Source organism: Arthrobacter sp. Br18, from assembly GCF_000520555.1.
Classification (GTDB): domain Bacteria; phylum Actinomycetota; class Actinomycetes; order Actinomycetales; family Micrococcaceae; genus Arthrobacter_D.
On record NZ_KI914890.1, the window covers coordinates 93,317 to 144,290 of the forward strand.

The window sequence follows — 50,974 nt, forward strand, 5'->3', positions numbered from 1 at the left end:
ATCGGATGGGAGACCGGTCGGAGCGGTCGGGAGACCGGTCGGAGCGGTCGGGAGACCGGTCGGGCTGATCGGCGCGGATAGGAGACCGGATGGAAGATTGCCGGAAACGCCGAGCGCCGAACCGCCGGCCAGGAGCAGGCCGACGACGGCGCCGCCGCCGACCACCCTCCGTGCCCGCAGGAGCTTCCTCTCTGCCTCCGGTCCAGGGGTGTCCCCGCGCCGGTGCCCGCCGGGAACTCGCGCATCACTCCTGCCCGGCCGGCGTCGACGGCGGCTGTCGCCATCCTCCGCGCTCCGCCGCGTCCGCAGCAGCGGAAGGACGCTCTCATGGACCGAGCCGACAAGGTCAACGGGCAGCGCCGTGCCCGAGCCCAGGACAACATCAGCGAACTCGGCGGCGGATGGGCGCTGCCCGTCCCCTTCAGAAAGCCCTGCTTCGATGACTTCCGACAGCTGGACCGGAACGCCGGGCACCAGAAGCGACAGCGGAGCGCGGTCGGCGGCGTGCCCGGGCACGCTTCCGGTCAGCGCGAACCAGGCCACGGCGGCGAGGGCGAAGACATCCGCGCCGGTGTTCAGCCCTGGACCACCGGTTGCGCCGCGCGAATGTCTCCCCCGGCTGACGGCGGACTCAGTGAAGCCGGGCGTGCCGAAGGCCGGGCAAGTCTCCTCTCCGAGCAGGCGCCCCACTCCGAGGTCGCTCAGGAGCGGTTTGCCGTCAACCGTGAAGAGAACGTTCCCGGGCGACACATCTCCGTGCGCCGCGCCCTCGGAGTGCAGGTACGCCAGCGCCTGCGCAATGGGAACGAGGACCGTGACGGCCTCACCGACCGGCAGCGGGCCCCTGCTCGTGACGAGCTGCAGCAGCGACCCACCCGGTGCGTAGTCCAGACGGACGGCGGGTCCCTGATCGGTGAGCACAAAGTCATGGACCTTCAGCAGATGCTCGTGCCTGAACCGCTGCAGCAGCCACAGCTCACGGCCCGCGTTACTGCCCGCCCAGAGAGGACTGCCCGCCGTGCCGGCCCTGACGGCATCCGCCGACCCGGCCGCGCCTGCTGACCCGTCAGCACCTGCTGATCCGTCATCGACGGCGTCGGTGCCCGCCGCCGCTACCTTCAGGGCGAACGACTCCCCCGCGGCACTTTCAATGAGCCACACCAGGGCACTGCCACCCCGGCCCAGCAGACGGCCCGTCCGAAACCCGGCGATCCTCGGCGGTAGGAAACCCGCGCCCGGTCCGCTGTCGTCGTCACGCCCGCTTCCCGGCGAATAGCCCATGACCTCAGTTCTAGACCACCGGGAGCCGTGTCGGACAGTTATCCACAGGCATCTGACCGCTGAGCCGGGGTCTACCCTTGAGATATGACTCTTGAGCTGTCGCGGATCGGGTTCTCCCCGAACTTCATCGGGTACGAAGCTGGTTGGGCCCGCCAGCAGCAGCTGCACTCGGCCGTCGTCGAGGGACGTGCGCCCAGCACCGTCCTGCTCCTTGAACACCAGGCGGTCTACACCGCCGGCAAACGGACCGAGGACCACGAGCGGCCCTTCGACGGCACCCCCGTGGTGCCAGTGGACCGCGGCGGCAAGCTCACCTGGCACGGCCCCGGTCAGCTCGTGGGCTACCCGATTCTTGCCCTGCCGGAGCCCACGCGGGTGGCCGGTTACGTCGATATCCTCGAAGAGATTATTATCACGGTGCTGAACGATCACGGGCTTCAGGGAATCCGCATCGAGGGCAGGTCAGGAGTCTGGATCGCAGCAGACGGGGAACGTCCGGCACGGAAGATCGCCGCCGTCGGCATCCGCATCAGGCGCCGGGTGACGATGCACGGCTTCGCCGTCAACTGCAGCAATGACCTGGCCCCGTTCCGGCAGATCGTCCCCTGCGGGATCGCCGACGCCGGTGTCACCACCATCTCCGCTGAAACCGGGCGGACCGTGACGCCGCTCGATATCGTTTCGCGTATTGAGGACGAACTGCGTAAGAATGAATCATCATTGGTTCTCGGCCAGGCAGCCCGTGCTCGCCTCGCCGGGGCAGCTAACCGTGCTGGAGTGAACCAGCCGGAAGGAGCTTTACTGTGAGTCTCGCCCCCGAAGGCCGCCGCCTCCTGCGCATCGAAGCGCGCAACGCAGAGACGCCCGTCGAGCGCAAACCGGACTGGATCAAGGCCAAGGTCAACATCGGTCCGGAATTCGTTGCGATGAAGAATCTGGTGAAAAAGGAGGGCCTCCACACCGTGTGCGAGGAGGCCGGCTGTCCCAACATCTTCGAGTGCTGGGAGGACCGTGAAGCGACGTTCCTCATCGGTGGTTCCGAGTGCACCCGACGCTGCGATTTCTGCCAGATCGACACGGGCAAACCCCAGCCGCTGGACCGCAGTGAGCCGTTCAAGGTGGCGCAGTCCGTGAAGTCGATGAATCTCCGCTACGCCACCGTCACCGGAGTGGCGAGGGACGATCTCCCCGACGAGGGTGTCTGGCTCTACGCCGAGACCATCCGCCAAATCCACAGCATGAACCCCGGCACCGGGGTCGAGATCCTGATTCCGGATTTCTCCGGCCGCCCCGAGCATATCGCCGCCATCTGTGACGCTGCTCCCGAGGTCTTCGCCCACAACGTAGAGACGGTCCCCCGCATCTTCAAGAAGATCCGGCCCGCCTTTCGTTACCAGCGCTCGCTCGACGTCCTCACCCAGGGTAGGGATCTCGGCATGGTCACGAAATCCAACCTGATTCTCGGGATGGGCGAGACTCGGGCGGAGATCTCGGAGGCCCTCCAAGACCTGCACGACGCCGGCTGCGACCTCGTCACGATCAACCAGTACCTCCGCCCCAGTGAGCGGCACCTTCCCGTCGACCGGTGGGTGAAGCCCGGCGAGTTCGTCGAACTGCGGAACGAGGCCGAGGAGATCGGGTTCCTCGGCGTCATGAGTGGCCCGCTGGTCCGCTCGTCCTACCGTGCAGGCAGGCTGTGGGCCGGGGCCATGCGCAAGAAGGGCCTGGAGTTGCCTCCTGAGCTCGCACACATCGAGGATTCGGGCACAACCCTTCAGGAAGCATCCACCCTGCTGGCAGGCTAGCGTGCCGCGCTATCCCCCGGGGTGCCTGACCGCCGCACCGCGGCTATCACGTAGAATTGAAGAACTATGTCGCACAGCACTGAGTCCTCCTCCCCCGCGCCGAAACGGCGTCTGTTCTCCCGCAAGCCCAAGACCGCGAAGGGGCCGAAGAAGACCGGGCGGATGAAGCAGATCGTCGAAGTCTTCAAGATGACGCGCAGGAATGATCCGAACGTTGTCTGGCTGATGGTGCTGGCGTTCCTCGGCATCGTCGCCGTCGGGCTGCTGGTCGGGTTCCTCATCCAGAACGTGGTCACGCTCCTCCTCATCTCATTGCCGCTCGCGTTCCTCGCCGCGGTCTTCATCCTGTCGCGCAGGGCCGAGCGCGCCGCGTTCTCCCAGATCGAAGGGAAACCGGGAGCAGCCGGCGCCGCGCTCAGCGTTCTGCGCAGGGGCTGGATCCTGCAGGAACAGCCGGTCGCGGTGAATCCGCGCTCGCGGGATGCAGTGTTCCGCGTCATCGGCCGACCGGGGATCATCCTCGTCTCCGAAGGCCCGTCAGCACGGGTCAGGCAACTCATTGATGGCGAACGCCGCAAGATGACCCGCATCGTCCCCAACGTGCCCATCCATGTGGTGGAGACGGGCCGGGACAAGGGTCAGGTTTCGCTGGCCAAGGTGCCGAAGACCATCCAGAAGCTCAAGAAGTCGCTGACGAAGCAGGAAGTGCACGCAGTCGACAAGCGGCTCTCCGCACTCGGCACGAAGCTCCCGATCCCCAAGGGTGTCGACCCGTTCAAGGCCCGCCCGGACCGCAAGGCAATGCGGGGCAGGTAAGCCGGTAGGGCAGTGGGTCTCCGACCCAGTGCTAGATGCGAACGAGGACTGTTCCGCGGGCCCTGTCGTGGAGACCACGCTGGTCGATATCGAAGATGAGGGCCGGAACCACCAGGCACACGAGTACCGCCCGGATGGTGGCGGTCGGGTAGCCTGCCGGCCGGCCGGTGAGGGTCTGCACCTGCATCCGGAGCAGCCGGTGGCCGATGCTGTAGCCGAAGAATCCTACGAACAGGATCTGCTCTCCGAGGAAGATCAGCAGTGTCGCCACGCTGTCCCAGTTGAAGAAGGCGGCGGACACCAGCGAGCACAAGGCCCAATCGATGGCGACCGCCCCGATTCGGGGGCCCAGCCGCGCAATCGAGCCCGGCCCGTTCTGCGGCCGCCCGTGGCGCTGGCCCGGCCAGGCGGAACCTCCTGGAGATGGCGGGCCGTTCAACCAGGATCCGATGTCATCTCTATTCACCACCCTTCAAGGCTACTGCCGGTGACGGTTCACTCTGCGCGGAGGAGATGCGGAGGAGGTGCGCCCGAAATCCGCGCACATGCACCACCGGACGCTTTAGGGCTAGGCTCGAACAACAACACAGCACCAGCCCCCACCAAGTAACGAGCCGGAAACAAACCCGACACCAGCGGGTAACCACGCGTACCTACAGTTGGAATGTGTCGCAGGCAGCAGGAGGCCACACTGCGCGCGAGGTCCGCTGGAGATGTGCAACGTGGGCGACACCGGGCCGTTCACCCCAAAGCTATGCATAAGGAGCAAGAAAACGATGTTCAAAAATGCGGACGAAGTCCTCAAATACATCGCTGACGAAGAGGTAAAGTTCGTCGACGTCCGATTCACCGACCTACCGGGTGTGCAGCAGCACTTCAACGTACCGGCGAAGTCGGTCGACGCTGATTTCTTTGTGCACGGCCAGCTGTTCGACGGCTCATCCATCCGCGGCTTCCAGGGCATCGCCGAATCCGACATGCAGCTGATCCCGGACGTGACCACCGCGTTCGTCGATCCCTTCCGCACCGAGAAGACCCTCGCGCTGAACTTCTCGATCGTCAATCCGCGCACGGGCGATCCTTACCACCGGGACCCACGCGGCGTAGCAGAGCGTGCTGAGGCCTACCTGTCCTCCACTGGCATCGCCGATACCGCGTTCTTCGCCCCCGAGGCCGAGTTCTTCATCTTCGACAACGTCCAGTACGAGTCCTCCCCGCAGGGCAGCTTCTACAAGGTCGACTCGATCGAAGCGCCCTGGAACAGCGGCCGTGAGGAAATCGGCGGAAACCTCGGCAACAAGACCCCCTTCAAGGGCGGCTATTTCCCGGTGTCGCCTGTCGACAAGCAGGCGGACCTGCGCGATGCCATCTGTGTGGAGCTGGACAAGGCGGGCCTCGAGGTCGAACGCTCGCACCACGAGGTGGGTGGCGCCGGCCAGGCCGAGATCAATTACAAGTTCACGACGATGACCCACGCTGCGGATGATCTGCAGAAGTTCAAGTACATCGTGAAGAACGTCTCCGATGCGTGGGGCAAGTCGGCGACCTTCATGCCCAAGCCGGTCTTCGGTGACAACGGGTCGGGCATGCACTGCCACCAGTCGCTGTGGAGCGCCGGTGTCCCCCTCTTCTATGACGAGAAGGGCTATGCGGGGCTCTCCGATATGGCCCGCTGGTACATCGGCGGGCTGCTGAAGCACGCCTCCGCCGTCCTGGCCTTCACCAACCCGACGGTCAACTCGTACCGCCGACTGGTCAAGGGCTTCGAGGCCCCCGTGAACATGGTCTACTCGCAGGGCAACCGTTCCGCGGGAATCCGCATCCCGATCACCGGTTCCAACCCCAAGGCCAAGCGCATCGAGTTCCGTGCGCCGGACCCCTCGTCCAACCCCTACCTGGCCTTCGCCGCTCAGCTCATGGCCGGGCTCGACGGCATCAAGAACCGGATCGAGCCTGCCGATCCGATTGACAAGGACCTGTACGAGCTGCCCGCCGAGGAAGCGAAGGACATCCAGAAGGCTCCCGGCTCCCTCGAGGAAGCCCTGCTGGCCCTCGAAGCCGACAACGAGTTCCTGCAGGCCGGTGGCGTCTTCACCCAGGACCTGATCGACACCTGGGTCGATTACAAGCGGGAGATGGAGATCCGTCCCCTGTCCCTGCGCCCGAACCCCTACGAGTTCGAGCTGTACTACGGCGTCTAGGCAGCCGCTTTCCTGCACGACGGCGGATCCGCCGGAATCGGCCGTTGCAGTCCCAGAATCTCCGGGGACTGCAACGGCCGTTCTGTTCGGCGTGCGGCGCTCGACCGCCCACCGCCGGCGAAGGCCCGAAGGTGCTCAGTACCCGTAGAAGTGGCGCTCGAAGACCGTGCGGCTCCGGCGCGTCAGCTTCAGGTAGTCCTCCTCGAGCTGCGCTCCCCTCTCCGGCCCGTACCCGCACCACCGCGCCACTGCCTCGAGGTCACGCCGTGAGGACGGCAGGAGGTCGGAGCTGCGCCCGGTCCAGATGACGTTCGCCGCCCGGATTCGGGTGGCGAGGCACCAGCTCCGCCTCAGCGTGGCGACGTCGGCCGGAGGCAGCAGCCCTGCGGCACTCACCGCGTCCAGGGCCTCGAGCGTCGACGGTGTCCTCAGGGACGGGAGGGCGTGCGCGTGCCTCAGCTGCAGGAGCTGGATCAGCCATTCGACATCACTCAATGCACCGCGGCCGAGCTTCAGGTGCCGCGACGGGTCAGCACCACGCGGCAGGCGCTCCGATTCGACGCGGGCCTTGATCCGGCGGATTTCCCGGAGATCGATATCGGACAGCTCGGCGGGGTAGCGGATGGGGTCGATCAGCGCGAGGAAGCCCCGCGCGAGCGCATCGTCTCCCGCGAGGGGACGCGCGCGGAGCAGCGCCTGGGCCTCCCAGATCAGCGACCACCGCTTGTAGTACTCCCTGAACGAGTCGAGTGAGCGCACCATCGGTCCCTGTTTGCCCTCCGGCCGCAGGGCCGCGTCGATCTCGAGCACGCGCTCGGCGAAGATGGGCGGCTTGCACGGCTGGGTCAGCAGCGCCGCGAGCTGGGCCACCACCTTCTCGGCCTGCTTCTGTGCGGCGGCGCCGTCAGCACCCGGATGCGGACGGTGCACATAGACGACGTCGGCGTCGGATCCGTACGTGATGTCCCGGCCGCCCTGGCGTCCCATGGCCATCACCACGACGTCGGTCACGCGCACCTCGGCACCATAGACAGCCTTCTCCGCGACATGCAGCGCCCCGAGCACGGCGGCGCGGTCGGCATCCGCGAGAGCCCGGCCGACCTCCGGCTGGGTCAGCAGCCCGGCGCTGTCGGCGATGGCGATCCGGAGGAGTTCGCGGCGCCGGATCAGCCGAATGAGGCGCATCGCCTCCAGTGGCTCGGGGTGCCGGGACATCTTGGACTGAATCTCCTGCCACTGCGCATCGAAGCTGTCGGGGACGAGTTCGGCGTCGGCCCCGAGCCACTTGGTCGACTCCGGGGAGACCTCGAGCAGGTCAGTGATGAACCGGCTGCTGGAGAGCACCACGCAGAGCCGCTCGGCGGCAGCCGTCGAATCGCGGAGCATCCCGAGGTACCAGTGGCTTTCTCCGAGCGACTCACTGAGCCGACGGAAGCCGAGCAGCCCGGCATCGGGGTCGACCCCCTCGGCGAACCAGGCCAACAGGATCGGCAGGAGCTGGCGCTGCAGCGCGGCCCGTCGCCGGATGCCTCCGGTGAGTGCCTCGATGTGCCGCATCGCACCCTTTGGATCCGAGTACCCGAGCGCCGCGAGCCGGGCCTGTGCGGCCTCCGGCGTGAGTTTGACGTCTTCGGCACTGAGATTCGCCGCTGTGTTGAGGAGCGGCCGGTAGAAGATCGAATCGTGCAGGCGCCGTACCAGTCGCTTCGTCCGCTGCCATCTGTCGAGCAGCCCCTGCGCACTGGGACGGGCGCTGACCAGGGCGCCCTCCGATGCACGGGCCAGCGCCCGGAGGGCGGCTTCGTCGTCGTCCAGCGGCATGAGGTGGGTGCGGCGCATCCGGGTGAGCTGGAGGCGGTGCTCCAGCACCCGGAGGTAGCGGTAGGCATCGTCGAAATCTCTGGCGTCGGAGCGGCCGATGTAGCCGCCGACGCTCAGCGCCCTGATGGCGCCCACCGTGTCCCGGACCCGCAGGGTGGTATCGACCCGCCCGTGCACCAGCTGGAGCAGCTGGACGGTGAACTCGACGTCGCGCAGGCCGCCGGGTCCGAGCTTGAGCTGCCGGGCCTCCTCACTGCGGGGGATGTTCTCCGTGACCCGCCGCCGCATGGCCCTCACCGCCTCGACGAAGCCCTCGCGCTGCGAGGACGCCCAGACCAGGGGCGCAACCCCCTCTTCGTAGCGGTGTCCCAGCCCGGGGTCGCCCGCCACGGCACGAGCTTTCAGGAGCGCCTGGAACTCCCACATCTGGGCCCACCGGGCGTAGTAGCTCAGGTGCGATTCCAGGGTGCGGACCAGGGGACCGTCCCGGCCCTCGGGGCGGAGATTGGCGTCGACCTCCCACAGGGCGGGTTCGATGCCCGGCGAGTACACCCCGCGGGAAATGCCCGACGCGAGGAAGGTGCCGATCCGGGTAGCCTGCGCTTCATCAAGCCCGGGTGCGTCGAGAACGTAGATGACATCGACGTCCGAGATGTAGTTCAGCTCACCGGCTCCACACTTGCCCATGGCGATCACGGCGAGGCGCACTGCCGCGACGTCGTCGGGATGAAAGGTGGCCTCGGCTTCCCGGCGGGCGACGGCGAGGGACGCCTCGAGCGCCGCAGCCGCGAGATCGGCAAGCTCCCTCCCGACCGTCGGCAGGTAGTCGAGGGGCGAGGCGGCGGATAGGTCGCGCACCGCCAGATCGGTGAGGTGCCGCCGGTAGGCGGTCCGGAGGCGTCGATGCGCCTCGGTGCCGGTGAGGCCCGCCACCGGGTTGTCGTCGTCGGGATCCGCCTCCACTGATTTCAGGAGGAAAGCACGGAGCGCCTTCTCATCGACGGGCGGGCTGTTCGCCGCCGCCGGCCGGACGACGTCAAGGTGCTCGGGGTGGCGCATGAGGAACTCGCCGAGTGCCTCGGATGCGCCGAGAAGCCGGAACAGCGATGTGCAGCGGTCGGCGTCCCCTGTGATGAGGGACGCCGCTTCCGGGTGGACGGCGAGCAGACGCACGCAGGACTGCAGTGCCAGATCGGGATTGGCGGAGGAACCCAGGGCACGAAACAGCACACCCTCGTCGATCCCCTCAAGTTCCGGGGCGGCGAGGAAGCGCCTGCTCTGGTCCAGGTCGGTGAACCCGGAACTGATCAGCCTTCCGTTGGAGCTGGTTCCGCCTGCCCCCTGGGTGCGGTCCGTTAGAGGATCCCCAGGTTGCGGCGGAGCTCGTAGGGAGTCACCTGGATGCGGTAGTCATGCCACTCGGCTCGTTTGTTCCGCAGGAAATTCTCGAAGACCTGCTCGCCCAGGATCTCGGCAACCAGCTCCGACTCCTCCATGGCGCGCGTCGCGTCATGAAGGCTCGCGGGAAGGGGATCGTGGCCCATGGCTCGCCGTTCGGCTGCGGTGAGGCTCCAGACATCGTCCTCGGCGCCCTGCGGAAGTTCGTACTCCTCCTGGATGCCCTTGAGCCCGGCGCCGAGCAGCACCGAGTAGGCGAGGTAGGGATTGCTCGCGGAGTCGATGCCGCGGTACTCGATGCGGGCGGACTGGCCCTTGTTCGGCTTGTACAGGGGGACCCGCACCAGGGCTGAACGGTTGTTGTGGCCCCAGGAGAGGTAGCTGGGAGCTTCTCCCCCGCCCCAGAGGCGCTTGTAGGAGTTCACGAACTGGTTGGTCACGGCGGTGAATTCCGGCGCGTGCCGGAGAATGCCCGCAATGAACTGCCGGGCAGTGCGCGAAAGCTGGAACTCGGCTCCCGCCTCGAAGAAGGCATTGGTGTCGCCCTCGAACAGCGAGAAGTGGGTGTGCATGCCCGAGCCGGGATGCTCCGAGAACGGTTTCGGCATGAAGGTCGCATAGCTGCCCTGGGTCAGGGCCACCTCCTTGATGATGGTCCGGAACGTCATGATGTTGTCGGCCGTCTGCAGGGCATCGGCGTACCGCAGGTCGATCTCGTTCTGACCGGGACCGGCCTCGTGGTGGCTGAACTCCACGGAGATGCCCACCGATTCGAGCATCGCGACGGCGGTGCGCCGGAAGTCCTGCGCGACCCCTCCCGGGACGTGGTCGAAGTAGCCGGCCTGGTCCACGGGGACGGGCTGCCCATCGGGCCCGAGCTCATCGGATTCCAGGAGGTAGAACTCTATCTCGGGGTGGGTATAGCACGTGAAGCCCATGTCGGCCGCCGTCGCCAGCGTTTTCTTCAGCACGCCGCGCGGATCGGCGGTGCTGGGCTGCCCGTCCGGCGTGAGGATGTCGCAGAACATCCGCGAGGTCTGCTCCTTGTCACCGCGCCAGGGCAGGATCTGGAACGTCGAGGGGTCCGGCTGCGCCAGCATGTCCGACTCGAAGACGCGAGCGAGGCCTTCGATCGAGGAACCGTCGAACCCGAGGCCCTCCTCGAAGGCACCTTCGACCTCAGCCGGGGCCAGCGCCACGGACTTCAGCGAACCGACGACGTCGGTGAACCACAGCCGGACAAAGCGCACGTCCCGCTCCTCGATGGTGCGCAGTACGAACTCCTGCTGCCGATCCATGAACAACCCACTTTCCTGCCGCTTCCACGGCGCTCTGACTCTTCACTCTAGCGACAGCGGACACCGAATCGGCCCACGCCGAACCGGAACATCCCGGCGAGCGTCCGTTACGGCCGGGCACCCCGCCGATACGGCAGACGTGACCGCCACGCTCCTCCGCTAGGCTCTCGACTATGACCTCCGCCGAGAATGCCGCCGAAATTCCAGCACCGTACAGCGTGGGCGCGTCCGCACCGGCCGCGCAGGCGCAGCAGGCCACGTCGCGTCCCCGGAGGATCCGCACCCACCACCTTCAGCAGGCGAAGGCCGAGGGCCGCCGGTTCGCGATGCTCACCGCGTATGACCAGTACTCGGCTCGGATCTTCGACGAGGCGGGCATCGAGGTGCTGCTGATCGGGGATTCGGCGGCGAACAACGTCCTGGGCCACGCCACTACTCTGCCGATCACCCTGAACGAGATGATCCTCTTCTCCCGGGCCGTCAGCACGGCCGTGCAGCATGCCCTGGTGGTGGCCGACCTCCCCTTCGGCAGCTACGAGGTTTCCCCGGAACAGGCGGTGCAGTCCTCGGTCCGGCTGCTCAAGGAGGGTCTGGTCCATGCCGTCAAGATGGAGGGCGGCGCCGAGTACGCGGAGACGGTGCGCGCGCTGGTCAAGGCCGGCATCCCCGTCATGGCCCACATCGGCTTCACGCCCCAGAGTGAGCATGCGCTCGGCGGCTATCGGGTGCAGGGCCGCGGCGACGCCTCGCAGCGGATCATCGCCGACGCCGTCGCGCTCGCAGACGCCGGCGCCTTCTGCATCCTCATGGAGATGGTGCCGGCACAGGCAGCGGCCGACGTCGACGCCGCAGTACCGGTGCCCACCATCGGTATCGGCGCGGGCCCATCGACCACCGGCCAGGTGCTGGTATGGCAGGACATGGCGGGCCTCCGCGGCGGAAATCCGGCGCGGTTCGTCAAGCAGTACGCCGACCTCCGCTGCGTCCTGTCGGACGCCGCACGCACCTATGCCGATGAGGTCCGCGCCGGTTCCTTCCCCGGGCCCGAGCACTCCTTCTAGGAGACGTCCAGCGACGCGGTCCGCCTCGCCGGAGGCTCCGACGAAAAGCTCACTCGTCGTCGTCGTCCCACGCCTTGTTGCGCTGCTCGACCTTCTCGAGGCCCTTCTCCGCCTCTGCCCTCGTTTCGTAGGGCCCGATCAGCTGTGACCAGTCGGACTGGGCGTCGACCTCCACCTCGTGGGTGCGGATGTTGAACCAGTATTCGCTCATGATGCTCCCTACACGTTTTCGCGTCGCTGTGGCTGCCCCGCCTATAGGATCAAGGGTATGCCCTCCTCTGCGACCGCACCCGTCGGAACACTTGAACGTGGCACGGTGAGCCCCCAGCGGCCCGTGCCGAAGGACATCGCGCGCCCCGAATACGTGGGCCGCGCCGCGCCCGCGACCTTCACCGGCTCCGAGGTCAAAAGCACGGAGACCATCGAGCGGATCCGGCACGCCAGCAGGATCGCCGCGCAGGCGATCGTCGAAGTGGGGGCCGCGGCGGTGCCCGGAGTCACCACCGACGAACTGGACCGGATCGGCCATGAGTTCCTCCTGGACCATGGTGCGTATCCGTCGACCCTCGGCTACCGAGGATTCCCGAAGTCGCTGTGTTCGTCATTGAACGAGGTGATCTGCCACGGCATCCCAGACTCCACCGTGCTGCAGGACGGCGATATCCTCAACATCGACATCACCGCCTATCGGAACGGCGTCCACGGGGACACCAACCACACCTTCCTCGTCGGCGACGTCGACGAGGAATCGAAGCTGCTCGTCGAACGCACGCAGGAGGCCCTGAACCGCGCCATCCGCGCCGTGGCTCCGGGACGCGAAATCAACGTCATCGGCCGCGCCATCGAGTCCTACGCACGCCGGTTCGGTTATGGTGTTGTGCGTGACTTCACCGGCCACGGGGTCGGCGAGGCGTTCCACACGGGGCTGATCATTCCCCACTACGACGCCGCACCCGCCTACAACCGAGTCATCGAAGCGGGGATGGTGTTCACGATCGAACCCATGCTCACCCTCGGCACCATCGAGTGGGACATGTGGCCTGACGACTGGACAGTCGTCACGAAGGACCGTAAACGCACGGCACAGTTCGAGCACACGCTGCTCGTGACCGATCGCGGCGCGGAAGTCCTGACCGTCCCCTCGGACGACCAGCCGCGTCCCCCCGCCTGACCCACCAACCGCACCACTCCCCCGGCTCACGACGGCCGACCACCCACCTCTGGAGAGATATGCCCAAGGACACCGAGAAAAAGAAATCCGGCAAGAAGGCGATGCCGGGCATCGTCATCGGCGTCGACATCGGCGGAACGGGCATCAAGGGCGGGATCGTCAACCTTGAAAAAGGGGAGATCGTAGGTGAGCGGTTCCGCATCCCCACACCGAAGCCCTCCACCCCCGAGGCGGTCGCCGCAGTTGTCGCGGACATCGTCCAGGAACTCGGTTCACGGCCGGAAGGGCCGCCCGAGGACGTCCCCGTGGGAGTCACCTTCCCCGCCATCATCCAGCACGGGGTGGCCCGCTCAGCCGCGAACGTCGACAAGAACTGGCTCAACACCGATGTGGACGCCCTGTTCACCAAGGTGCTCGGACGCGGCGTCCACGTCATCAACGACGCCGACGCCGCCGGCCTCGCCGAAGTCCGCTACGGTGCTGGCAAGGGCAAGCTCGGCACGGTCCTCGTCATCACGCTGGGCACCGGGATCGGCTCCGCATTCATCTTCGACGGCAAGCTGGTCCCCAACGTGGAACTGGGCCACCTCGAGATCGACGGCCACGACGCCGAAACCAGGGCGTCGGCCGTGGCCCGTGAGCGTGACGGCATCGGGTGGGACGAATATGCGGTCCGGCTGCAGCGGTACTTCTCGCACGTCGAGTTCCTGTTCTCCCCGGAACTCATCATCGTCGGCGGCGGAATCTCGAAGCGCAGTGCGGACTACCTGCCGGAGCTTCGCCTGCGCACACCGATCATTCCGGCACAGCTCCGGAACCAGGCAGGAATCGTCGGCGGTGCACTCCAGGCTGCGCTTCTGCTGGAGCCGAGAAAGGCCTAGCGCTGCCCGGCTGTTCCACGGGAAGGGCGCCATACCGGCGGCTTGGGTCGGGATTCCACGGGAATGGCGCCGTGGGGCTCGCCTACCGAGCTGTGAGGGGCCGTTGCGCGCCGGTCGGGACCCGCTGGCCTTCCTCCGCCTGGTGGCGCAGGGTCGAGATGGCCTCGTCGAAGTCGTCGAGGGTTTCGAATCCCTGGTAGACGCTGGCGAACCGGAGGTAGGCGATCTGGTCGAGCTTGCGGAGCGGACCGAGGATTGCGAGCCCCACCTCGTGGGCATCGATTTCCGCGACCCCGCTGGCGCGCACCGATTCCTCGACCTCCTGCGCCAGCAGTGCAAGGTCGTCCTCGGTGACGGGCCTGCCCTGGCATGCCTTGCGGACTCCGTTGATGATCTTGCCGCGGCTGAAGGGCTCTCCGGCTCCTGAACGCTTGATCACGCTCAGGCTCGTGGTTTCAACAGTGGTGAAGCGGCGCGCACATTGGGGACATTGCCGGCGTCGCCGGATTGCCGAACCGTCATCGGCCAGGCGGCTGTCGACGACCCGCGAGTCAGGATTGCGGCAGTAGGGACAGTACATGTGCCACGCCCGCTTTCCTTGCTGATTCGCCGTACACAGCCAAGTGTAGGACTACATGTGGTGAAACTACAAGAATGCAATTACTACATCTGGTGTCTCTCCGCGGAATCGGGCTTCCACCGCCTCGCCGTGTGCGGGAAGGTTCTCGGCCGACGAGAGTGCGCCGATATGCCCCCGGACCGCCCGGAGTGCGTCCCGACTGTAGGTGACGACCTGCACGGCACGCAGGAACGTCGTCACATTCAGGCCCGACGCGAACGCCGCGGTTCCCCCCGTCGGCAGGACATGGTTCGATCCCGCGCAGTAGTCCCCGAGACTGACGGGCGTGTTCTCTCCGACGAAGACCGCGCCGGCGCTGCGGATGCGGCCCGCGACCTCCTCGGCGTCGGCCGTCTGGATTTCCAGGTGCTCGGCCGCATAGGCGTTGCAGACGTCGATCCCGTGGGCCAGATCGTCCACGAGGATCGTGCCCGACTGCGGGCCGGCCAGCGCGGTGCGGACCCGCGCGGAATGCCGGGTGGCGGCAGTGCGGGCAGAAAGCTCACGGCGAACCTCCTCGGCAAGGGAGGGGGAAGCCGTGATCAGCACCGACGCCGCCTCGGGGTCGTGCTCGGCCTGACTGACGAGGTCCGCGGCCACCAGGGCGGGGTCCGCAGTGTCATCGGCGAGCACGGCGATCTCCGTGGTGCCGGCTTCGGAATCGATACCCACCACTGAGCTCACCAGCCGCTTGGCGGTCGCGACGAAGATGTTCCCCGGGCCGGTGATGACGTTGACGGGCTCGATGCCGGGGCCCGCATTCGACGCTGCAATTCCGTAGGCGAAGGATGCCACCGCCTGGGCACCGCCCACCGCATACACTTCCTCGATGCCGAGCATGGCCGCCGCGGCAAGGATCACCGGGTGGGGCCAGCCGCCGAATTCCTTCTGCGGGGGCGACGCGAGGGCGAGCGACCCCACACCCGCCTCCTGCGCCGGAACGACGTTCATCACGACCGATGACGGGTAGACCGCCAGCCCGCCCGGGACATACAGCCCCACGCGGTCGACGGGCACCCACTTATGGGTCAGTCGGGCGCCCTCGCTGATGACGACGTCGACGTCGGCGGGCTTCTGCGCCGCGGCGAACACCCTTGCCCGGGCGATGGACTCCTCGAGCGCCGCCCGCACTTCCGGATCGAGCGCGCGCAGCGCGTCCTCGATCACCGTACGGGGAACCCTCGGATGGGATTGTTCGACGCCGTCGAACCGGGCGGCGAGATCCGTCAGGGCCGCAAACCCACGGGACCGGACGTCGTCGATGATTCCGGAGACCACGGCTTCCGAGGAGTGCTCGCTCGGCGCGGCACGGGGCATGGCCTGTCGGAGCGCGCCCGGAGAAAGTCCGGTACCGCGCAGGTCGAGGGTACGGAAGCTGTCCCCGGCCGGGGGATTCTCGGTTGATATCACGCCGAAAGTCTACCGGCGGGCCGGACCTTTCCCATCTGCCCCCTACCGCCGCCGCGACCTGGCCAGCGAGGACACCGTCGCCAGGAAGATCACCAGGGCCACCGTCGCAGGCCAGATGACCGCGGCACCCGGCGAATGCAGCAGGAACGTCGAGCCGGGCAGGTCTTCACTGCCGCGGGGGCCGAACAGCACGGCGAGTCCCTCTCCGACCAGCACCGCGGCCAGTGAGCCCAACGCCGAGCCTGCCACCACCGTCACCACGCGGGGCAACAGCCCGGGCGCGTCGAGGCGGGCCGCCACGAGTCCGCCGAGAACGAGTCCGGCCGCCAGCCCCAGGGCGGCCAACGTCAGGTCCCGCAGCAGCCAGGTTCCCGGCCGGAGTCCATCTCCGAAGAGGAATCCCGCAGGGGCACAGAGCCACCACACCACCCCCATGACCACACCGATGAGCAGGGTGAGCCCTGCCCACCAGAGTATCCCGGCGGGTGGGACGGTGGTGCGGTCCTCGGGCACCGCGTAAACCGGCGGCGGATATCGGGAGGCCCCGGCAACGGGCTGCTGGCGTGAACGCATGACTTCTACATTAACAAAATGCGGGATGCTCCGAGGACCGGCCTATCGTGGAGGTGCAGTTCCAACCGACACCGCGGAGGTAGTTCGTGACCCACCAGCCCGGCGCCGCCGGCGCCCCCGCCATCCAGGGTGCGTTCCGGGACGTCTTCCGCCGCCATGCAGCCGGCGTGGCGGTCATCACCGCCAGCTACGAGGGACGCCCCTTCGGATTCACTGCGACCTCCGTCGCCTCGCTCTCGGCCGACCCGCCGCGGTTCAGCTTCAATATGGCCCGCACCTCATCCTCCTGGCCCGCCGTCGCCAACACGAACTACGTCGGTGTCCACATGATGAGCACCGACAACGAGGCGATCGCCGAGCGCTTCGCCCGGGCGCGGGACCGTTTCAGCGGGGACCACTGGTCGCCCGGCCCGCACTCCGTCCCCGTGCTCCACGGCGTGGCAGGCTGGCTCATCGGCAGGATCAGCATGAGACTCTCCTTCGAGAACAACGCCGTGGTGGTCGCCGAAGTGGTGGCCGGAGGAACCGGGGCCGACGGCGCTCCCCTGCTGTACCACGGCGGAAGCTACGGAACGCCGGCGGCATCCGACTACGTCATCTGAGACTGCCGGCCGGTTGGCTGCACGAACGTCGACGAGGAGCAGGGGCAACCGGTCATCGTGTGCCGCGGACCACTGGAACCCTGGAGCGTCCTCTGGGTCGCGTTCCGGCACTTCGACTGACAAGAAACACCGGAACGCGGTCAGGCGTCGAGGCAGGCAGGGCCGAGCAGCACCTTGAGATCCCCGAACAGTCCGGGCGTCGGGCTGACCCGAAGGTCCACACCCAACTTCATCACCTCGACCTTGCGCGAACTGCTCAGGCGGATGAGCACCTCGCTGGTGCCGGGATGCGTCCGCAGTACCTCGCCGAGGGCGCTGACCGCCGCTTCCGTCGCCTTGTGCTGGGTCATCGAGATCACCACCGGCCCCGAGTGGCCCTCGCTGAGGTCGGGAACGCTGAGCTCCTGGGCGTTGAGCATGACGGCGCCGTCGTCCCTGCGCTGCAGCCGTCCCCGGACCACCACGATCAGGTCCTCGGCGAGGATCGCCGAGATGGGCCCGTAGACCTGCCCGAAGAACATCACCTCCATGGACCCCGCCAGGTCCTCCACCTCCGCCCGGGCATAGGCATTGCCGCTGTTCTTGGCGATCCTGCGCTGCAGCGAGGTGATCATGCCCGCGATCGTGACGATGGCGCCGTCGGCCGGGCCCTCGTCGCTGAGGATCGAGGGAATCGAGGAGTCGGCGTGCTGGCTGAGAATGCCCTCGAGGCCCTGCAGCGGGTGGTCCGAGACGTACAGGCCCAGCATGTCCCGCTCGAAGGAGAGCTTGTCCTTCTTCTCCCATTCGGGCAGGTCCGGCACCTCGACCGTCAGTCCGCTTCCCGCGGCCGGATCGTCGAACGCACTGAAAAGATCGAACTGGTTGGCGGCCTCGTTGCGTTTGAGGACGATGACCGAGTCCACGGCCTCCTCATGGATCATCGCCAGGGCGCGACGCGGGTGCTTGAGCGAGTCGAAGGCACCGGCCTTGATCAGCGACTCGATGGTCCTCTTGTTGCAGACGACGGCGGGCACCTTCTGGAGGAAGTCGCTGAAGGAGGTGAACGCGCCCTTCTCCTCCCGTGCGCCGACCATCGCGCCCACCACGTTGGCGCCGACGTTGCGGATGGCGCCCATCCCGAAGCGGATGTCCCCGCCGACCGGGGTGAAGTTCACGCTGGATTCGTTGACGTCGGGCGGCAGCACAGTGATCCTCATCCGGCGGCACTCGTTGAGGTAGATGGCCAGCTTGTCCTTGTCATCGCCCACGCTGGTGAGCAGGGCTGCCATGTATTCGGCCGGGTAGTGCGCCTTGAGGTAGGCGGTCCAGTAGGAGATGAGACCGTAGGCGGCGGTGTGTGCCTTGTTGAACGCGTAGTCCGAGAAGGATTCGAGGACCGTCCAGAGCTTGTCCATCGCGGCCTGCGAGTAGCCGTTCTCCTTCATGCCGGAGAAGAAGTCGGCCTGCTGCTTGTCGAGTTCCGACTTCTTCTTCTTGCCCATGGCCCGGCGGAGCATGTCGGCCTGGCCGAGGGTGAAGTTCGCGAGCTTCTGGGCCGCTGACATCACCTGCTCCTGGTACACGATGAGGCCATAGGTCCCGCCGAGGATCTCCTCGAGAGGGCCCTCGAGCTCGGGGTGGATGGGCTCGATCTCCTGCAGCCCGTTCTTGCGGAGTGCATAGTTGGTGTGGGAGTTCACGCCCATCGGCCCCGGGCGGTACAGGGCCAGCACCGCGGAGATGTCCTCGAAGTTGTCCGGGCGCATGAGTTTCAGCAGCGCCCGCATCGGCCCGCCGTCCAGCTGGAACACACCGAGGGTGTCACCCCGCGCCAACAGCTCGTAGGACGCCTTGTCGTCGAGTTCCAGCTCCTCCAGCACGAGGTCGGTGTCCTTGTTGGCCTGGATGTTCTCGACGGCGTCGGTGATGATCGTGAGGTTGCGGAGCCCCAGGAAGTCCATCTTGATCAGGCCGAGCCCCTCGCAGGTGGGGTAGTCGAACTGCGTGATGATCTGGCCGTCCTGGTCCCGGCGCATGATCGGAATGATGTCGATCAGCGGATCCGAGGACATGATGACACCGGCGGCGTGCACACCCCACTGACGCTTCAGGCCCTCCAGGCCCAGTGCCGTCTCGAACACCTTGGCCGACTCGGGGTCGGTCTTCAGCAGTTCGCGCAGCTCCTCGGCTTCGGAGTGGCGCTTGGCCTCCTTGTTGTGGACGTCGGCCAGCGCGAGACCCTTGCCCATGACGTCGGGCGGCATGGCCTTGGTGAGCCGCTCGCCGGTCGAGAAGGGGTATCCCATGACGCGGGAGGAGTCCTTCAGGGCCTGCTTGGCCTTGATCGTGCCGTAGGTGACGATCATGGCGACCCGCTCGTCGCCATACTTGTCGCTGACGTAGCGGATCACTTCGGAGCGGCGCCGGTCATCGAAGTCGACGTCGAAGTCGGGCATGGACACGCGCTCGGGGTTCAGGAAGCGCTCGAAGATCAGCCCGTGCTTGAGCGGATCAAGGTCCGTGATGCGCATCGCGTAGGCCACCATCGACCCGGCTCCGGACCCGCGGCCCGGGCCCACCCGGATGCCGTTGTCCTTGGCCCAGTTGATGAAGTCGGCCACCACCAGGAAGTACCCGGGGAAGCCCATCTGGGTGATGACTCCCACCTCGAACTCGGCCTGCTTGCGCACGGCGTCGGGAATTCCGGCGGGGTACCGGTATGCCAGGCCCGTCTCGACTTCCTTGACGAACCAGGACTGTTCGTTCTCCCCCTCCGGCACCGGGAAGCGCGGCATGTAGTTGGCCTTGGTGTTGAACTCGACGTCGCACCGTTCGGCGATGACGAGGGTGTTGTCGCACGCCTCGGGGTAGTCACGGAAGATGGCCCGCATCTCGGCTGGGGACTTGAGGTAGAACTCGTCGGCGTCGAACTTGAAGCGCTTGGGATCGGCGAGGGTCGATCCTGACTGCACGCACAGGAGTGCTGCGTGGGCCTTGGAGTCCTCGGCGTGGGTGTAGTGGAGATCGTTCGTGGCCACGAGCGGCAGCCCCAGCTCGGAAGCCAGCCGAATGAGGTCGGTCTTGACCCTCCGCTCGATGTCCAGTCCGTGGTCCATCAGTTCGCAGAAGTAGTTCTCCGCCCCGAAGATGTCCCGGAAGTCGGACGCCGCCTGCTTCGCCTCCGTGTAGAGGCCGAGGCGCAGCTTGGTCTGGACCTCACCGGAGGGGCACCCTGTGGTGGCGATGAGGCCCTTCCCGTAGGTCTGCAGGAGGTCGCGGTCCATGCGCGGCTTGTAGAGGTAGCCCTCCAGCGAGGCCAGCGAGGACATGCGGAACAGGTTGTGCATTCCCTCGGTCGACTCCGACCAGAGGGTCATGTGCGTGTACGCGCCGGCGCCGGAGACGTCGTCGCGCCCTCCGCCGCCCCATTTGACGCGCGTCCGGTCCGCGCGTGCCGTGCCGGGCGTCAGGTAGGCCTCGACACCGATGATGGGCTTGATGCCCGCGGCCCTCGCCTTGCTCCAGAAGTCGAACGCCCCGAAGACGAAACCGTGGTCGGTGGTCGCCAGCGCCTTCATCCCGAGTTCCTCGGTGTGGCTGAACAAATCGGTCAGCCGCGCGGCGCCGTCGAGCATGGAGTACTCGGTGTGATTGTGAAGATGGACGAAGGATGCATGTGCTGCCGCTGCTGAAACCACTTGCCCATTCTAGGCCGTCGGGTGGCGCCGGCAGCCGACGCACCGAAGAAGGGCGGCCGCGCCGGGTATCTCCTGAGCGTTCCCCGGCGACCACCGCGCCGGGGCGCGTCCGGCTAGACAGCCCCGCTGGAGAGCGCCTGGAGCGCGTACGCCAGGTCGAGGGGGTAGGGGCTTTCGCACCATACCGGTTCACCGGTCCGCGGGTGCGCGAAACCGAGTTGGTGCGCGTGCAGCCACTGTCGGGTCAGACCGAGGTGGGCGGCCAGCCGCGGGTCGGCACCGTACGTGAGATCCCCGGCGCAGGGATGCCGCAGCGCCGAAAAATGAACGCGGATCTGGTGGGTCCGTCCTGTCTCGAGGTGGACCTCCACCAGGCTCGCCCGGCCGAACGCTTCGAGCACGCGGTAGTGGGTGATCGAGGGCCGGCCGTCCTCCATCACCGCGAAGCGCCAGTCGTGGTGCGGGTGCCTGCCGATCGGGGCGTCGATGGTTCCTGAGAGGGGATCGGGCAGGCCCTGGACCACCGCGTGATATATCTTCTCGACGGCTCGCTCCTTGAAGGCACGCTTCAGGGCCGTGTAGGCCGGTTCCGTCTTGGCGACCACCATGGCTCCCGAGGTTCCGACGTCGAGCCGGTGGACGATCCCAGCGCGCTCCGGCGCACCCGACGTCGAGATGCGGTACCCCTCAGCCGCCAGTGCGCCGACGACCGTAGGCCCCACCCAGCCCGGGGACGGATGGGCAGCGACCCCTACCGGCTTGTCGACCACCACGAAGTCATCGTCATCCAGGAGGATCTCCAGGCCGTCGACCGCCTGGGGAACGATGGTGTGCGGATCCGGCGCCGCCGGGATCATCACGGTCAGTTCGTGTCCGGCCAAAACGCGGTCCGCCTTCGACAGCTTCGCACCGAGTCGGGTGACCCTGCCGTCGGTGCACCAGGAGGCGGCGACGGAACGGGAGACGTCGGCGATCAGCGACAGTGCGGCATCGGCGCGCGCACCACCGAGTTCCTCCGGCACCGTGAAGACGGCCCTGCCCGCGGGGGCCTCAGCGTTCACGGGACTCCTCCGGTCCCGGTAGCTCTCCGGTTCCCTCCCCACCACCGGTGCGCGACCCGTCCATGTCGATACCGCGGAGTGTCAGCAGGCAGATCAGGACCACTCCACTGACAACCGAGGAATCCGCGATGTTGAAGATCGCGAAATTGGGCAGTGCAATGAAGTCGACGACATGACCCTGGCCGAAAGAGGGTTCCCGGAAGAGGCGGTCCGTCAGGTTGCCCAGGGCTCCGCCCAGGACGAGGCCGAGGGCGACAGCCCAGCCGGTCGAGGCGATCTTCGGCACCTGCGTCAGAATCGCCACCGACACCAGGACCATCACGATGGTGAACACCCAGGTGATCTCGGTGCCGATGGAAAATGCCGCACCGGGGTTCCGGATGAAGTGCCAATTGAGCAGCGGCGGGAGGACCGGGGTGATCTGGCCCTCGGTCATGGTGCCGACCACCCAGATCTTGGTCAGCTGGTCGACGATGTAGGCGCCGACAGCACAGAGCGCCACCAGGATGCGGCACATCGTCCGGCTGCTTCGCCGGCCGGCTCTGCGACCGCTGCCGCCGCCGGCCGACTGCGCGCCCGCGGGAACCCCGTTATTGCTCATTGCGCTCTCTAGCTCGGGTGTCGTCCCGCGGGATGCGATACTGCCTAGGCCTCCGTGGCGTTGACCGCCACGGAACCGTGGGAATCGAGATCCTGCAGCTGGCCCTCGATGTAGGCCTTGAGGCGTGAGCGGTAGTCACGCTCGAATTCGCGGAGCTCCTCGACCTTCTGCTCCAGCACGGCCTTCTGCTCCTCGAGCGCACCCAGCGTCAGAAGGGTCTTCTCCTCGGCGTCGCTCACCATCCCGGTAGCTTCGCTCTGGGCGTCGGCGATGATCCTGTCGCGCTGCTCGACACCGGCATTGACGTATTCGTCATGCAGCCGCTGTGCCATTGCCAGGACGCCGGCAGCGGATTCCGCGGAGGATACGCCGGGTCCCGGCACGGAAGCCGGGCCGGCCGGTGAATCACTGACTTCAAGTTCAGGTGCTGCCTCTGCGCTGTCGGTAACTGTTCCGGTTCCTGCGCCCGCCGCAACCGGTGCGGGCACCGAGGTGGGCACGGATGCGGCAGGAGGCGTCCCGTTCGTCTGGCGACGCAGTTCCTCGTTCTCCTGGGTGAGACGCCGGAGCTCGACGACGATCTCGTCGAGGAAGTCATCCACCTCGTCCTGGTCGTAGCCTTCACGAAACTTCGTCGGCTGGAACCTCTTGTTCACAACGTCTTCTGGCGTCAGGGACATCTGCTCACCTCGTGGGAGTTATCAGGCGCGCCTGCGCGAACGCAGCGTGCCTTCGGTACCGGATATTGCGGACATAAAACAGCAGCTTTCCATCAGCTGGAAATCAGCGTATATCTTTTGAACCCTGAATACTAAAGAGTTCAGATCGCCAGATTAGCCGAAACACTCATGAGGATAACCACGGCGATAAACAGGACCAGGAATGCCAGATCCAACGAGACTCCGCCCAGGCGGAGCGGCGGGATGAGTCGCCGAAGCGCCCGGATCGGTGGGTCGGTGACGGTGTAGACGCCTGTCGCCAGGACGAGCGCCCACTTCCTGGGCCTCCACCCGCGTGCGAACATCTGGACGGCGTCGTACACGATCCGGATGATGAGCGCGAGTTGAAACAGCATCAACACGAGGTAGACGAGGGCAAATACCAAACTCACAGAGAAGTTCCAGTCCTTTGGGCCTTACAGGGGTGCGGCAAGTCCGGAAAATCCGCGGGATCAGCTCTGGTTGAAGAAACTGGTCTGCGCCTCACTGGCTTTCTGGTCTTCGCCTAGGACCTCAATATACGACGGCGACAGCAGGAACACCTTATTGGTGACCCTTTCGATGCTTCCGTGGAGCCCGAAAACCAGGCCGGCAGAGAAATCGACGAGGCGCTTGGCATCGGATTCCCCCATGTCCGTCACGTTCATGATCACCGGGATACCGTCGCGAAAGCTTTCGCCGATGACCTTCGCGTCGTTGTAGGAACGGGGATGGACCGTGGTGATCTGCCGGAGGGACGATGCGTCCTCCCTTGCGGAGTGCGCACGCTTGATCGGCGTCACCGGAGCACGGTACTCGTCGCTGGAGACGCTTCGTGCCGCGGGGGCCGCCTCAAGGTGCCGTTCTTCACGATCGTAGTCCACTGCATACTCCTCGTTCCTGCTCTGCGCATTTCGCGATTCCGGCTCATAGTGCTCGTCACCATCGGCAAGCCCAAGGTAAATCATCGTCTTGCGCAGTGCGCCAGCCATGGTAACTCCTGTCATCTCGTAATGTGGAACGATCATCGGTACCGACCCGGTCACCCCGCCGTTGTAGCTCAGACGCTACCGCACGGGCGGTCTCGGACCGAGCACATCAGAACCAATCCGGAGGTGTGTCGCCCCGGCGGCGATGGCCGCTTCGAGGTCGGCGCTCATGCCTGCCGACACTCCGGTTGCACGGGCATCCACCGTCCGTACCTCGGCCGCGATGTCCTCCAGCCGGTGGAAGGCGGCCAGTGGGTCGGTGCCCAGCGGAGCGACGGCCATGACTCCTGCGAGGCCCAGTCCCCGGGCCTCGGAAATCCGGGTGGCGAGTTCCCGGACCTGCCCCGGCAAGGCCCCTCCCCGGGCGTCGGTTGCGGCTTCCCCGAGATTGACCTGCACAAAACAGGAAAGCGCCTGCCTGGGCGCCTCGCCCCGGTGGTCGCGGTGCTCGTTCTCCGCCGTCCACGCTTTCGCAAGCGCGTCCACCAGGACCACCCTGTCGACCGAATGAACGACGTCGGCGTACCGCACCACCGATTTGGCCTTGTTCGTCTGCAACTGGCCGATGAAGTGCCACCGCAGGCCAGCCCCGGCGGTTTCGGCAGCTTTGGCCACCGCCTCCTGGTCCCGGTTCTCTCCGACGTCGGTGATCCCGAGGCCGGCGAGGATCCGCACATCGGACGCCGGGAAATACTTGGTGACGACGATCAGGGCAGGCTCCGTACGGGAGGCCTGAGCCGAGGCGGCCGTGATCCGCTGCCTCACCGCGGTCAGACGGGTGCGCAGCTCCGCCTGCCGGCGCTCGGGATCCGCGGTCTCCACCCCGGTCACGCCCGCCACACGAGCCCGGCGAACCGGCCCGCCCCCGGTTCACGCCGATGGGAGAAAAGCCGGCGGTTCTCCAGCGTGCAGGAGGACTCCGACAGCGCGCAATCCCTGGACAGCACGTCGACACCGAGCTCGTCGAGCTGGCCGGCGACGGCGGCGCGCAGGTCGAGCGACGGCGTGCCATGGCGTGTGGTGGCCCTGGCGGACGGCACCACGGCCGACACCTCGTCCCTCATCGACGCCGGGACCTCGTAGCATTCCCCGCACACGGACGGTCCGATCCACGCGTCGATCTCCGTCACGCCCTGCTGCCGCAATCGCAGCACCGTCCTGCCGGCGATTCCATCGAGCGTCCCCTGCCGACCGGCATGCACCACCGCTGTTGCCCGGCCGCGCCGGTCCGCCAGCACGACCGGCACGCAGTCGGCCACCAGAACGGCCAGCGGAACGGAACCGTCCGCGGACACCATGGCGTCGGCGGCCGGCGCAACAGTGGCAGGCGCAGCATCAGCCGGTGCAGCAGCGGCCGGTCCGACGTCGGCGACCACGCTGGAATGCGTCTGGTTCATGAAGCGCAGGCTTCCGGGGAGCACTCCCAGCGAGGCCTCAAGGGCGCGCCGGGAGTGCAGGGCGGCTTCCGGATCACCCCCCACGGAGAGGGCAAGGTTGCCCGCGGCCGCACTCGTGAATGCCACGTGCAGCCCCGGTCGCACCTCCTCCCGCCAGAAGAACACTGTGCCGGACGTCCCTATTTGAGGAAGTCGGGCACGTCGAGGTCATCGGAGCGGCCTGCGGACAGGTCCTGCTCCACGACGGCCGGCAGATCGACGTCGAATCCCGCGTCCGCCGGAACAGCCTGTCCGTTCGAACGCTGCTGCGACCAGGCACCCAGCCCTGCGGAAGCGGGAGCAGCTGCGCGGCGGCTTTCCCCTCCGACAGTGGGCGCCGACGCAGGCTTGAGGGTGGGAGCTGTCGGCTGGGAGGTGACGTCCACCTGATCGAATCCGGCGGCAATGACGGTCACCCGGGCTTCATCTCCGAGCGCATCGTCGATGACTGCACCGAAGATGATGTTCGCCTCGGGGTGCGCAACCTCCTGGACGAGCCGCGCTGCCTCGTTGATCTCGAACAGGCCGAGATCGGAGCCGCCCTGGATGGACAGCAGCACGCCGTGCGCCCCGTCGATCGATGCCTCGAGCAGCGGCGATGCGATGGCGAGTTCCGCAGCCTTGACCGCACGGTCCTCACCGCGGGCCGAACCGATGCCCATGAGCGCTGAGCCCGCACCCTGCATCACCGACTTCACGTCCGCGAAGTCGAGGTTGATCAGGCCGGGCGTGGTGATGAGGTCGGTGATGCCCTGGACTCCGGACAACAGGACCTGGTCCGCGGACCGGAAGGCGTCGAGCATGGAGACGTTGCGGTCGCTGATCGACAGCAGCCGGTCGTTCGGGATCACGATGAGGGTGTCGACCTCCTCGCGGAGGGTATCGATGCCGGATTCCGCCTGGTTGGACCGGCGGCGCCCTTCGAAGGTGAAGGGCCGGGTGACGACGCCGATGGTCAGCGCCCCGAGCGACCGCGCGATGCGGGCCACGACGGGCGCACCTCCCGTGCCGGTTCCGCCGCCCTCTCCGGCGGTGACGAAGACCATGTCCGCGCCGCGGAGGACTTCCTCGATCTCCTCCGAATGGTCCTCGGCAGCGCGCCGCCCCACCTCCGGGTCGGCTCCTGCACCCAGGCCGCGGGTCAGTTCGCGGCCGACGTCGAGCTTGACATCGGCGTCGCTCATCAGCAGCGCCTGCGCGTCGGTATTGATCGCAATGAACTCCACCCCGCGGAGCCCCACCTCGATCATCCGGTTGATGGCATTCACGCCACCGCCGCCGATGCCGACGACCTTGATGACGGCCAAGTAATTCTGCGGTGCTGCCACGTCCTGTGTCCCTTGTTCGAATCTCTACGCTGTATGGGGTTCATCCGGTCGGAACCGGACCTCGCTCAACGTTAACCTTCAGGATGAAAGTTAACGTTATGTCAAGTAACTTCTATCTTGACGCTATGGGCACCGGGCCGCTGTTGCAATGACATCCGCCGCGTGTCGTCCCGATTACGGGAAATCATTCCACTGCGTCATCTCGTGACCGGCCGATCCGGCGTACTGACGTCGAACTCCTTCACCGGCGGATCCGCCGGCGGCATGGCGAGGAGCGCGGTCAGCACCCGTGCCTTCGCCGCATTGCGCTCAGCGCTCCCCCAGAAGATCTTCTGGTCCCCCGACAGGGAGAGCTGGATGGAGTCCGGACTCGACGCCGAGGCGTGGTCCAGCCGTGCGAGGACACCGGCAGGAAGCTCCGCCAGCACCGCAGCGAGGGCGGGGAAGACGTCGGAATCGACCGCCGCGGTTCCGCCGTCGATCAGTGGGAGCTGCACCGCATCCCGACCCGCTACCGAGCCCAACTGCCGGCCCGCCGAGTCGAGCAGGACGTACCCGTTGGTGTCCTGCACGATGGCGACGGGTGTCCGCTCGGTGATGCTGACCAGAAGCTTCGACGGAGGCTCCGCCGCAACGCTGATGTCCTCGATGGGCGCCTTGTCCTTCAGGAGGTCCCGGACCCGGTCGTCGGAGATCTGCGTCAGCGGCACCCCGACGAGAGGTGCAAGGGCGGCATTCACCTCCTCGGTGGGAACCAGTGAGTTCCCCCGCACCTCGAGTTCCTTCAGCGCAAGCGCCGGGGAGAACAGGAGGAAGGCGAGCAGGCCGGCGAGAGCCAGGATCGCGAGGGACACCAGAATCAGCGCGTAGCGGCGGCGGCGTTTCCGTGGCGGCTCGGGAAAGTCGAGGACGGTGGCCGAGGGGTCCTGGAGCACCGACACGCGGCTGGAGTTGGTTCGGGTCCCTCCTCCGGCCACTGCGCTGCTGCCGGCCGGAGTACCCGGTTTCCTAGGCCCCATGGGTAGCTCCGGCTCCGGTGGCTTCACCGGCGCACAGCCGTTCGACGAGCTGCGGTCCGTACACGGTGACGTCGCCTGCCCCGACTGTCAGGATGATGTCGCCCGTCCGGGCGCGCGAGGTCAGCGCCTGCAGGGCAGCACCCGGGCTTTCCTCGTAGCTGCCGGCGGGTCCCATCCGGTCGGCGATGAGCCAGCCGCCCACGCCCGGCACCGGATCTTCCCGCGCAGCGTAGACCGGAAGGATCACGGTGGAATCCGCCAGGCCGAGGGCGTCAGCGAAGCCTGCGGCGAATTCACTGGTTCTCGAATAGAGGTGAGGCTGGAACAGGACGTGGACCGCGTACTCCCCTGCCACGGTGCGCGCGGCGGTGAGGGCGGCTGCGACTTCGGTGGGATGGTGGGCGTAGTCGTCGAAAACTCGGACGCCCCGGCCGCCGCCACGGGCCTCGAAGCGGCGCGCCGCGCCTGAGAAGAGCGCAAGGTGGGCGGCAGCCACCGCGGGATCCACGCCGAGTTCGAGGGCGACGGCGAAGGCGGCAGCAGCGTTGAGGATGTTGTGCCGCCCGGGGACACCGAGCTGGAGCTCCTGCTGCGCGTCGAGGCCGTCGACGACGAAGGACAGGATGCTGTTGGTGGTGCTGCCGAGGGCGCGCGTCGCCTCGATCCGGATGTCCGCTTCGGCCGCGTACCCGTAGGTGCGGACCCGTCGGCCCTGCCCGGTTCCTGCGATGACCTGAGCCGCACCGGGATCATCCGCGCACGCCACGAGCAGCCCGCCGTCAGGGACCAGCTCGGCGAATTGGCGGAAGACTGCCGTCACCGCCTCGGCCGTGCCGTAATGGTCGAGGTGATCGGCCTCGACGTTGGTGACGACGGCGATGGTCGGCACGTAGTTGAGGAAGGAGCCATCGGACTCGTCCGCCTCGGCCACGAAGATGTCCCCTCCGGTCCACTGCGCATTGACGCCGAGCGCCGCGACGTCGCCGCCGATGGCGAACGAGGGCGCGCGCCCGGCGCCCTGGAGCATCACGGTGATCATCGCGGTCGTCGTCGTTTTTCCATGCGTGCCGGCGACGGCAACCACCTGCCGGCCCGCCATCGCCGCGGCCAGTGCCTCCGACCGGTGGATGACCGGAACACCGCGCCGCTGCGCGTCCACCAGCTCGGGGTTGTCCGCCCGGATCGCCGAGGAAACCACGACGGTCCCCGCGTCGCCGAGGTGGGCGGCGTCGTGTCCCACGAACACATCGGCACCCAGTGAGGCGAGGGAAGCCAGCACCCTGGAGTCCGCGGCGTCCGATCCCGTGACGCGAAGTCCCTGTCCCAGCAGCACCCGCGCGACAGCCGACATCCCGGCTCCGCCGAGCCCGATGAAGTGGACCGGTTCGGCGAGGCGGCCCCGATGTCCGCCGTGATCCTGGACCGGATTCATGCGTTCAGCGCTCATGCGTTCCGCCCGGCCGCTTCGATCACGAGCGCTGCGACGCGCCGGTCGGCGTCGCGCACGCCCTGGGCCGCGGCCGCTGCGCCCATCGCGGCGAGTGCAGCGGAATCCGTGAGCAGGGACGTCACGGTGGCGGCCAGCCATTGAGCGGTCAGCTCGGCGTCGTCGATCAGCAGCGCCCCGCCGGCAGACACCAGGGATGCGGCGTTGAGGCGCTGTTCACCGTTGCCGTGGGACAGCGGCACCAGGATCGAGGGAAGCCCGACAGCGCTCAGTTCGCACACCGTTGCCGCGCCGGCCCGTGCGAGCAGGAGGTCCGCTGCGGCGTAGACACGTTCCATGCCGTCCACGTAGTCGAGCTGGTGGTAGCCGGGGAGCGCCAGGGCGCTGCCGTCGGCGGCGAGGACCTGCTTTCCGCGCCCGGTGATGTGAAGCACCTGCAGCCCGGTCCCCACGAGTGCGGGTGCAGCGGCGGCCACTGCACGGTTGATGCTGGCGGCGCCGGAGGATCCGCCCGTGACGATCAGGGTGGGCCGGGCGGGGTCGAGTCCCAGGCCCCGGCGCGCGTCCTCGCGGTCCCTGGCCCGGTCGAGCCCCGAGATCTCCGGGCGCATGGGCATGCCGACCCATCGGGCCTTCGGAAGTCCTGCGTCCTTGAACGCCACGGCCACCGTGGTGGCGATACGCGCTCCGAGCCGGTTGGCCATCCCGGGGCGCGCATTCGCCTCGTGGATGACGATGGGAACGCGGCGACGCCAGGCCGCCAGGTAGACGGGAGCGGACACATATCCGCCGACCCCGACGACGACATCGGCGCCTGCCGAGTCGAGAATGCGCAGTGCCTGGCGCACGGCCCGCAGCAGGCGGAACGGAAGTTTGAGGAGATCGGAGGACGGGCGCCTCGGCATCGGCACGCGGTCGATGGTTTCCAGTTCGAAACCTGACGCCGGGACCAGTCGGGTTTCCATCCCCGACTCGGTGCCCACCACGAGGATCCGCGCGCCGGGCTCCTGCTCGGCAATGGAGTGGGCGATGGCGAGCAGGGGGCTGATGTGGCCCGCTGTGCCACCGCCCGCGAGGACGGCGGAGAGCGGTCTGCTGCGTGTCATCGTGTGTCGGGTTCTCTTTCGGCGAGGGCGGTGGAGGCGGACCGGTCAGGTACGGCCCCGGGGACTTTGGGGCTCTTGCGGGCGAAGGACAAGAGCACCCCGACGGCGGCGAGAGTGAACGTCAACGCCGACCCGCCGTAGGAGATAAAGGGCAGCGGCACTCCGATCACGGGCAGCAGTCCGGTGACCATGCCGATGTTCACGAACGCCTGCCCGATCAGCCACACGAGGATCGATCCCATCAGGATGCGGACGAAAGGGTCCGTGTAGCGCATGGCCACCCGGATGGTGGCGACCGCCAGGATGCCGAACAGGGTGACCACGAGCATTGCGCCGATCAGACCGAACTCCTCACCGATGATCGCGAAGATGAAGTCGTTGTGGGCTTCAGGAATCCAGTTCCATTTCTGCCGGCTCTGGCCGATACCCACCCCGAACCACCCGCCGGACGCCATCGCGAACAACCCGTTGTCCGCCTGCAGGCACAGATCCGCGCCGTTGTCGCAGTTGAGCCGCAACCAAGCGTTGATGCGTCCGCCGCGGTTGTCGCTCGTCACCACCAGGAGCAGCACCCCGACGCTGCCGGCGATGCCGGCCATCGTGAACATCTTCAACGGCGCTCCTGCGAAGAACAGCGCCGCGGCCAGGATCATCATGAGGATCATGCCGGTGCCGAGATCCCCGCCGAGCAGCACGAGCACGATCGGGAGGCCTCCGATCGGCAGCGCGGGGACCACCGCATGCTTCCAGTTCCGGATCAGTGCCTTCTTGCGCTCGAGCACCGTCGCGAACCACAGCGCAAGCGCCAGCTTCGTGGGCTCGGAGGGCTGGAAACTCTGGTTCCCGATCCGGATCCAGTTCTGGTTGCCGTTGATGTTCTCGCCGATCGCCAGGACCAGGACGAGCAGGACGAGAGCCGCCCCGAGCCCCGGCCACGCGAGCACGCGGTAGGCTTTCGGCCCGAGCCGGGACAGGATGAGCATCAGCACGACCCCGGCGGTCGCCCACACCGCCTGCTTGAGAAAGAGGCCGAATTCGTCCTCGCCGTCCGAGATCGCTTCGACCGATGAGGCGGAGAGGACCATCAGGAGACCGATCGCCGTCAGGGCAAGCGCGGTCCCGAGGATGAGGTAGTAGCTGGATCCGCTCGGCGCACGGCCTGTGCCCTCCAGGAGGGTCCAGACTTTCTGAAGACCGCTCGCGGGGTTGGTTCCTGCCGATTGGGTCCGTGCGGGTCGCTCTGCCGGTGATGCTCCGGACGCCGGCGACCGGTGTCCGCCCGGCCTGGTGGGCGTGGTGACCATCTACAATTCCTCCGAGGTATTCGCCTGCCCCTCCAGGACCGCACGCACTGCCTCCACAAAGGCGGTGCCCCTGTGGGCGTAGGAGGAGAACTGGTCCATTGATGCGGCAGCCGGTGCCATCAGGACGGTGTCGCCGTCCCCCGCGAGCCGTGCGGCTTCGGCAACTGCCTGATCCATGACGCTGCGGCCGTAGTCCGAACCCGCTGGGGTGCCCGGGGACTGTCCCTTCCCAGTGTGCCCGGTGCCGGAAGTGATCACCGGAACATCGGGAGCGTGTCGGTGGAGGGCTTCCCGAAGGTCGGTGACGTCCTCACCGATCAGAATGACGGCCTTCAGCCGCCGGGCATGGGCAGCCACCAGGTCGTCGTACCGGACCCCTTTGGAAAGGCCCCCGGCCACCCAGATGACGGAGGAGAAGGCGGCGAGCGAAGCGGCAGCGGCGTGCGGGTTCGTCGCTTTGGAATCATTGATCCACAGCACGCCGGCCTCGTTGGCGACGACCTGGATGCGGTGCTCCCCCGGCCGGTAGGCCCGGATACCCTCGCGGACGGCCGCGGGCGACACTCCTGCCGCCCGCACGAGTGCGGCGGCGGCAAGGGCGTTGGCCACCAGGTGGCGTGGGACGACGTCGCCGAGTTCGCGCACCGAGGCGAGCTCCGCAGCAGAGTCCTTCCGCTGCTCGATGAACGCCCGGTCCACCATCAGGTCCTCCACCACGCCGAGCATGCTCACCGCAGGGGTCCCGGTGGTGAAACCGACGGCCCGGCATCCCTGGAGCACGTCGGCGTTCTCCACCATCACCTCGGTGTCGCGCTGGTCGACGTTGTAGATGCACGCAACTTTCGTGCGCTCGTACACTTTGGCCTTCGCCGCCGCGTACGCATCGTAGCCGCCGTGCCAGTCCACATGGTCCTCGGCGATATTCAGGCAGACGCTCGCAAGCGGCTCCAGCGAATCCGACCAGTGCAGCTGGAAACTCGAGAGTTCGACAGCAAGGAAGTCGAAGCCCTGCGGATCCCGGATGACGTCAAGGATCGGCGTCCCCACATTGCCTGCCGCCACGGCGCGCTTGCCCGCGGCGAGCAGCATCGACTCGGTGAGTCCCACCGTCGTCGTCTTGCCGTTGGTTCCGGTGATGGTCAGCCACTCCGCCGTCGGGCGTCCTTCCCGGATCCGCACGCGCCACGCGAGCTCCACGTCGCCCCAGATGGGGATGCCACGCGCCGCAGCGTCGGCGAGCAGGGGCTGGGCCGGGCTCCAGCCGGGCGAGGTGACAACGACGTCGGGCGCCTCACCGTGAACCAGCGGCACCGCCAGGGTGTGCCCGCTGCCCAGCAGGACGCTCCCGGCGCCGACGATCCGCAGCGTGTCCGCTTTTGCCCGGTTCTCGGGAGAATCAAGTCCGTCGACCACCACGACGTCGGCGCCGAGCTCGAGCAGGGTGTCGGCGGCCGAGAACCCGGAGGCTCCGATGCCGGCCACCACTGCCCGGAGACCGCGCCAGGGCGCGTCCCAGGTGGTGAGGCCGGCAAGTCTGCCGGCCTGTTGCGTGGGGCGCGGGGTCGGTGTATCAGTCACCCCACGACCCATTCCGCGTAGAAAATGCCGAGTCCCGCGGCGACGAAGAGCCCGGCGAGGATCCAGAAGCGCACCACGACCGTGACTTCGAGCCACCCCTTGAGCTCGAAGTGGTGCTGGAGCGGTGCCATGAGGAACACCCGCTTGCCTCCGGTGAGCTTGAAATAACCCACCTGGATGATCACCGAGAGGGTGATGATCACGAAGAGACCGGCCAGGATGACCAGCAGCAGTTCGGTCCGCGAGAGAATCGCGAAACCGGCGATCGCCCCGCCGAGCGCGAGGGACCCGGTGTCACCCATGAAGATCTTCGCCGGCGAGGTGTTCCACCACAGGAAGCCCACCAGTGCACCGCAGAGTGCGCCCGCCAGTAGGGCAAGATCCAGCGGATCGCGCACCTCGTAGCAGACGTCGCCGACCACGCGGGAGGAACCGCAGCTCTGGTTGGACTGCCAGATTCCCATCAGCATGTAGGCGCCGAATACCAGGATCGACGCTCCGGCTGCCAGGCCGTCGAGGCCGTCGGTGAGGTTGACGCCGTTGGAGGTTCCCGTGATGATCAGGTTCGCCCACAGGACGAACAGTATTGCTCCGCCCACCGTGCCGGCGAAGGCGAAATCGAAGGAGGTGTCCCGGATGAAGGAGACCGCGGTGGAGCCGGGCGTCCGGCCCTCGTCGTTGGGGAACTGGAGTGCCAGGACGCCGAAAAGGATTCCGACGGTGGTCTGGCCCGCGATCTTCGCCGGGGCGCTCAGCCCGAGGCTCCGCTGCTTCGAGATCTTGATGTAGTCGTCGAAGAATCCCACCAGGCCCATGCCCGCCATGAGCAGCAGGAGGAGCAGTCCGGAGGCGGTGGGCCCGTTCGAGGCGCCCATCATCCCCATGGCGAGGTGCGTGAGGAAATAGGCGAGCAGCACGGCGCCGACGATCACCGCTCCGCCCATGGTGGGCGTGCCGCGCTTCGTGTGGTGGGCGGTGGGCCCGTCATCCCGGATGAACTGTCCGTAGCCCCTGCTGACGAGGAGCTTGATGTACAGGGGGGTTCCGAGGAACCCGATGACGAGGGCGGTCGCCGCTCCGATCAGTATGGCGATCACGGGTGCGTCCCGCTTCCGGGCTGCACCGGAGTGGACGCGGCCACTCCGCTGGAGGCGAAGCTGTCACCGAGGAAACGCAGCCCGGCGCCGTTCGAGGATTTGAAGAGCACGAGGTCCCCGGGCCTCACCTCCGCGCGGAGGATGTCCTCCGCCGCTGCAGCGTCCGGCACGTGGAGGGCTTCGTCACCCCAGGAGCCCTCGAGCACCGCGCCGTTGAAGAGCGCGCGGGCGTTGTCGCCCACCACGATCAGCTTGGAGATGTTCAACCTGACCACCACACGCCCCAGCAGGTCGTGTTCCTCGATCGACCGCTCACCCAGTTCCAGCATCTCGCCCAGGACGGCCCACGTGCGTCGCCGGCCTCCGCCGAGCTCGGCCAGGGTCCGCAGCGCAGCCCTCATGGATTCAGGGTTGGCGTTGTAGGCGTCGTTGATGACGGTGACGCCGTCGGCGCGCTCGGTGCGCTCCATCCGCCACCGGCTCGCCGGCTGCTGTGTGCGCAGGGCCTCGGCGATGCGCCCGCCCGGCACTCCGACCGCCCAGCCGACCGCCGCGGCGGCGAGCAGGTTCGTGACCTGGTGAAGACCGAGCAGCGGTGAGGTGACCGCATGGGCTTCACCGTTGGGCAGGATGACTGTGAAGTCGGGATGTCCCGCGGCGGTCGTGGTGCTGTCCCGGGCGGTGAGGATCCCGCCGTCGTCGGCCCGGAAGTCGGTGGACGACGTGAAGTACAGCTTTCCTGCGGAGGTGCGGGTCCGCATGGCCGCGACACGCTCGTCGTCGGCGTTGAAGACGGCGGTGGCTCCGGCGGGTAGCGCTTCGAAGAGCTCGCCCTTCGCCGCGGCGATGTTCTCCACACCGCCGAATTCGCCCGCGTGGGCTGATCCGACGCCGAGGACGACGCCGATATCGGGCTGGACGAGCTCCGCCAGGTAGCGGATGTGTCCGGGCTTGGTGGCTCCCATCTCGATGATGAGGTACCTCGTATCCAGTCCTGCCCGGAAGACCGTCAGCGGCACCCCGACCTCTCCGTTGAAGGATCCGTTCGGAGCGACGGTGGGCGCTTCCGCTCCCAGCATGCCGGCCAGCAGGTCCTTCGTGGTGGTCTTGCCGGCCGAGCCGGTGATCCCGATGACGGTCAGCGGGCCGGCGGCCCGGATCCGGCGCACCGCTTCCGCGGCGAGGGCACCCATGGCCAGCACCGCGTCGGGAACGAGAACGGCGGGAAAGTCGGTGCCGTCCTCCGTGGCCGAGACGGGGCGTTCCGCCAGTACGAGGACGGCACCGCGACCATGGGCCTGCGGAACGAAGAGGTGGCCGTCCGAGCTTTCGCCGGGCTTGGCGATGAACAGGCTGCCCGCCGTGCACTCGCGGGAATCCGTGGCTGCGGAGGTGACGGTGAGGGAGGGATTTTCCTGTGCGGAGCTGGAAAGGTAGCCTCCGGTGATTGCCGCGATCTCGGCTGCGCTGAATTCAATCATGACGGTTCAGGATTCTATCCCCGGCTGCACGAGCACAGAGAATCCGTGCCTTGTCAACGCGGCTGCCAGTTCGACTCGGTCGTCGAGGGAGTGGTTGATGCCCTTGACCTCCTGCCATACTTCGTGGCCCCGGCCCGCGACGACGATGGTGTCCCTGGAGCTTGCCAGTGCCGCGGCGCGCTCGATTGCCGCCGCGCGCGGGAACACCTCGAGGACTTCGGTCGCCAGGGAGCCCTCGCGGACGGCTGCGGCGGCCCCGGACAGGACGCCCGCGCGGATGACGGCGTCGTCCTCGTCGTGCGGGTCGTCGTCGGTGACGATGACGACGTCGGCCAGCCGTGCTGCCACCGCGCCCATGACAGGGCGCTTCGTCTCGTCCCGCTGGCCCGTGGCCCCGAAGACCACGATCAGGCGTGCGTTCTCGCGACGCACCGAGGACAGGGTGCGCTCCAGTGCGTCCGGGTTATGGGCGAAGTCGACGATGCCTGCGGGGTGGTCGCTGATCACCTGCATGCGCCCCGGGACTGGAACAGTGAAGGGGTCGGAGTGGTCGGCGGCACGCTGCACCTCGCCGGCGGGCACGCCCGACGCCATCACCATGACCGCCGCCAGGGCTGCGTTGGAGACGTTGAAGGTTCCCGGCAGGCCGCACCGCAGGGACAGCGGAACGCCGTCGGGCCCGGTGACGGTGAAGGCATGGCCGAGTCCGGCCGGAACGATACCGCCCACCCGCCAGTCGGCACCCGCGCCGTCTCCGGTGTTCCCGCCGCCGGTCCAGAGGGTGGTGACCGGAGGTGCTGCTTCCCGGGCCAGCCGCTGCCCCCACTCGTCATCGACCGTCACGACCCTGGCCCCTGCCCGCGCGGGATCGAACAGTTGGGCCTTCACCGAGAAATACCCCTCCATGTCGCCGTGCAGGTCGAGATGGTCCTGGGTGAGGTTGGTGAAACCTGCGACGTCGAAGCCCACCCCGTCCACGCGGCCGAATTCGAGGGCGTGGGAGGACACCTCCATGGCCGCCGCTTCCAGCTTCCGCTCCCTCATGAGGGCCAGGAGGGAGTGCACCTGGGGCGACTCGGGGGTGGTGAGCAAGCTGGGGATGGGGTCGCCCCCCGCTAGGATCTCGATGGTTCCGATCAGGCCCGTGGTGCGGCCCAGCGCTCGGAGCAGGGAGTTGAGGAAGTAGGTCGTCGTGGTCTTGCCGTTGGTCCCGGTCACTCCGAACAGCACTGGACGCCCGACACCCTCGGGCTGGCTCCGGAAGACCAGCCGGGACAGCGGTCCCACCAGCGCCCGTGGATCGGCCGTGCTGAACACCGGCACACCGTCGAGGTCTGCGGTTCCGATGAGCGCGGCGCCGACCGCGTCAGTGAGGACGGCGGCGGCTCCCCGCGCCACGGCGCGGCCGGCGAATTCGGCGCCGTGGCGGCGGGCGCCCGGCAACGCGGCGTAGAGGTCACCCGCCAGGACGGAGCGCGAGTCGAGCGCAACGCCCGTCAGGGCCACGTCCGCCCGGCCTGACGCGAAAACCGGTTCCGCATCGTAGCGGACCTCGGGCAGCCCCGCGGGCAGTTCCCGCAGGACGCGCAGGAACGGGACGGGTTCCACGCTGCGGGGTCTCATGACGTCGGAACTCCCGGGCGTCGTGGTGATAGGCACTATTCTGGCTCTCCCGGGTCAGTATTCGACCGGATAGGTGTCCGGCTTGCGTGTGGAGGGCGCCACATTGTTCGAGTTCAGGACCTGTTTCATGACTTTCTGGAAGGAATAGCCCGGAACCAGGTAGTAAAGATCACCCTTCGGCCGCTGGAGCGTGACCACCACTACGTACTCGGGATCTTCGATGGGTGCCATTCCGGCATAGGAAAGAGTGTAGCCGTCGTACCCGCCGTTGGGCCCGGGGGCCTCTGCCGTGCCGGTCTTGGAGCCCACCCGGTACTGCTCGAGCGCACCGGTCTGGCCTGAGCCATCCACCGTCACGGTTTCGAGCATCTTCTGCAGTTCGGAGGACGTCTTCTCGGAGACTACTTCGGTGCCCTCATCCTGCGGAACGACGTGCTCGGTCCCGTCCGGGTCGATGTAGGCGTCCACCAGCCGCGGCTCCAGCTTCACGCCGTCGTTGGCGACTGCCTGATAGACCATGGCCGTGTGGAGTGCCGTCTGGGCGAGCCCCTGGCCGAAAAGCACCGTGTACTGCTGGCGGTCGTCCCAGTCCCCCGGCTGGGCGAGGATGCCGCTGGACTCCTGGCTGAGGCCGGTGTTGAGCTTCTGGCCGATCCCGAACTTCTTCAGCCAGTCGTAACGCTCCTGCTTCGTGAGCTGCTCGCCGATCTTGACAGTGCCGGTGTTCATCGACTTGGCGAAGATTCCCGCTGCTGTGCGCCGTTCCGTTCCGTGCTCGAAGGCATCCTTGAAGGTCTGGTTGTCCACCGTGTAGGTGTTGTCCAGCTCGAATTCCGAGGTGGGCTCGATGATGCCCTCCTCGAGCGCCGCCGCCATCGTGATGAGCTTGGTGGTCGAGCCGGGCTCGACGGCGGCACTGACCGAGCGCGGCTGGCGGTCCTCGGGCGAGGTGGCACCGGGGAAGTTCGGATCGGGCGTGGTGGACTCGGCCATGGCGCGGATGGCCCCGGTCTTGGCCTCGACCACCACGATGTTTCCCCACTCGGCGTCGTACTCCTCGACCTGGGACGCGATGGTCTGCTGGGCGAACCACTGGAGGTCCTGGTCGATGGTCAGCCTCACCGACTGGCCGTCGACGGCGGGGACGTCCTCGTTCGTCGCATACGGAATCCGGATTCCGTCACCGCCGATCTCGAAGGTCTTGCTGCCGGGATCCCCGTCCAGCTGATCGGACAGGGCGAGCTCCAGGCCCTCGCGGGCCTCTCCATCGGACCCGACATAACCGACGATCGACCCGGCCACCTGGCCGGCGGGATAGGTCCGCACACTCGTCTGGTCTGCATAGACACCGGGTATGCCGACCTCGAGGGCCTTGTTCTTCACTTCGGGTGTGACCGACTGCACCACGTAGTTGAAGATCTTGTCCCCCACGATGGAGTCCTCGAGAGTTCCGGCATCGATTCCGAGGACCTCCGAAAGTTCCCGGAAGCCCTGCTCGAGGGGGATGGTTTCACGTCCGCTCCCGTCGGCAAGAGGTCGCGTGAAGGTATCGCCGGTGCTCAGTGTCTGGTCCACGACGATGTCGAACCGTTCGACGCTGCGTGCAAAATGCTTGCCGTTGGTATCGAGGATCGACCCCCGGACCGGTTGCACGGCAGTGGTGGTCAGGCGCTTGGACAGTCCGGCCTGTGCCATGCCGTTCAGGTCAAGTGCCTGCAGCTGGAACAGTCGAACACCGAGCACCATGAGCAGGACAAGGACGAAAGCCAGGCCGAGTCGCAGCCGTTTCGATCCGAGGGCCACGCGCATTGCATCCTGGCCTCCGGTTGTTGGGTGGGCCACAGAAGATTCCTTGTCAGTCGGCACGAACAGTAGGGGCGAGGTGGCGGGCTACCCGTCTGTTGCGGCCTGCTCCGGACCGGGGATGGTGCCGCCGGGTGCTTCAGTTCCAGTCTGGGCCGCAGTGTCCGGCTTCGCGTCCAACTGGAGATCGGAGTGTGGAGCCGGGATGAGGGCACGCGGCCCATCGGTTTTCGTGGCGGCCTCCGGAGTGCCTGTCACCTTCAGGGAATCTATCTCGATCGAGCCGAAGGTCGGGGATGCGACCATGCCGAGTTCCGTTGCCGCGGCGGCGAGGTTCTGCGGGGCCTCCCGGTTCTCGATCTTCTGTTCGAGGGCCTGGTTCTCCTGGCTTAGGGCAATCTGCTGCCCCCGGAGCTGAACCAGCTCGTACTGGGTGCCGGACACTGAGATGTTGAGCATGAGAACCGTGACCAGCGCGGCCACCAGTGCCACGAAGCTGAACACCACGAAGGGAATCCGGCGCTTCGCCGGCCGCGCCGGCACGACCGACAGCGGGGTGCGCGTGCGGGGAGCCGGTGCACCCGCCGGACGCGGCCCGGCGGGATGTGGTGTCGACAGTACCCGACTTCCGGAGAGCGCCCGGCTACCGGCCGGTGCATGGTAGGAGTGGGTCTTCTCCGCGATCAATGCCTGGCTCAATTTTTCTTCCTGTCCACGGGGCGTTCCCGAATTCGTTCAACTGCCCGGAGCTTCGCTGACGCAGCCCTCGGATTCTCTTCGACTTCGAGCTTTGTCGGCGCCTCCGTGCCACGCGTCAACGACCGGAGATACGCCTTGTGCCGCTCAAGCTCCACGGGGAAACCCGGCGGAGCCGAGGATCTCGAACCGGCGGCGAAAGCGGACTTCACGATGCGGTCCTCGAGCGAGTGGTAGGACAGAACGACGATGCGCCCTCCAGGCCGCACCGCGTCGATCGCCTCGGGGACGGCCCGCGACAGCACGGCGAGTTCCTCGTTGACCTCGATCCGTAGGGCCTGGAAGGTTCGTTTGGCGGGATGCCCTCCGGTGCGGGCGGCAGCCGCGGGGACAACGCTCCGAATGGCCGTGACGAGCTGTCCGGTGGTCTCCAGGGCGGCCTCACTCCGTGCCGCGACGATCGCCGAGGCGATCCGGCCGGCGAACTTCTCCTCGCCCCAGGAACGGATGATGCGGAGGAGTTCCTCCTGGGAGTAGGTATTGACGATCTCGGCGGCAGTGACACCCCTGGTGGTATCCATGCGCATGTCCAGGGGTGCGTCATAGGAGTAGGCGAATCCCCTCTCGCGCTCGTCGAGTTGCAGCGAGGACACGCCCAGATCGAAAAGGAACCCGTCTGCAGCGGGAATTCCGAGGTCGGCCAGGATGTCGTCGATCTCGTCATAGATCGCATGAACCAGGTCGGTCCGGTCGGCGAAGGCCTCGAGCCTCTCCCCCGCGAGCCGCAATGCCTCGGTGTCCCGGTCGATACCCACCAGGTGCGCGGTCGGAAACTCGGAGAGCATCGCCTCGGCATGGCCGCCCATTCCCAGGGTCGCGTCGACGAGGACAGGGCGGCGGCCTGCTTCCCGTGCCGATGCAACCGCAGGTGCCAGGAGGGATACGCAGCGATCGCGCAGTACCGGCACGTGCCGTTCACCGGTGGGGCGGTCTTCGCTCACGCACCTTCTCCTTCCTGCATCAGTTGAATTGACGTGCCGGGCTGTTGGACGGGCATCCGGGCGGCCCCGGGCCCGGCTTCTTGGATCAGATCCCCATCCGGCCGGATGAACCGCCGCCTGGCTCCGGGGAAGTGGAGCCAGGTGGTGCGGTCTAGCCGACGGGTGGAGATCTCATCCAAGAACATCCGGGCCGCGTGGTGCCTAGATGATCCCGGGCAAAGCATCCTCATCCGTCTCGGAGAATGCTGTTTCTTTCTCTTCGAGGTAGCGATCCCAGGCTCCCGCGTCCCAGATCTCCGCGCGGTTTCCCGCCCCGATGACCGCAAGTTCCCGGTCCAGCCCCGCATAGGCGCGCAGCACGGGCGGAATGGTGATTCGCCCCTGCTTGTCCGGGAGTTCATCCGAAGCGCCCGACAGGAAGACGCGGACGTAATCCCTGGCCTGGCGGGATGAGATCGGAGCCGCGCGCATTTCCTCGTGGACCTTCTCGAATTCGCTTGCGCTAAAAACATAGATGCAGCGCTCCTGCCCTCGCGTGAGGACAAGTCCGGGGGCCAGCTCGTCGCGGAATTTTGCCGGCAGGATCAGCCTGCCCTTCTCATCGAGGCGAGGTGAATGTGTCCCCAGGAACATCCCTACCGCCTGTCCGAATCCGTGTGCGCCATCACTTTGCTCTTATATTCCCCACTTTACTCCACAAACCCCCACCGTCAACGCGGCCAGGCCTCCCCGGCGCGTCGTTTCAGGGTCCCTTCCCCGCCATTCCGGGGCACGGCAGTGGGGAGTGAAGTGGAGGGAGATTCCGGTTCAGGTGCTTAAAGGCAAAAGACCCGCCGAAGCGGGTCTTTTGCGTTCTGTTGTGCCGAATTGATACTGCGGTGTCCGGCGCAGGAGCTTTCGCCGACGCCTTACGGCTGGTCCCGTTTGCGCTCGTCCCACTTGTCTTCAAGAGTCGTCATGAAGCCGCTCTTTCCAGCGGAGGCCGGCTTCACGGGGCGCCCGGCGGTCGGGCCACCCTCGATCGATTTCGGCTTCGTGGTTGCGAAGTAGACGCCGGCGCCCATCACCAGGAAGCCGGCCACCCCCAGAAGGATGAACTGCTGGGAGATCCCCGCGAGCAGCACCAGGATTCCGGCGATGGTGATGAGCGATCCGATGACCACCCGCCGCGTCGACATCGACCCGCGTGTATTGGACGCCATGGAATGCGCGAATTTGGGATCGTCGGCGTGTAGTTGTTGTTCGAGCTGATCAAGCAGCCTCTGCTCGTGTTCCGAGAGTGCCATGATCGCCTCCTTGCTGTCAGTGCCAACGTTCATTGATCCAAAGAACGAGTGTGCCGCCTGTCTGGTTCCCCTGAACATGGAACCGCGGACCAGGCGCCAGCTACTGCTGCTTTCGCGCTTTGCCTATGTATAAAGAGTAGTTTGCTACGGTTTCGGTGGAAAGTCACAATGTGGCTTGCTGGTCCCGGAACTCCGGTGCTACGAGCCGTTGTCCCGGCCGGTTCTGCGGCGCGCGTGGGAGGACCCGGCCGGCAGCTTCAGCAAGCTGGCCGGCAGGATTCCCGAAGTTCCGAACTTCCGGTTGACTTCGTCCAGCGCAGCCTCTGCACTGCGCCAGTTGTCATCGTTGCCGTCAAGGGCCGGCTGGGCACCGGACCCACCGGAGCTCAGGTGCTCAGCGCGGAGGCCGATGAGCCTCACCGGCTGCGGACGGTCGCCGAGCCCTGAGAGCAGTGCGGTCGCGGCGGAAAGGAGGGCATGGGCGCTGTCCACCGGTTCAACCAGCTTCTTCGATCGTGTCAGCGTCGAGAAGTCCGCGTAGCGCAGCTTGAGGGAGATGCCTCCGGCGGAATGCCCGGATGCCCGCAGGCGTGCCGCCGTCCGGTGTGCGAGCCTGAGCAGTTCGGTCCGCAGGACGGTATCCGATGAGACATCCTGCTCGAACGTTTCCTCCGCACCGATACTTTTTTCCTTGCGGGAAACCACCACACTCCTCGGATCCCGCCCCCATGCGAGGTGGTGCACATGCTCTCCGGATGTCCCCAGCAATCGCCGCAGCGCGGGAACCGGCGTATGGGCTACGTCCTGGACCGTGCGGATGCCGAGTCGCGCCAGGGTCTCCTGGGTCTTGGCCCCGACGCCCCACAGTGCGGAAACCGGGAGGGTATGCAGATAGGCGACCGTCTCGGCGCCGGGAATCAACAACAGGCCGTCCGGCTTAGCCCTCGTCGAGGCGATTTTCGCGACGAACTTGGTGGTTGCCGCTCCCACGCTCGCGGTCATGCCGAGAGTGCCGCTGATCTCGGCACGGATCTGCTCGCCGATCGATCTCGGGCTTCCCAGCCGGCGGAGGGCGCCGGCCACGTCAAGAAATGCCTCGTCCACGCTCAGCTGTTCCACGACCGGCGTCACGGAGCGGAAAATACGCATGACGGCCAGGGACAGTTCGGCATAACGGTCATGGTGCGGTGGGAGGATCACCGCGGTGGGACACCGGCGGACGGCGATGGCCATGGGCATGGCGGACCTCACACCATACCGGCGGGCCTCGTAGGACGCGGAGAGCACCACGGACCGGCCGGACGGCGAACCCACGATCACCGGCACACCCTTCAGCTCGGGACGCTGCAACAGCTCGACGGACACATAGAAGGCGTCCATATCGATGTGGAGGATCGAGCACTCCGGGTTCTCCAGCCCATCCGTGAGCGTCACTGCCCCATCGTACCGAGCATCGGGCATCGTCCCTGCAGGTGAACCGGCACGGGCGCTCCGCGCGGACGGTTACAGTAGGAGCAACACGCCCAAGCCGCACCGGGAGAGCCATGCCGTCCGCCATGCCGAGTCCGAACCGAAGCGGTTCACTCGCCGGAATCATCGACCGCGACCAGCACGCCTTCCGCGCCTCGATGACCCGCGAATCCTCCCGGTTCCTTGACGAGCAGTCGACGATCCTTGCCGGAATATCGGTGGAGTCACTCGCCCTGCTCGACGCAATACGGCTCCTGACCGACGGCGGGAAGCGCATGCGCGCCCTTCTCTGCTACTGGGGCTGGCGGGCCGCCGGCGGTTCCCCCGCCGCGCGGTCCGTCGTCACGGCCGGAATTGCCCTCGAATTCTTTCAGGCGGCCGCGCTCATCCACGATGACCTGATCGACAGGTCGGACACCCGAAGGGGCGCGCCAAGCGTGCACCGGCAGTTCAGCATCCGGCACCGGGCCGCACACTGGCACCTTGATCCGGATCGCTTCGGTGCGTCGTCGGCGATCCTTGCAGGAGACCTTTGCCTGACCTTCAGCGAGGAGTTGTTCACCGCGGCGTGCGACGGTCTGGACTGCGCCGGCGCGAGGCCCATCTTCAACCGGATGAGGACGGAGGTGATGGCGGGCCAGTATCTGGATCTCCTCGAGGAGGCGGTGGGACCTGACCAGACGCCCGATGTCGCCGCCGAGCGGGCGCTCAACATCCTGCGGTTCAAATCCGCCAAGTACTCGATGGAGCGTCCGCTGATGCTGGGCGGAGCGCTGGCGGGAGCGGAGCCCGGGCTGCTCGAGGCCTTTTCCTCCTTCGCCCTGCCACTCGGTGAGGCGTTCCAGCTTCGCGACGACGTTCTGGGAGTCTTCGGGGATCCAGCTATCACCGGCAAACCCGCGGGTGACGACCTGCGCGAAGGGAAACGCACCTATCTCATTGCCCGGACCCTCGGCGCGAGTGACGCCGGCGGCCGGGACACCGTGAACCGCCTCCTGGGCAGGCCCGATCTGAGGGACGCCGACGTGGCGGAGCTGCGCAGCAGGATCGAGGACAGCGGCGCTCTCGCCCATACCGAACAGTTGATCGCCCGGCGGTCGGCGGATGCGTTCCTCGCACTGGAGGGCCTTACCATCGATGAGCTCTCCGCTGCCGCGCTCCGCGCCCTCGCGGAGGCGGCCGTCACCCGGTCCTTCTAGCAACAGCGCTGCGCCCCGCAGCGTTCCGAGCCCGCGGCTTCTTCCGCGCGGAAAGCAGCGCAGGGCCGGCGCCTACCAGGCGGCGGCCTGCGCCCGGCGTCGGATTTCGGTCTTCCGTCCCTCGCGCAGCGCGTCGATGGGACGCCCTGGTAGGGATTCGTCCTCGGTGAAGAGCCAGCGGATGATCTCGTCGTCCTTGAAACCGGAATCGGCGAGCACCACCACTGTGCCTCGAAGGCTCTCGAGGACACCGTCCTCCAGGAAGAAATCAGCCGGGATGCTGCGGATGTTCCGGCCGGTGATCCTCACGGACACGAGGGCCCGGTCATCCAGCAGTCCGTGGACTTTCGTAATCGACACGCCCAGCAGGGCCGCGGCGTCAGGCAGGTTCAACCAGCCAGGGACAAGTTCTTCAAGTTCCATCACCCTCCAAGGGTGCCATGAGGTCCGCACGAGCCACCACTTCCGGCATTCGACCGCGCCGGAACACGCCGCTGGCCAAGATCCCCCGGCGGCCGATTCCCTTGTGCTATGCGGGGAGTCGTGTAAATTCACATAAGTCACAGTGGCAACACAAAAACCTTGTGACCCTTTTGTATCACCTTCGCACTCGTGGTGCGTCCTGGCCGGCGAGATGAATCGCCCAGGATGCCCGCACAACGCGCGGTCACCGAACCGCCCACAGATGAGGAACAGAACATGACTGTCCAGCGACCACCTGCATCGCCATCCGGATCTTCGCGGCACGCCACTGCGCGCACCACGCCCCGACGCCTCAGCCTCGCCGTGTCCACTGCTGCGATCCCCGCCGTGATCCTGTCCTCGGTCGCTCTTGCACAACCGGCGACGGCCGCACCGTCGGTGCCTTCCTCCGTCGTGCGGGCCTTCAGCCCCGCAACAGCAATCCCAGCGCACACCATCGTCCCGGCAGCGCTCGTCGCGGTCCAGGTGCCGGTGCTCAACATCCCGACCGTTGTCGTTCCCGAGAGCTACACCGTCCGGGCAGGCGACACCATCAGCGCAATAGCGGCCAGGCACGATCTGTCGACGAGCGACGTCCTGGACCTCAACGCCATGGACGTGCGCACCATCATCTACCCGGGCCAGAAGATCAAGCTCACCGGCAGCGCAGCCCCGGACACTCCTGCGGCCGACGGCGAGAAGCCCGCACCGACGGCACCGCAGGGCTCCTATACCGTGCGCTCCGGTGACACCCTGGGCGCCATCGCCGCCCGCCACGGCGTCAGCCTGACGAGCGTCCTCTCGGCCAATAAACTCGTTTTGAGCTCCGTCATCCACCCCGGCCAGAAGCTTGTCGTGGGTGAGGCCGCCGCCCCTGAGGCGGACGCAAACCCGACACCCGCTTCCGCTCCCGCTCCCGCTGCGGCCTACACCGTCCGATCCGGCGACACCCTCGGTGCCATTGCCGCACGGCACGGGATCAGCCTCAGCAGCATCCTCTCAGCCAACAACCTTTCCAGAACGTCGATCATCCACCCGGGCCAGAAGCTGATCCTCGGCTCGTCACCAGTGTCCGTCCAGTCCCTCCCCGTCCAGTCCGTCCCCGGCACGGCTCCCGCACCGGCTCCTGCTCCTGCTCCCGCGGACAGCTACACCATCAAGGCCGGAGACACCCTGAGTGCGATCGCCGCACGCAGCAACGTCAGCCTTTCCGAGCTGCTCAAGGCGAACAACATCACCGCCGCCACTGTCATTCATCCCGGGAAGACGCTGCGGCTGCCCGGCGCGACTCCCGGTCCGACACCGGGTCCGGCCCCGGTGGATCTGGTGCCGTCGTCCTTCCTCGGCGTCACCTACCCGGCGCCCGTGGTGGCTGATGCGAACGCGAACAAGCAGCTGCTCAATTCCCTCCCCGCCCCGAGCCAGGCCGAGATGCGCAAGATCGTTTTCGACACCGCGACAGCCATGGGCGTGGATCCGAGCCTCGCGCTCGCCTTCTCCTTCCAGGAGTCAGGGTTCAACCAGCGCGCGGTCTCTCCGGCGAATGCCATCGGCGCCATGCAGGTAATTCCGTCCTCCGGAGGATGGGCAAGTGACCTCGTCGGGCGGAAGCTGAACCTCCTCGACCCGTACGACAACGCGACGGCGGGGGTGGCGATCATCCGCTCCCTCATCCGCTCCAGTCCGTCGCTGGACATTGCGATCGCTTCCTACTACCAGGGCCAGTATTCAGTGCAGAGCAGGGGCATGTTCGAGGACACCAAGACCTATGTCGCGGCCATCAAGGCCCACCAGGTCAACTTCAAGTAGAGGCCGATCGGCACGGCGGGGTCCCCCGTCCGCTGATTAAGCACCTCGGTTGCTGACCCTCCGGAATGACCACCACACGTGCTTAATCAGCGGGGGGTGGGTTGGGGCGGGTGTTGGTCCCGCCCCCCTTCGCTGCGCGCGCTTACTATCGGTAGGTGCAGGAACCGCGGAAAGACCCTCTGACAGGCGCCCTCATCGAGGGGCGTTACCTGGTGCTTTCGCGGCTGGCGCGCGGCGGGATGTCCACGGTCTACCTCGCCACCGACCAGCGGCTCGACCGCAGTGTCGCCCTCAAGGTGCTGTACCCGCATCTGGCGGAGGACTCCAGCTTCCTTCACCGGTTCGAGCAGGAGGCAAAATCCGCAGCCCGCCTTTCCCACCCGCACGTGGTGGGGGTGCTGGATCAGGGCATGGAGGACGGCGACGGAATCCGGATCGCCTACCTGGTGATGGAGTATGTGCCGGGACGGACGCTCCGTGACCTGCTGAGGGAGCGCGGCCGGCTCACTCCGCGCCAAGCCCTTGCCCTGCTGGACCCGGTGGTCGAGGGACTCGGCGCAGCCCACGCTGAAGGACTTGTCCACCGCGACGTGAAACCCGAGAACGTGCTGCTCGCGAGCAACGGGCAGATCAAGATCGCCGACTTCGGGCTGGCACGGGCTGTGTCCACCAGCACCGGGACGGGAACCCTCGTCGGCACGGTGGCCTACCTGTCCCCCGAGCTTGTCACCGGCGGCTCGGCAGATGCCCAGAGCGACATCTACTCCGTCGGCATCGTCCTGTTCGAGCTGTTGACCGGCCGGCAGCCGTTCACCGGGGACACCCCCATCCAGATCGCATTCCAGCACGCACACTCGAGCGTCCCCGCGCCGTCGACGCTTCTCCCCGGGCTCCCGCCCGACATCGACGAACTCGTGCAGTGGTGCACCTCCCCGGACCCCGAGGACCGCCCGGTCGACGGTCTTGCGCTGCTGGGAGAGCTCCGCCATATCCGGACCACCCTGACGGACGAGGAGCTGGACTTCACGTCCGACGTCGGCGCCGTCCCGCCCGACCCGGGGGCCGAGGGTGCCACAGGAGTCATCCCCACTGCCGGGCCGTCGGGAAAGGTACCGCCGGCGTCGGACCCCCTGCAGTCCCAGCCCATGGCTGCCCACCCCACCACCGTTCTCCGCCGCGACGTGCACGAGACACGCGTCATCGGCGCGGTACCGCGCGGCCGCCCGGGGCCTCCCCCAGGCACCACCCGTCAGCCGGATCCTGCCCGGTCAGCCGGCAGCTCCCAGAGCCCCCGGAGCCGGCAGAAGCAACAGCTGAGGGATGCCCAGCGCCCGCAGAAGTCGCTGCGGGGGCCGGCAGCACGCCGGCGGACAACGGTCCTGGTCGCTCTGCTGGTGCTGCTTGCCGTCCTCGCCGCCGTCTCGGGCTGGTTCTTCGGCGCCGGTCCCGGGGGGATCGTCGCCGTACCCGACGTCGCCAACCGCCCCCTCGCGGAAGCGCGGGCCCTCCTCGACGAGCAGGGGTTCACCTCGATCAGCACGAACGAGGTCTTCGACGACGCCGTGACGGCCGGCCTGGTGGTGGGAACCCAACCGCCGGCGGCCGTCGAGGTGCGCCGGTTCGAGCGCGTCGGACTGCTGGTGTCGAAAGGGCCCGAGTTGTTCGCGGTGCCCGATGTGACGGGCGAGAACCAGGTGGGCGCGGCCGCGACTCTCGTTGAGGAGAACCTCAGCGTCGGCACGGTCAGCGAGGAGTTCGCCGAAGACGTCGAGGAGGGCCGCGTGGTGAGCCAGGATCCGGCTGCAGGCACGGAGGTGCGGAAGGGCTTCGCCGTCGCCGTCGTGGTGTCCCAGGGTCCGCGGCCCATCCCGATTCCGGAGGTGACCGGGCTGCCGCGAGATGCCGCCGTCCGGGCGATCGAGGACGCAGGGCTCACGGCCGAGGTGCTCGATGATGCCGTGAACAGCGTCTCGGTGCCTGAAGGCGCCGTCGCACTGCAGTCCCCCGCCACGGGAGATGCACGGCGTGGAACCCCGATCGAGCTGACGCTGTCCGCCGGACCCCGAATTCTGCGGGTCCCCAACGTGTTCTCGAACTCCGAGCAGGAGGCAGTAGCCGCACTGGAGGCCTCGGGTTTCCGGGTGGTGGTCGATTACACCTTCGGAAGCTCGGTCCTCGGCCTGGTCGCCGGCCAGGACCTCACCGGCAACCAGCCCGAGGGATCAGTGGTGACGATCACCGTCACCTGACCAGCGATCACCGCTTGGAGAGTTCGCCCGCCACCAGGAAAGCCATCTCGAGCGACTGCATGTGGTTGAGGCGGGGATCGCACACCGACTCGTAGCGCTCGAGGAATGACTCCTGGTCCACGGGATCGGCACCGCCGAGGCACTCGGCGACGTCGTCGCCGGTCATCTCCACGTGGATCCCTCCAGGGAATGTACCCAGCGACTGGTGAACCTCGAAGAACCCCCGAACCTCGTCCATGACGTCGTCGAAGTTGCGGGTCTTGTACCCGTTGGGCGAGGTCACCGTATTGCCGTGCATGGGATCCGTCACCCACAGGACCTGGGCGCCCGACGCCGTCACCTTCTCGATCAGCGGGGGCAGTTTTTCGCGGATGTTGCCCGCGCCCATCCGCGTGATGAACGTGAGACGCCCCGGTTCACGGTTCGGGTCAAGCTTGTCGATGAGCGCGAGGGCGTCCGCCCCCGACGTCGAGGGACCGAGCTTGACCCCGATCGGGTTGCGCACCCTCGACAGGAAGTCGATGTGCGCACTGTCGATATCCCTCGTCCGCTCGCCGATCCAGAGGAAGTGGGCGGACGTGTCGTACGGAAGGGACGTGCGGGAATCGATCCGGGTGAGGGCACGCTCGTAGTCGAGCAGGAGCGCCTCATGGCTCGCAAAGAACTCGACACGCTTCAGTGCCTCGAAATCCGCTCCGCACGCTTCCATGAAGCGGACGGCGCGGTCGATCTCACGGGCGGTCGACTCGTAGCGCGAGTGGGCGGGATTCGCGGTGAAGCCCTTGTTCCAGTGGTGCACGAGGCGGAGATCGGCGAAGCCTCCCTGCGTGAAGGCGCGGATCAGGTTGAGGGTCGACGCCGACGTGTGGTACGCCTTGACCATCCTCGAGGCGTCGTGGCCGCGGGTCTCCGGCGTGAACGGGTAGCCGTTCACCATGTCCCCCCGGTAGGCGGGAAGCGTTACGCCCCCACGGGTCTCGTCATTGGAGGACCTCGGCTTGGCGAACTGCCCGGCCATCCGTCCCATCTTGATGACGGGCAGCGACGCGCCGTAGGTCAGGACGACCGCCATCTGAAGGATGGTCTTCACGCGGGCGCTGATCCGATCGGCAGTCGCGCCCTCGAAGGTCTCCGCGCAGTCTCCGCCCTGCAGGAGGAAAGCCTTCCCCTGGGCGGCGGATGCGAGCCTCTCGCGAAGTACATCCACCTCTCCCGCGAACACGAGCGGCGGCAGGGAGGACAACTCCCTGATCGAATCCGCGTACACCGAGCTGTCCTGCCAGGAGGGCTGCTGCGAGATAGCCAGGGACCGCCAGTGATCAAGACCTGCGGTCGGGGCTGCGGCAGTGGGTTCGACAGTCGGGATAAGGACAGGGGCAATTGAATCGGTCACCCATTAAGCCTAATCGCTGGACTACCATGCCGTGTGCCGCGACGTCACGCAGCAGGTCCGCTGAAGTCACATTGCCGTACGGCCGGTTGGTTCGTCAGGGATCCCCGAGGTCCGCGCATCCTCGGGAGGATCCAAACTTTTGTCCAGCCTGATCCCGGCGTCCGGAGCAGCCTTTTTGTCGGCCTTCCTGTCGCTTCTCGGGCCGGCTTTCTTCCCGACCT

43 protein-coding genes and 1 pseudogene are annotated in these 50,974 nt (G+C 67.0%); 11 read left to right on the forward strand and 33 right to left on the reverse strand.

Annotation, left to right across the window (positions count from 1 at the left end; translation table 11 throughout):
* On the reverse strand, positions 1-1,281 hold a 1,281-nt coding region (locus Y704_RS21945), incomplete at its 3' end, for a serine/threonine-protein kinase (RefSeq protein ID WP_155850400.1).
* Between the two features lie 84 nt (positions 1,282-1,365).
* Between Y704_RS21945 and lipB the strand changes: the two genes are divergently transcribed.
* From lipB to Y704_RS0115670, 3 genes are all read left to right on the forward strand, one after another.
* Positions 1,366-2,088: a lipoyl(octanoyl) transferase LipB gene (gene lipB, locus Y704_RS0115660; protein ID WP_026550810.1), complete on the forward strand. Its 723-nt coding sequence runs from the start codon at positions 1,366-1,368 to the stop codon at positions 2,086-2,088.
* Entirely contained in the window at positions 2,085-3,086 is a 1,002-nt protein-coding gene (gene lipA, locus Y704_RS0115665) for a lipoyl synthase (RefSeq protein WP_026550811.1), read from the forward strand. Before lipB ends, lipA begins: the two co-directional genes overlap by 4 nt.
* Before the next feature lie 66 nt (positions 3,087-3,152).
* The gene (locus tag Y704_RS0115670) at positions 3,153-3,902 is read left to right on the forward strand and encodes a DUF4191 domain-containing protein (RefSeq protein WP_026550812.1); all 750 of its coding nucleotides are present in this window, start codon (positions 3,153-3,155) and stop codon (positions 3,900-3,902) included.
* A gap of 31 nt (positions 3,903-3,933) precedes the next feature.
* On the opposite strand, the gene Y704_RS0115675 is transcribed toward Y704_RS0115670, so the two are convergent.
* Positions 3,934-4,371, reverse strand: coding sequence for an RDD family protein (locus Y704_RS0115675; RefSeq protein ID WP_026550813.1), 438 nt, complete (start codon positions 4,369-4,371; stop codon positions 3,934-3,936).
* A 307-nt stretch (positions 4,372-4,678) separates the two neighbouring features.
* Between Y704_RS0115675 and glnA the strand changes: the two genes are divergently transcribed.
* The gene (gene glnA, locus Y704_RS0115680) at positions 4,679-6,103 is read left to right on the forward strand and encodes a type I glutamate--ammonia ligase (protein WP_026550814.1); all 1,425 of its coding nucleotides are present in this window, start codon (positions 4,679-4,681) and stop codon (positions 6,101-6,103) included.
* A 135-nt stretch (positions 6,104-6,238) separates the two neighbouring features.
* On the opposite strand, the pseudogene Y704_RS0115685 reads toward glnA, so the two are convergent.
* Positions 6,239-9,238, reverse strand: a pseudogene (locus Y704_RS0115685) (bifunctional [glutamine synthetase] adenylyltransferase/[glutamine synthetase]-adenylyl-L-tyrosine phosphorylase); the annotation flags it as partial.
* Positions 9,239-9,279: 41 nt separating this feature from the next.
* Positions 9,280-10,620: a glutamine synthetase family protein gene (locus Y704_RS0115690; RefSeq protein WP_026550816.1), complete on the reverse strand. Its 1,341-nt coding sequence runs from the start codon at positions 10,618-10,620 to the stop codon at positions 9,280-9,282.
* A gap of 173 nt (positions 10,621-10,793) precedes the next feature.
* On the opposite strand from Y704_RS0115690, the gene panB reads away from it, so the two are divergent.
* The gene (gene panB / locus Y704_RS0115695) at positions 10,794-11,681 is read left to right on the forward strand and encodes a 3-methyl-2-oxobutanoate hydroxymethyltransferase (protein ID WP_026550817.1); all 888 of its coding nucleotides are present in this window, start codon (positions 10,794-10,796) and stop codon (positions 11,679-11,681) included.
* A 49-nt stretch (positions 11,682-11,730) separates the two neighbouring features.
* Here panB and Y704_RS24155 read toward each other — a convergent pair whose 3' ends face one another.
* Positions 11,731-11,892, reverse strand: a complete 162-nt coding sequence (locus Y704_RS24155) for an SPOR domain-containing protein (protein WP_155850396.1) — start codon at positions 11,890-11,892, stop codon at positions 11,731-11,733.
* A gap of 57 nt (positions 11,893-11,949) precedes the next feature.
* Between Y704_RS24155 and map the strand changes: the two genes are divergently transcribed.
* Together map and Y704_RS0115710 are read left to right on the forward strand one after the other, a co-directional pair.
* Positions 11,950-12,852, forward strand: coding sequence for a type I methionyl aminopeptidase (gene map, locus Y704_RS0115705; RefSeq protein ID WP_026550818.1), 903 nt, complete (start codon positions 11,950-11,952; stop codon positions 12,850-12,852).
* A 59-nt stretch (positions 12,853-12,911) separates the two neighbouring features.
* The gene (locus tag Y704_RS0115710; RefSeq protein WP_173401149.1) at positions 12,912-13,733 is read left to right on the forward strand and encodes a polyphosphate--glucose phosphotransferase; all 822 of its coding nucleotides are present in this window, start codon (positions 12,912-12,914) and stop codon (positions 13,731-13,733) included.
* 82 nt (positions 13,734-13,815) lie between these two features.
* Here the strand turns inward: Y704_RS0115710 and nrdR are convergent, their stop codons facing one another.
* From nrdR to Y704_RS22935, 3 genes are all read right to left on the reverse strand, one after another.
* Positions 13,816-14,313, reverse strand: coding sequence for a transcriptional regulator NrdR (gene nrdR, locus Y704_RS0115715; protein ID WP_026550820.1), 498 nt, complete (start codon positions 14,311-14,313; stop codon positions 13,816-13,818).
* A gap of 66 nt (positions 14,314-14,379) precedes the next feature.
* The gene (gene hisD / locus Y704_RS0115720) at positions 14,380-15,762 is read right to left on the reverse strand and encodes a histidinol dehydrogenase (RefSeq protein WP_051477213.1); all 1,383 of its coding nucleotides are present in this window, start codon (positions 15,760-15,762) and stop codon (positions 14,380-14,382) included.
* Positions 15,763-15,804: 42 nt separating this feature from the next.
* Complete coding sequence (locus Y704_RS22935; protein ID WP_051477216.1) at positions 15,805-16,335, reverse strand: hypothetical protein; 531 nt, start codon at positions 16,333-16,335, stop codon at positions 15,805-15,807.
* Between the two features lie 86 nt (positions 16,336-16,421).
* On the opposite strand from Y704_RS22935, the gene Y704_RS0115730 reads away from it, so the two are divergent.
* Positions 16,422-16,937, forward strand: coding sequence for a flavin reductase family protein (locus tag Y704_RS0115730; RefSeq protein ID WP_051477218.1), 516 nt, complete (start codon positions 16,422-16,424; stop codon positions 16,935-16,937).
* 140 nt (positions 16,938-17,077) lie between these two features.
* Here the strand turns inward: Y704_RS0115730 and dnaE are convergent, their stop codons facing one another.
* The 23 genes from dnaE to dinB form a co-directional block, all read right to left on the reverse strand.
* Complete coding sequence (dnaE, locus tag Y704_RS0115735; RefSeq protein ID WP_026550823.1) at positions 17,078-20,617, reverse strand: DNA polymerase III subunit alpha; 3,540 nt, start codon at positions 20,615-20,617, stop codon at positions 17,078-17,080.
* A gap of 113 nt (positions 20,618-20,730) precedes the next feature.
* Entirely contained in the window at positions 20,731-21,678 is a 948-nt protein-coding gene (locus Y704_RS0115740; RefSeq protein ID WP_173401150.1) for an RluA family pseudouridine synthase, read from the reverse strand.
* Positions 21,668-22,195, reverse strand: a complete 528-nt coding sequence (gene lspA, locus Y704_RS21955; protein ID WP_155850401.1) for a signal peptidase II — start codon at positions 22,193-22,195, stop codon at positions 21,668-21,670. Before lspA ends, Y704_RS0115740 begins: the two co-directional genes overlap by 11 nt.
* 128 nt (positions 22,196-22,323) lie before the next feature.
* Complete coding sequence (locus Y704_RS0115750; protein ID WP_026550825.1) at positions 22,324-22,959, reverse strand: DivIVA domain-containing protein; 636 nt, start codon at positions 22,957-22,959, stop codon at positions 22,324-22,326.
* A gap of 140 nt (positions 22,960-23,099) precedes the next feature.
* The gene (locus tag Y704_RS0115755; protein WP_026550826.1) at positions 23,100-23,390 is read right to left on the reverse strand and encodes a YggT family protein; all 291 of its coding nucleotides are present in this window, start codon (positions 23,388-23,390) and stop codon (positions 23,100-23,102) included.
* Positions 23,391-23,450: 60 nt separating this feature from the next.
* Positions 23,451-23,969 (reverse strand): cell division protein SepF, encoded by a 519-nt coding sequence (gene sepF, locus Y704_RS0115760; protein ID WP_026550827.1) that lies wholly within the window; start codon positions 23,967-23,969, stop codon positions 23,451-23,453.
* Between the two features lie 75 nt (positions 23,970-24,044).
* Positions 24,045-24,797, reverse strand: a complete 753-nt coding sequence (locus Y704_RS0115765; RefSeq protein ID WP_026550828.1) for a YggS family pyridoxal phosphate-dependent enzyme — start codon at positions 24,795-24,797, stop codon at positions 24,045-24,047.
* Positions 24,794-25,489, reverse strand: coding sequence for a purine nucleoside phosphorylase YfiH/LACC1 family protein (locus tag Y704_RS0115770; RefSeq protein ID WP_343212853.1), 696 nt, complete (start codon positions 25,487-25,489; stop codon positions 24,794-24,796). The genes Y704_RS0115765 and Y704_RS0115770 overlap by 4 nt, the downstream gene beginning before the upstream one ends.
* Positions 25,490-25,542: 53 nt before the next feature.
* Positions 25,543-26,730 carry a cell division protein FtsZ gene (ftsZ, locus tag Y704_RS0115775; RefSeq protein WP_026550830.1) on the reverse strand — a complete coding sequence of 396 codons (1,188 nt, stop codon included), beginning with the start codon at positions 26,728-26,730 and terminating at the stop codon, positions 25,543-25,545.
* A 197-nt stretch (positions 26,731-26,927) separates the two neighbouring features.
* Positions 26,928-27,671 carry a cell division protein FtsQ/DivIB gene (locus Y704_RS21960; RefSeq protein ID WP_162149422.1) on the reverse strand — a complete coding sequence of 248 codons (744 nt, stop codon included), beginning with the start codon at positions 27,669-27,671 and terminating at the stop codon, positions 26,928-26,930.
* A gap of 67 nt (positions 27,672-27,738) precedes the next feature.
* Entirely contained in the window at positions 27,739-29,181 is a 1,443-nt protein-coding gene (murC, locus tag Y704_RS21965; protein ID WP_051477240.1) for a UDP-N-acetylmuramate--L-alanine ligase, read from the reverse strand.
* Between the two features lie 11 nt (positions 29,182-29,192).
* On the reverse strand, positions 29,193-30,302 hold the full coding sequence (gene murG, locus Y704_RS0115790; RefSeq protein WP_026550831.1) for an undecaprenyldiphospho-muramoylpentapeptide beta-N-acetylglucosaminyltransferase: 1,110 nt from the start codon (positions 30,300-30,302) through the stop codon (positions 29,193-29,195).
* A complete protein-coding gene (gene ftsW, locus Y704_RS21970; RefSeq protein WP_051477225.1) occupies positions 30,299-31,606 on the reverse strand; it encodes a putative lipid II flippase FtsW in 1,308 nt (435 codons plus the stop codon). The genes murG and ftsW overlap by 4 nt, the downstream gene beginning before the upstream one ends.
* Complete coding sequence (gene murD, locus Y704_RS0115800) at positions 31,607-33,184, reverse strand: UDP-N-acetylmuramoyl-L-alanine--D-glutamate ligase (RefSeq protein WP_026550832.1); 1,578 nt, start codon at positions 33,182-33,184, stop codon at positions 31,607-31,609.
* Complete coding sequence (gene mraY, locus Y704_RS0115805) at positions 33,181-34,281, reverse strand: phospho-N-acetylmuramoyl-pentapeptide-transferase (RefSeq protein ID WP_026550833.1); 1,101 nt, start codon at positions 34,279-34,281, stop codon at positions 33,181-33,183. The genes murD and mraY overlap by 4 nt, the downstream gene beginning before the upstream one ends.
* Positions 34,278-35,762, reverse strand: coding sequence for a UDP-N-acetylmuramoyl-tripeptide--D-alanyl-D-alanine ligase (gene murF, locus Y704_RS0115810; protein WP_026550834.1), 1,485 nt, complete (start codon positions 35,760-35,762; stop codon positions 34,278-34,280). Before murF ends, mraY begins: the two co-directional genes overlap by 4 nt.
* A 6-nt stretch (positions 35,763-35,768) precedes the next feature.
* Complete coding sequence (locus Y704_RS0115815; protein WP_035773115.1) at positions 35,769-37,385, reverse strand: UDP-N-acetylmuramoyl-L-alanyl-D-glutamate--2,6-diaminopimelate ligase; 1,617 nt, start codon at positions 37,383-37,385, stop codon at positions 35,769-35,771.
* Between the two features lie 54 nt (positions 37,386-37,439).
* Positions 37,440-39,227 carry a peptidoglycan D,D-transpeptidase FtsI family protein gene (locus Y704_RS0115820; protein ID WP_253904371.1) on the reverse strand — a complete coding sequence of 596 codons (1,788 nt, stop codon included), beginning with the start codon at positions 39,225-39,227 and terminating at the stop codon, positions 37,440-37,442.
* Positions 39,228-39,275: 48 nt separating this feature from the next.
* A complete protein-coding gene (locus Y704_RS21975; RefSeq protein ID WP_051477230.1) occupies positions 39,276-39,887 on the reverse strand; it encodes a cell division protein FtsL in 612 nt (203 codons plus the stop codon).
* Positions 39,884-40,885: a 16S rRNA (cytosine(1402)-N(4))-methyltransferase RsmH gene (rsmH, locus tag Y704_RS0115830; RefSeq protein ID WP_026550837.1), complete on the reverse strand. Its 1,002-nt coding sequence runs from the start codon at positions 40,883-40,885 to the stop codon at positions 39,884-39,886. The genes Y704_RS21975 and rsmH overlap by 4 nt, the downstream gene beginning before the upstream one ends.
* A 201-nt stretch (positions 40,886-41,086) precedes the next feature.
* A complete protein-coding gene (gene mraZ / locus Y704_RS0115840; RefSeq protein WP_026550839.1) occupies positions 41,087-41,518 on the reverse strand; it encodes a division/cell wall cluster transcriptional repressor MraZ in 432 nt (143 codons plus the stop codon).
* A gap of 275 nt (positions 41,519-41,793) precedes the next feature.
* Positions 41,794-42,171, reverse strand: a complete 378-nt coding sequence (locus Y704_RS0115845; protein WP_026550840.1) for a DUF3040 domain-containing protein — start codon at positions 42,169-42,171, stop codon at positions 41,794-41,796.
* Between the two features lie 198 nt (positions 42,172-42,369).
* Complete coding sequence (dinB, locus tag Y704_RS21980) at positions 42,370-43,605, reverse strand: DNA polymerase IV (RefSeq protein WP_275451075.1); 1,236 nt, start codon at positions 43,603-43,605, stop codon at positions 42,370-42,372.
* A gap of 122 nt (positions 43,606-43,727) precedes the next feature.
* Between dinB and Y704_RS0115855 the strand changes: the two genes are divergently transcribed.
* Positions 43,728-44,840 (forward strand): polyprenyl synthetase family protein, encoded by a 1,113-nt coding sequence (locus Y704_RS0115855; RefSeq protein WP_051477243.1) that lies wholly within the window; start codon positions 43,728-43,730, stop codon positions 44,838-44,840.
* Positions 44,841-44,912: 72 nt separating this feature from the next.
* Here Y704_RS0115855 and Y704_RS0115860 read toward each other — a convergent pair whose 3' ends face one another.
* Entirely contained in the window at positions 44,913-45,266 is a 354-nt protein-coding gene (locus Y704_RS0115860) for an Rv2175c family DNA-binding protein (protein WP_026550842.1), read from the reverse strand.
* Between the two features lie 273 nt (positions 45,267-45,539).
* Here Y704_RS0115860 and Y704_RS0115865 point away from each other — a divergent pair, with 273 nt between their 5' ends.
* Positions 45,540-47,111 carry a lytic transglycosylase domain-containing protein gene (locus Y704_RS0115865; RefSeq protein ID WP_026550843.1) on the forward strand — a complete coding sequence of 524 codons (1,572 nt, stop codon included), beginning with the start codon at positions 45,540-45,542 and terminating at the stop codon, positions 47,109-47,111.
* Between the two features lie 155 nt (positions 47,112-47,266).
* Positions 47,267-49,360 carry a Stk1 family PASTA domain-containing Ser/Thr kinase gene (gene pknB, locus Y704_RS0115870; protein WP_026550844.1) on the forward strand — a complete coding sequence of 698 codons (2,094 nt, stop codon included), beginning with the start codon at positions 47,267-47,269 and terminating at the stop codon, positions 49,358-49,360.
* Between the two features lie 7 nt (positions 49,361-49,367).
* On the opposite strand, the gene Y704_RS0115875 is transcribed toward pknB, so the two are convergent.
* Positions 49,368-50,741, reverse strand: a complete 1,374-nt coding sequence (locus Y704_RS0115875) for a class II 3-deoxy-7-phosphoheptulonate synthase (protein WP_253904375.1) — start codon at positions 50,739-50,741, stop codon at positions 49,368-49,370.
* Between the last annotated feature and the right edge of the window lie 233 nt (positions 50,742-50,974).

Excerpts from the sequence above, each read along its gene's own strand:
- lipB (WP_026550810.1), top strand. The coding sequence starts at position 1,366 with ATGACTCTTGAGCTGTCGCGGATCGGGTTCTCCCCGAACTTCATCGGG.
- Y704_RS0115670 (WP_026550812.1), top strand. The coding sequence starts at position 3,153 with ATGTCGCACAGCACTGAGTCCTCCTCCCCCGCGCCGAAACGGCGTCTG.
- glnA (WP_026550814.1), top strand. The coding sequence starts at position 4,679 with ATGTTCAAAAATGCGGACGAAGTCCTCAAATACATCGCTGACGAAGAG.
- Y704_RS0115690 (WP_026550816.1), bottom strand. The coding sequence starts at position 10,620 with ATGGATCGGCAGCAGGAGTTCGTACTGCGCACCATCGAGGAGCGGGAC.
- panB (WP_026550817.1), top strand. The coding sequence starts at position 10,794 with ATGACCTCCGCCGAGAATGCCGCCGAAATTCCAGCACCGTACAGCGTG.
- Y704_RS24155 (WP_155850396.1), bottom strand. The coding sequence starts at position 11,892 with ATGAGCGAATACTGGTTCAACATCCGCACCCACGAGGTGGAGGTCGAC.
- map (WP_026550818.1), top strand. The coding sequence starts at position 11,950 with ATGCCCTCCTCTGCGACCGCACCCGTCGGAACACTTGAACGTGGCACG.
- Y704_RS0115710 (WP_173401149.1), top strand. The coding sequence starts at position 12,912 with ATGCCCAAGGACACCGAGAAAAAGAAATCCGGCAAGAAGGCGATGCCG.
- nrdR (WP_026550820.1), bottom strand. The coding sequence starts at position 14,313 with ATGTACTGTCCCTACTGCCGCAATCCTGACTCGCGGGTCGTCGACAGC.
- Y704_RS22935 (WP_051477216.1), bottom strand. The coding sequence starts at position 16,335 with ATGCGTTCACGCCAGCAGCCCGTTGCCGGGGCCTCCCGATATCCGCCG.
- lspA (WP_155850401.1), bottom strand. The coding sequence starts at position 22,195 with ATGTGCCGCATCCTGGTGGCGCTCTGTGCTGTCGGCGCCTACATCGTC.
- Y704_RS0115750 (WP_026550825.1), bottom strand. The coding sequence starts at position 22,959 with ATGTCCCTGACGCCAGAAGACGTTGTGAACAAGAGGTTCCAGCCGACG.
- sepF (WP_026550827.1), bottom strand. The coding sequence starts at position 23,969 with ATGGCTGGCGCACTGCGCAAGACGATGATTTACCTTGGGCTTGCCGAT.
- murC (WP_051477240.1), bottom strand. The coding sequence starts at position 29,181 with ATGAATCCGGTCCAGGATCACGGCGGACATCGGGGCCGCCTCGCCGAA.
- murG (WP_026550831.1), bottom strand. The coding sequence starts at position 30,302 with ATGACACGCAGCAGACCGCTCTCCGCCGTCCTCGCGGGCGGTGGCACA.
- ftsW (WP_051477225.1), bottom strand. The coding sequence starts at position 31,606 with ATGGTCACCACGCCCACCAGGCCGGGCGGACACCGGTCGCCGGCGTCC.
- murF (WP_026550834.1), bottom strand. The coding sequence starts at position 35,762 with ATGATTGAATTCAGCGCAGCCGAGATCGCGGCAATCACCGGAGGCTAC.
- Y704_RS0115815 (WP_035773115.1), bottom strand. The coding sequence starts at position 37,385 with ATGAGACCCCGCAGCGTGGAACCCGTCCCGTTCCTGCGCGTCCTGCGG.
- mraZ (WP_026550839.1), bottom strand. The coding sequence starts at position 41,518 with ATGTTCCTGGGGACACATTCACCTCGCCTCGATGAGAAGGGCAGGCTG.
- Y704_RS0115845 (WP_026550840.1), bottom strand. The coding sequence starts at position 42,171 with ATGGCACTCTCGGAACACGAGCAGAGGCTGCTTGATCAGCTCGAACAA.
- Y704_RS0115855 (WP_051477243.1), top strand. The coding sequence starts at position 43,728 with ATGCCGAGTCCGAACCGAAGCGGTTCACTCGCCGGAATCATCGACCGC.
- Y704_RS0115865 (WP_026550843.1), top strand. The coding sequence starts at position 45,540 with ATGACTGTCCAGCGACCACCTGCATCGCCATCCGGATCTTCGCGGCAC.